The organism is Vreelandella sp. L-25, from assembly GCF_056857535.1.
Genome location: NZ_JBSXNH010000090.1, coordinates 1 through 57671, shown reverse-complemented (window position 1 = coordinate 57671; position 57671 = coordinate 1). Strand labels below are relative to the sequence as shown.

The 57671-nt window shown below is 55.1% G+C and carries 55 protein-coding genes and 1 pseudogene (1 of these 56 running past the window's edge); 42 read left to right on the top strand and 14 right to left on the bottom strand.

The window, feature by feature from the left end; genetic code table 11:
* Both xdhB and xdhA read right to left on the bottom strand, forming a co-directional pair.
* Positions 1–218 carry the 5' end (the start) of a xanthine dehydrogenase molybdopterin binding subunit gene (xdhB, locus tag AC13CN_RS16120; protein ID WP_062361305.1) on the bottom strand. It extends 2206 nt beyond the left edge of the window, so the window shows 218 of its 2424 coding nt (coding positions 1–218); it begins with the start codon at positions 216–218; its stop codon lies off the left edge, out of view.
* Positions 202–1653, bottom strand: a complete 1452-nt coding sequence (gene xdhA, locus AC13CN_RS16115) for a xanthine dehydrogenase small subunit (protein ID WP_062361303.1) — start codon at positions 1651–1653, stop codon at positions 202–204. The genes xdhB and xdhA overlap by 17 nt, the downstream gene beginning before the upstream one ends.
* A gap of 207 nt (positions 1654–1860) precedes the next feature.
* Between xdhA and AC13CN_RS16110 the strand changes: the two genes are divergently transcribed.
* A complete protein-coding gene (locus AC13CN_RS16110) occupies positions 1861–2511 on the top strand; it encodes a TetR family transcriptional regulator C-terminal domain-containing protein (RefSeq protein ID WP_062361300.1) in 651 nt (216 codons plus the stop codon).
* 3 nt (positions 2512–2514) lie between these two features.
* Positions 2515–4959, top strand: coding sequence for an ATP-dependent helicase HrpB (hrpB, locus tag AC13CN_RS16105; protein ID WP_483053272.1), 2445 nt, complete (start codon positions 2515–2517; stop codon positions 4957–4959).
* 14 nt (positions 4960–4973) lie between these two features.
* Here hrpB and AC13CN_RS16100 read toward each other — a convergent pair whose 3' ends face one another.
* Positions 4974–5210, bottom strand: coding sequence for a hypothetical protein (locus tag AC13CN_RS16100; RefSeq protein WP_044629444.1), 237 nt, complete (start codon positions 5208–5210; stop codon positions 4974–4976).
* Between the two features lie 340 nt (positions 5211–5550).
* On the opposite strand from AC13CN_RS16100, the gene AC13CN_RS16095 reads away from it, so the two are divergent.
* The 5 genes from AC13CN_RS16095 (at position 5551) to AC13CN_RS16075 (ending at position 10150) form a co-directional block, all read left to right on the top strand.
* Positions 5551–5724, top strand: coding sequence for a DUF2970 domain-containing protein (locus AC13CN_RS16095; RefSeq protein ID WP_082051444.1), 174 nt, complete (start codon positions 5551–5553; stop codon positions 5722–5724).
* Positions 5725–5849: 125 nt separating this feature from the next.
* A complete protein-coding gene (coxB, locus tag AC13CN_RS16090; RefSeq protein WP_044629443.1) occupies positions 5850–6965 on the top strand; it encodes a cytochrome c oxidase subunit II in 1116 nt (371 codons plus the stop codon).
* Positions 6966–7013: 48 nt separating this feature from the next.
* A complete protein-coding gene (gene ctaD / locus AC13CN_RS16085) occupies positions 7014–8672 on the top strand; it encodes a cytochrome c oxidase subunit I (protein ID WP_044629442.1) in 1659 nt (552 codons plus the stop codon).
* 36 nt (positions 8673–8708) lie between these two features.
* On the top strand, positions 8709–9293 hold the full coding sequence (locus AC13CN_RS16080) for a cytochrome c oxidase assembly protein (protein ID WP_044629441.1): 585 nt from the start codon (positions 8709–8711) through the stop codon (positions 9291–9293).
* Entirely contained in the window at positions 9290–10150 is an 861-nt protein-coding gene (locus AC13CN_RS16075) for a cytochrome c oxidase subunit 3 (RefSeq protein ID WP_062361297.1), read from the top strand. The genes AC13CN_RS16080 and AC13CN_RS16075 overlap by 4 nt, the downstream gene beginning before the upstream one ends.
* A 7-nt stretch (positions 10151–10157) precedes the next feature.
* On the opposite strand, the gene AC13CN_RS16070 is transcribed toward AC13CN_RS16075, so the two are convergent.
* Positions 10158–10346, bottom strand: coding sequence for a DUF2909 domain-containing protein (locus tag AC13CN_RS16070; protein ID WP_044629439.1), 189 nt, complete (start codon positions 10344–10346; stop codon positions 10158–10160).
* A gap of 43 nt (positions 10347–10389) precedes the next feature.
* Between AC13CN_RS16070 and AC13CN_RS16065 the strand changes: the two genes are divergently transcribed.
* From AC13CN_RS16065 to AC13CN_RS16010, 12 genes are all read left to right on the top strand, one after another.
* Positions 10390–11052 (top strand): SURF1 family protein, encoded by a 663-nt coding sequence (locus AC13CN_RS16065; protein ID WP_323133612.1) that lies wholly within the window; start codon positions 10390–10392, stop codon positions 11050–11052.
* A gap of 1 nt (position 11053) precedes the next feature.
* A complete protein-coding gene (locus AC13CN_RS16060; RefSeq protein ID WP_062361295.1) occupies positions 11054–11560 on the top strand; it encodes a hypothetical protein in 507 nt (168 codons plus the stop codon).
* Between the two features lie 36 nt (positions 11561–11596).
* The gene (locus AC13CN_RS16055; RefSeq protein WP_062361293.1) at positions 11597–12664 is read left to right on the top strand and encodes a COX15/CtaA family protein; all 1068 of its coding nucleotides are present in this window, start codon (positions 11597–11599) and stop codon (positions 12662–12664) included.
* A 52-nt stretch (positions 12665–12716) separates the two neighbouring features.
* Positions 12717–13184: a DUF2489 domain-containing protein gene (locus AC13CN_RS16050; RefSeq protein ID WP_062361291.1), complete on the top strand. Its 468-nt coding sequence runs from the start codon at positions 12717–12719 to the stop codon at positions 13182–13184.
* A gap of 246 nt (positions 13185–13430) precedes the next feature.
* The gene (locus AC13CN_RS16045) at positions 13431–14300 is read left to right on the top strand and encodes an OmpA family protein (protein WP_054641112.1); all 870 of its coding nucleotides are present in this window, start codon (positions 13431–13433) and stop codon (positions 14298–14300) included.
* A gap of 212 nt (positions 14301–14512) precedes the next feature.
* Positions 14513–16435, top strand: a complete 1923-nt coding sequence (gene thrS, locus AC13CN_RS16040; protein WP_062361288.1) for a threonine--tRNA ligase — start codon at positions 14513–14515, stop codon at positions 16433–16435.
* A gap of 12 nt (positions 16436–16447) precedes the next feature.
* Positions 16448–16987 (top strand): translation initiation factor IF-3, encoded by a 540-nt coding sequence (gene infC, locus AC13CN_RS16035; protein ID WP_074210535.1) that lies wholly within the window; start codon positions 16448–16450, stop codon positions 16985–16987.
* Positions 16988–17068: 81 nt separating this feature from the next.
* On the top strand, positions 17069–17263 hold the full coding sequence (gene rpmI / locus AC13CN_RS16030; RefSeq protein WP_009724291.1) for a 50S ribosomal protein L35: 195 nt from the start codon (positions 17069–17071) through the stop codon (positions 17261–17263).
* 57 nt (positions 17264–17320) lie between these two features.
* Positions 17321–17674, top strand: a complete 354-nt coding sequence (gene rplT / locus AC13CN_RS16025) for a 50S ribosomal protein L20 (protein ID WP_009097607.1) — start codon at positions 17321–17323, stop codon at positions 17672–17674.
* Positions 17675–17830: 156 nt separating this feature from the next.
* Positions 17831–18850, top strand: coding sequence for a phenylalanine--tRNA ligase subunit alpha (gene pheS, locus AC13CN_RS16020; RefSeq protein WP_228219098.1), 1020 nt, complete (start codon positions 17831–17833; stop codon positions 18848–18850).
* A 26-nt stretch (positions 18851–18876) separates the two neighbouring features.
* A complete protein-coding gene (gene pheT, locus AC13CN_RS16015) occupies positions 18877–21258 on the top strand; it encodes a phenylalanine--tRNA ligase subunit beta (RefSeq protein WP_483053271.1) in 2382 nt (793 codons plus the stop codon).
* A 67-nt stretch (positions 21259–21325) separates the two neighbouring features.
* Positions 21326–21625 (top strand): integration host factor subunit alpha, encoded by a 300-nt coding sequence (locus AC13CN_RS16010; protein WP_044629429.1) that lies wholly within the window; start codon positions 21326–21328, stop codon positions 21623–21625.
* Positions 21626–21705: 80 nt separating this feature from the next.
* Here AC13CN_RS16010 and AC13CN_RS16005 read toward each other — a convergent pair whose 3' ends face one another.
* Complete coding sequence (locus tag AC13CN_RS16005) at positions 21706–21912, bottom strand: DUF2788 domain-containing protein (protein ID WP_058576340.1); 207 nt, start codon at positions 21910–21912, stop codon at positions 21706–21708.
* Between the two features lie 157 nt (positions 21913–22069).
* Between AC13CN_RS16005 and AC13CN_RS16000 the strand changes: the two genes are divergently transcribed.
* From AC13CN_RS16000 to AC13CN_RS15965, 8 genes are all read left to right on the top strand, one after another.
* Entirely contained in the window at positions 22070–22531 is a 462-nt protein-coding gene (locus AC13CN_RS16000; protein WP_074210537.1) for a flavodoxin, read from the top strand.
* Positions 22532–22533: 2 nt separating this feature from the next.
* A complete protein-coding gene (locus AC13CN_RS15995; RefSeq protein ID WP_044629426.1) occupies positions 22534–22902 on the top strand; it encodes a hypothetical protein in 369 nt (122 codons plus the stop codon).
* Positions 22903–23053: 151 nt separating this feature from the next.
* Positions 23054–24406: a trigger factor gene (gene tig / locus AC13CN_RS15990; protein ID WP_230834182.1), complete on the top strand. Its 1353-nt coding sequence runs from the start codon at positions 23054–23056 to the stop codon at positions 24404–24406.
* A 65-nt stretch (positions 24407–24471) separates the two neighbouring features.
* Positions 24472–25089 (top strand): ATP-dependent Clp endopeptidase proteolytic subunit ClpP, encoded by a 618-nt coding sequence (gene clpP / locus AC13CN_RS15985; RefSeq protein ID WP_044629424.1) that lies wholly within the window; start codon positions 24472–24474, stop codon positions 25087–25089.
* Positions 25090–25163: 74 nt separating this feature from the next.
* Positions 25164–26444, top strand: coding sequence for an ATP-dependent Clp protease ATP-binding subunit ClpX (clpX, locus tag AC13CN_RS15980; protein ID WP_062373880.1), 1281 nt, complete (start codon positions 25164–25166; stop codon positions 26442–26444).
* A gap of 199 nt (positions 26445–26643) precedes the next feature.
* Entirely contained in the window at positions 26644–29070 is a 2427-nt protein-coding gene (gene lon, locus AC13CN_RS15975; RefSeq protein ID WP_172514498.1) for an endopeptidase La, read from the top strand.
* 191 nt (positions 29071–29261) lie between these two features.
* Positions 29262–29534 (top strand): HU family DNA-binding protein, encoded by a 273-nt coding sequence (locus tag AC13CN_RS15970; protein ID WP_054641109.1) that lies wholly within the window; start codon positions 29262–29264, stop codon positions 29532–29534.
* A 111-nt stretch (positions 29535–29645) separates the two neighbouring features.
* Positions 29646–31463 (top strand): SurA N-terminal domain-containing protein, encoded by a 1818-nt coding sequence (locus AC13CN_RS15965; protein WP_062361284.1) that lies wholly within the window; start codon positions 29646–29648, stop codon positions 31461–31463.
* Between the two features lie 58 nt (positions 31464–31521).
* Here the strand turns inward: AC13CN_RS15965 and AC13CN_RS15960 are convergent, their stop codons facing one another.
* Both AC13CN_RS15960 and AC13CN_RS15955 read right to left on the bottom strand, forming a co-directional pair.
* The gene (locus tag AC13CN_RS15960; RefSeq protein WP_054645075.1) at positions 31522–32313 is read right to left on the bottom strand and encodes a UDP-2,3-diacylglucosamine diphosphatase; all 792 of its coding nucleotides are present in this window, start codon (positions 32311–32313) and stop codon (positions 31522–31524) included.
* 14 nt (positions 32314–32327) lie between these two features.
* The gene (locus tag AC13CN_RS15955) at positions 32328–32828 is read right to left on the bottom strand and encodes a peptidylprolyl isomerase (RefSeq protein WP_044629418.1); all 501 of its coding nucleotides are present in this window, start codon (positions 32826–32828) and stop codon (positions 32328–32330) included.
* A 156-nt stretch (positions 32829–32984) separates the two neighbouring features.
* Here AC13CN_RS15955 and AC13CN_RS15950 point away from each other — a divergent pair, with 156 nt between their 5' ends.
* The 10 genes and pseudogenes from AC13CN_RS15950 to AC13CN_RS15905 all read left to right on the top strand — a co-directional run bounded on the left by AC13CN_RS15950 (position 32985) and on the right by AC13CN_RS15905 (position 44890).
* The gene (locus tag AC13CN_RS15950; RefSeq protein WP_062361283.1) at positions 32985–34664 is read left to right on the top strand and encodes a glutamine--tRNA ligase/YqeY domain fusion protein; all 1680 of its coding nucleotides are present in this window, start codon (positions 32985–32987) and stop codon (positions 34662–34664) included.
* 11 nt (positions 34665–34675) lie between these two features.
* Entirely contained in the window at positions 34676–36061 is a 1386-nt protein-coding gene (gene cysS, locus AC13CN_RS15945) for a cysteine--tRNA ligase (protein WP_044629416.1), read from the top strand.
* A gap of 105 nt (positions 36062–36166) precedes the next feature.
* Positions 36167–36469: pseudogene (locus AC13CN_RS15940) on the top strand (glycine betaine ABC transporter substrate-binding protein); the annotation flags it as partial.
* A gap of 1 nt (position 36470) precedes the next feature.
* Positions 36471–37670, top strand: a complete 1200-nt coding sequence (locus AC13CN_RS15935) for an ABC transporter permease (RefSeq protein ID WP_062361280.1) — start codon at positions 36471–36473, stop codon at positions 37668–37670.
* Positions 37667–38632 carry an ABC transporter ATP-binding protein gene (locus tag AC13CN_RS15930; protein WP_483053270.1) on the top strand — a complete coding sequence of 322 codons (966 nt, stop codon included), beginning with the start codon at positions 37667–37669 and terminating at the stop codon, positions 38630–38632. The genes AC13CN_RS15935 and AC13CN_RS15930 overlap by 4 nt, the downstream gene beginning before the upstream one ends.
* On the top strand, positions 38622–39398 hold the full coding sequence (locus tag AC13CN_RS15925; RefSeq protein ID WP_483053269.1) for an ABC transporter permease: 777 nt from the start codon (positions 38622–38624) through the stop codon (positions 39396–39398). Before AC13CN_RS15930 ends, AC13CN_RS15925 begins: the two co-directional genes overlap by 11 nt.
* A gap of 152 nt (positions 39399–39550) precedes the next feature.
* Positions 39551–40753 carry a thiamine pyrophosphate-dependent dehydrogenase E1 component subunit alpha gene (locus tag AC13CN_RS15920; protein WP_483053268.1) on the top strand — a complete coding sequence of 401 codons (1203 nt, stop codon included), beginning with the start codon at positions 39551–39553 and terminating at the stop codon, positions 40751–40753.
* A gap of 1 nt (position 40754) precedes the next feature.
* The gene (locus tag AC13CN_RS15915) at positions 40755–41732 is read left to right on the top strand and encodes an alpha-ketoacid dehydrogenase subunit beta (protein ID WP_062361275.1); all 978 of its coding nucleotides are present in this window, start codon (positions 40755–40757) and stop codon (positions 41730–41732) included.
* 17 nt (positions 41733–41749) lie between these two features.
* Positions 41750–43000, top strand: a complete 1251-nt coding sequence (locus AC13CN_RS15910; protein ID WP_253557088.1) for a 2-oxo acid dehydrogenase subunit E2 — start codon at positions 41750–41752, stop codon at positions 42998–43000.
* Positions 43001–43018: 18 nt separating this feature from the next.
* On the top strand, positions 43019–44890 hold the full coding sequence (locus tag AC13CN_RS15905) for a protein kinase domain-containing protein (RefSeq protein ID WP_253557086.1): 1872 nt from the start codon (positions 43019–43021) through the stop codon (positions 44888–44890).
* Positions 44891–44899: 9 nt separating this feature from the next.
* On the opposite strand, the gene AC13CN_RS15900 is transcribed toward AC13CN_RS15905, so the two are convergent.
* The 7 genes from AC13CN_RS15900 to AC13CN_RS15870 all read right to left on the bottom strand — a co-directional run bounded on the left by AC13CN_RS15900 (position 44900) and on the right by AC13CN_RS15870 (position 52214).
* The gene (locus AC13CN_RS15900; RefSeq protein ID WP_058576355.1) at positions 44900–45502 is read right to left on the bottom strand and encodes an ABC-type transport auxiliary lipoprotein family protein; all 603 of its coding nucleotides are present in this window, start codon (positions 45500–45502) and stop codon (positions 44900–44902) included.
* Positions 45499–46440, bottom strand: a complete 942-nt coding sequence (locus AC13CN_RS15895; protein ID WP_253557084.1) for an MlaD family protein — start codon at positions 46438–46440, stop codon at positions 45499–45501. Before AC13CN_RS15895 ends, AC13CN_RS15900 begins: the two co-directional genes overlap by 4 nt.
* A gap of 5 nt (positions 46441–46445) precedes the next feature.
* Complete coding sequence (locus AC13CN_RS15890) at positions 46446–47249, bottom strand: ABC transporter ATP-binding protein (protein WP_253557089.1); 804 nt, start codon at positions 47247–47249, stop codon at positions 46446–46448.
* 17 nt (positions 47250–47266) lie between these two features.
* Positions 47267–48379 (bottom strand): MlaE family ABC transporter permease, encoded by a 1113-nt coding sequence (locus AC13CN_RS15885; protein WP_253557083.1) that lies wholly within the window; start codon positions 48377–48379, stop codon positions 47267–47269.
* Positions 48380–48461: 82 nt separating this feature from the next.
* Entirely contained in the window at positions 48462–49283 is an 822-nt protein-coding gene (locus tag AC13CN_RS15880; protein WP_253557082.1) for an IclR family transcriptional regulator, read from the bottom strand.
* Positions 49284–49425: 142 nt separating this feature from the next.
* Positions 49426–50634, bottom strand: coding sequence for a 3-oxoadipyl-CoA thiolase (locus tag AC13CN_RS15875; protein WP_253557081.1), 1209 nt, complete (start codon positions 50632–50634; stop codon positions 49426–49428).
* 47 nt (positions 50635–50681) lie between these two features.
* Positions 50682–52214 (bottom strand): 3-hydroxyacyl-CoA dehydrogenase, encoded by a 1533-nt coding sequence (locus AC13CN_RS15870; protein ID WP_253557080.1) that lies wholly within the window; start codon positions 52212–52214, stop codon positions 50682–50684.
* A gap of 194 nt (positions 52215–52408) precedes the next feature.
* Between AC13CN_RS15870 and AC13CN_RS15865 the strand changes: the two genes are divergently transcribed.
* The 5 genes from AC13CN_RS15865 to AC13CN_RS15845 all read left to right on the top strand — a co-directional run.
* On the top strand, positions 52409–53560 hold the full coding sequence (locus tag AC13CN_RS15865; RefSeq protein WP_083023559.1) for an acyl-CoA dehydrogenase family protein: 1152 nt from the start codon (positions 52409–52411) through the stop codon (positions 53558–53560).
* The gene (locus tag AC13CN_RS15860; RefSeq protein WP_044629401.1) at positions 53560–55161 is read left to right on the top strand and encodes a class I adenylate-forming enzyme family protein; all 1602 of its coding nucleotides are present in this window, start codon (positions 53560–53562) and stop codon (positions 55159–55161) included. The genes AC13CN_RS15865 and AC13CN_RS15860 overlap by 1 nt, the downstream gene beginning before the upstream one ends.
* Positions 55158–55628 (top strand): PaaI family thioesterase, encoded by a 471-nt coding sequence (locus tag AC13CN_RS15855; protein ID WP_054641102.1) that lies wholly within the window; start codon positions 55158–55160, stop codon positions 55626–55628. Before AC13CN_RS15860 ends, AC13CN_RS15855 begins: the two co-directional genes overlap by 4 nt.
* The gene (locus AC13CN_RS15850) at positions 55625–57010 is read left to right on the top strand and encodes a hypothetical protein (protein WP_172514493.1); all 1386 of its coding nucleotides are present in this window, start codon (positions 55625–55627) and stop codon (positions 57008–57010) included. Before AC13CN_RS15855 ends, AC13CN_RS15850 begins: the two co-directional genes overlap by 4 nt.
* A gap of 124 nt (positions 57011–57134) precedes the next feature.
* The coding region (locus AC13CN_RS15845; RefSeq protein WP_483052253.1) for an electron transfer flavoprotein subunit beta/FixA family protein at positions 57135–57671 on the top strand (537 nt) is incomplete at its 3' end.

The following is a 57671-nucleotide window of genomic DNA, read 5'->3' as shown; positions in this document are numbered from 1 at the left end:
ACGTACAGGGCATCTTGGGGTGTTTTAATGTCATCAATATAGGTTGCTTTACCGGTGACATGTTTCTCTGCGCTTTCATGGAAGCTGGAAGCACCGGCTTGCCGTTGCCCGTGGCTATCCACCGTATGGCGAGCCAGTGGACCAGAACCTTGGATATGGTCATGCAGCTCGCGGCGAGCGCGGCTGCTGTCGCCATCAAGCTTAGTGAGCGTACGCATGGAGCATCACCTCTTGATTAGGTACTGAGAGCGATAGATAAAGGCGTTCGAGCAGGTTGGCTGCCACCTGATGACGATAGTGTTGTGTGCCGCGCACATCGCTCATGGGTTGAAACTCTTCCGATAGCGCCCGCTGTGCCGCTTGAAAGCTCTCTTTCGCGATAGGCTGCCCTGTTAACGCTGCCTCTGTTTGTAGCGCTCGCTTAGGGATGGCCGCCATGCCGCCAAAGGCGATACGAACATCCTGCATAACGCCATCGTCGATACGATAATGGAAGGCTCCTAGTACGGCTGAGATGTCGTCTTCACGCCGTTTGGAGAGTTTCCATACTTTCAGGACGGCGTCGTCCGCCAATTGTGGAATAAATATTCGACTCACGACTTCATCCGCTGCCAGCGCCGTTTTTTTATAATCCAGGAAGAAGTCGCTCAGCGGCAGCGCGCGACTGCCATCCTGGTTAGCCAGTTCTACCCAGGCATTGAGCGCCAGCAGTACGGGCGGGGTGTCGCCAATGGGCGATGCGTTGGCAATATTGCCACCCAGTGTGCCGCGGTTACGCACCTGCTGTGAGCCGAGCCGATGAAGTAGATGTGCAAAGGCGGGATAGTGGGTTTCTAGCAGTGGTTCGAGCTGTGAATAGGTGACGCCTGCGCCTACCCACCAGCCTGGCTGCTCATCAAAGATGGCTTCTTCAATATGGCGTAGCTCATCAACCCGTGTGACATCAATAAGTTGATTAAGCAACGCCAGGCGCTGCGTATTTTCCAGCCACAGATCGGTGGCACCGGCAACAAGGCGTGCAGATGGATAGTGTCGGCGTAGTTCAGTTAGTTGACTCAGTGTCGTGGGCTGAGCAAAAAGGTCCGTGTTGGCTTCCGCAGATTGAGGAGCGGTAAGTGGAGTATGAGCGGGTTGGCTGGCATCAACCCATTGCGGTGCTTTCCAAGAAGACTCCTGCATGCTTAGCGCTGCGTCACGAATAGGCCGATATCCGGTACAACGGCACAAGTTGCCGCCCAGTGCTGCTTCAAGCCGCTCTGGCGTAAGGGTGGCTGGCCGCTGTTGCTGTTGTGAATGTAGCGTAAATAGCGACATTACGATGCCGGGCGTGCAGAAGCCGCACTGGCTGCCATGGCACTCCACCATGGCACGCTGTGCCGGGTGAAGTTCTTCGTCAGTGGCCAAGCCCTCTACGGTTAGCAAGTGCTGGCCATGTAACTGGTGAGCGGGTGTAATACACGCATTCAGGCTTACAAAATGAGGCGCTGTATCGCTTTTAATGGCGACGGTACATGCGCCGCAGTCACCCGATGCACAGCCCTCTTTCGTGCCGGTCATCCCCAAATAGTCGCGTAGCAGCGTTAGAATGCTTGTGTCAGAGGGCACATGACACCGGGTCGGGGTGCCATTGAGCAAAAACTCAATTGTTGCCATGCCAAACTCCGTTATGATTGTTTTGACCGATCGGTCAACAACGTTGAGCTTGGGACAAAAATGCAAATCTTGCAAGACTTTGTTATATGAGATGTGACATGCACTATTAGTGAGCATCGCACTGCGAAATGCACAGTGATGCGACACGCACGCTTGGTAGACATTTCTCGCGATTACACTGCAAGGTTTATTAAAGGAGCTTACTGAATGACGGCTGATACCGCGAACCAAGAAAATGCCAGCAGGGACCGTATTGAACAAACCATATTAAGCGCTGCAGAGCAGGTGTTTTCACAACATGGTTATCGTGGTGCTAGCCTGCAGGCGATTGCAGACCAAGCTAAGCTGCCAAAAGCCAATATTCTTTATTATATGGGGAGCAAGCAGGCGCTGTATGTGCGACTGCTAAATCGGATGATGAATCGCTGGAATGCGGTACTAGAGGATATTACTGAGGATAGCGACCCAGGGCAGGTACTCAGTGATTTTATTCGCACCAAAATGATGCTTGGGCAGCGTTACCCTGAGGGGTCCAAACTGTTTGCCGCAGAGATATTGGCGGGGGCACCTTTCTTAAAAGAGTATCTCGCCGGCGAACTAAAGGAGTGGGTAGCCTCCCGCGCAGTGATTATTCGTCAGTGGTCCCAGCAGGGTAAAATGGACGATGTTGATCCACGTTGGCTGATCTTTCTAATTTGGTCGGCCACTCAGCACTACACGGAATATAGCGCTCAAGTGACCGGCATTCTTGGGGAAGAAGCGCTGAGTGAGGCTGACTTGGCTTCCATTTGTCAGTTCCTTGAGCACGTTATCCTGAAGGGATGCGGTATTACTTCCTCAAATGCAACCTCGCACTGATTCATGACCATATCGCTTCCCATTGAACAACATCTAAGCTCCATTCAAACCATGCTAGCCGAACACACTCGGCTTATTCTGGTGGCTCAACCAGGTGCCGGTAAAACAACCCGTGTCCCGCTAATGTTACTCTCCAGCGCCTGGGCGCAAGGTCAGCGTCTCTTACTGGTAGAGCCGCGTCGTGTCGCCGCTCGCTTGGCAGCCACCTTTATGGCGTCACAGCTCAACGAACAGATAGGTGAAACGGTGGGTTACCGGATGCGGGGCGATAGCAATGTAGGCCCCAATACCCGGCTGGAAGTGGTCACCCAAGGCGTGCTTACCCGCATACTGCAAGACGATCCTTTATTGGAAGGGGTGGCGGGCATTATTTTCGATGAGTTTCATGAGCGAAGCATTGAAGCAGACCTAGGACTTGCGTTAGCACTGGATGTACAAGAGAGCATCCGTGATGATCTTCGGCTAATGGTGATGTCTGCCACATTGGATGTCGCTGCTTTAAAAGGTGTGTTAGGTAGTGACACCCCCGTTATTGAGAGTAGTGGCCGCGAATTTTCAGTGGAAACGCGCTACTGTCCTGTGGAGGCTCATGAATCATTAGATAGGGCTGCCTTGCGAGTCACCAAGGAGGCACTGAAGCGAGAGGGTAGCCGAGATGTGCTGGTAATACTGCCCGGTATCGCAGAAATTTCCCAGCTTGTGCAGGCTCTAGAAAGTAGCAGTATGGATGTTGAGATTCGTGCGCTTCATGGAAGCATGCCGCTCGACGCCCAGCAAGCGGCATTGCGGCCTCTTACAACACGGCAACGTGTCATCGTTTCAACCGCCATTGCGGAATCCAGCGTTACCGTCGATGGCGTCAATAGCGTGATTGATGCTGGCTTAGAACGAGTGCCGCTATTTAACCCTCGCACTGGGCTTACGCGTCTCATGACCCGGCGGGTGAATAGAGCGAGTGCTGACCAGCGACGTGGCCGAGCGGGTAGGCAGCAGCCAGGCGTTTGTTACCGTTTATGGTCAGCTGAGCAGCCGCTGGTCGCTTATGGTGAGCCTGAGATGTTGCAGGCTGATTTATCTAAATTAGCGCTAGAGCTAGCGCTATGGGGTGTGCACTCGCCGAGTGAGCTTTCATGGGTGACGCAGCCACCTGAAGGAGCATGGAAAAGTGCCCAAGCGCTGTTGCAGCAGCTTCGCTTAGTAGATAGTGCCGGTATGTTGACCCCGCTGGGTAAACAGAGCGCTCAACTGCCCCTCGAACCGCGTTTAGCTACCATGCTCATTCAAGCGGCATCATTTGAAGCGGTGCCACTTGCCTGTGCCTTAGCGGCTTTAATGGAAGGCAGGGAGCGCATCAATGGCACGCTGCGCGACGCCTTAGCTCAAAGGGTTAACCAGCCTGCGGCTTATCCTCAGTGGCGACATGAAGTAAAGCGATTGTCGAGCCTGATGCGTTCGCCTGTGGCGCGGCACAGCTCCTTGGAGCAGCTTGGTGCGCTGCTTTGCCTAGCATACCCGGATCGCATCGCTCAGCTGATGACACCGGGTCGTTTTAAACTGGCTAACGGTAAAACCGCTACGCTACCTGCTCACCATCCACTGGCTCAAGAGCCTTTTTTAGTGGCAGTGAGTGTAGAGAGCGCTAACAGCGAGGCAGGCATCTATTTAGCAGAGCCTATCACGTTAGCCACGCTGACTAACTTTTACCCCGAGACCCAGCAGTGGGAAGAGCGCATTGTCTGGTCAGAAGAGCAGGGTAAGCTGGTTGATGAAGCCGTTCAGCGGCACAGCGAGCTTGTGTTAGCAACACGCCCACTGCGTCGGTTGCCTGCCGACGCGGTAGAAAAAGCGCTAATGGCAGCGTTAAAACAGCGTCCCAACATGCTGTTTAACACACAGGTGGTTCAACTGCAGGGGAGAATGGCGCTGCTCTTTGGCGCTTATCCTGAACAGTGGAACGATTGGTCCGACTCTGCGTTGTTAGGCAGTCTCGAGACATGGCTGGCCCCCTATATGGCGGGTCTGACGCGCTTAACGCAGTTGCAAAAACTGCCGTTTCACACGTACTTAATGAACACGCTTGATTGGAAGCAGCAGACTCAGCTAGAGCGCTTAGTGCCCAGTTTGATAGAAGCGCCTAGTGGCAATGCCGTTAAAGTGGATTACACACCCTGCCGGGAAGGCAGGCCACCGGTGCTGGCGTTGAAGCTTCAGGAAGCCTTTGGCTGGCAGGCAACGCCCACCGTAGTGGATGGGCGTGTACCAGTGACACTTCACTTGCTTTCCCCTGCACGGCGGCCACTGCAGGTGACTCAAGATTTGCGAAGCTTTTGGTTGAACGGCTACTCAGAAGTACGCAAAGAAATGCGCGGGCGATACCCAAAGCACCCTTGGCCAGAAGATCCTCTTACCGCTCAAGCCACAGCATATACAAAGCGCCGCCAGCGTTGAAAGGCTTGCCTTTCTTAGTTGCTCGGAGCGTCTTCACGCGGCGTTTCTTCTGGAATTTCACCGGGCTTGCGGTAGCGTACACCGTCGGCTTGGGGCTCTTCATAGCGGCGGTTTTCATCTTCAGGTACTACGCCCAGTACGGTCTCTTGGGAGCCATCTGGCCACGTATAAGTGGTGCAGCCCGCGAGTGGCAAAAGCGGCAATAAGGCGAAACACAGGTGGCGAAGAACGACTCCACGATGCTTGGGCATACACGGCTCCCTTGACAGGCCATTTTGGTTTTAACTTGGTGATGCATAGTGTGAATTGCCGGACTACAAGCCGCAAGCTTATTTACGAGTCGCTAAATTTCCTCCCAAAGGCAGCGTCGAAAGTCGTTCGATAGCTGCGTCATGCCAGCTATGCGGTCAGCATGGGCATCGGCTAGCGTTTTTGCCAATGCCTGATAGTGCTCGTTAGCAAACTCTTTTTTTGATCAAGCTGCTTTTCAGGCAGCACGATTCATAAAATTGCCTATCCTCAACTATAGCTGAGTGCTTCAGGGCAGTTGCCAAATTGAGTATGCAATACCTCAACCTTGAGGGAGGCTCTATGTGGTCAGTGGTTAAGTCAGTATTAGCAGCACTACTAGGTGTTCAGAATGACCGCCAGCGTCAGCAGGATTTTTCAAACGGCAAGCCAGTCGCCTTCATTATCACGGCGGTGGTAGTGACGATGATGTTTGTGCTGCTCTTAGCAGGTATTGCGATTTATGCAGCGGGATGAAGCGTTGAGAGGCATCACGATAGTAGTTCGTGACGAATGCCACATGTTTTCTATACTGATCGATATCACTTAACCCTGACCTAATAAAAGGGTTGGCGAGAACAACAAGAATAAAGGAGGTTTCTATGCGCTTACCGTGGCAATGGCTTCTCACCATTACCAGTGTCGCAAGTCTCTCTCAAGCCCACGCTAGCAGTTGGAATATGCCGGTGGGGGTCACTGATACCAGCCGCAATATTTTTGGCCTACACATGACCATATTTTGGGTGTGTGTAGTGATTGGGGTGATCGTCTTTGGTGTCATGTTTTACTCCTTGTTTCGCTATCGCCACTCTAAAGGAGCCAAAGCTGCCCGCTTCCATGAACATACCTCCGTTGAAGTGCTGTGGACGGCCATTCCCATTTTGATCTTGGTAGGTATGGCGGTACCTGCGACGGCCACGCTTAAAAATATGTATGACGCCTCTGAAGCGGATCTAGACATTATGATCACGGGGCAGCAGTGGCGCTGGCGTTACGAATACCTAGGAGAGGACATTGCCTATACCTCGAACTTAAGCACCACACGCGAACAGATTCGAGGCGAATCCGATCGAGACGAGCACTATTTGCTTGATGTTGACGAGCCTCTCGTGCTGCCTATTAATCGCAAAGTACGCTTTCTGATGACATCAGACGACGTGATTCACTCCTGGTGGGTTCCAGAGCTTGCTGTTAAACAAGACACCATTCCTGGCTTTATTAATGAAAATTGGGTGCAAATTAACGAGCCTGGTATCTATCGTGGCCAGTGTGCCGAGCTGTGTGGTGTGAATCATGGCTTTATGCCCATTGTGGTGCATGCCATGGAAGAAGCGGAGTTTGAAACATGGCTTGAAGAGCGCAAAGAGGCTGCTGAGCAAGAGGCAATGGGTGTTGATCGCGAATGGGCTATAGAGGAGCTAATGGCTCGCGGTGAAGAGGTGTATCAATCTATTTGCTCTTCCTGTCATCAAGGCGAAGGGCAGGGCGCACCGCCAGCCTTTCCAGCGCTCGCCGGAAATGAACAGCTTATTAATGAACTCGACTGGCATTTGGATCGCGTGATTAACGGTGTTTCTGGAGCCGCCATGCCTGCTTTCCGCAATACGCTGAATCCGGTAGAGATAGCGGCTGTTGTGACCTATACGCGCAACGCTTGGGGGAATGAGACTGGTGATACCGTTCAGCCAGCTACGGTGGCCGAGCGTATTGCCCAGTAGGTGTTGACCAACTTCTTCTACTAAAACGACAAGCATGCGGAGAGACATATGGCGCCCAAACTACCTCCACAACACTCACTGCAGCATAGTTCGTCTGCCGTGGCTGGTGGCCAGTCTCAGGAAGGCCAGTCGCATTACCCTCATGCAGCCCAACCCAAAGGCTTGATGCGTTGGCTGCTGACCACCAATCATAAAGAGATTGGCTCGCTATATCTGATTTTCTCGCTCACGATGTTTTTTGTCGGCGGCATTTTTGCGCTCGTGGTTAGGGCTGAGCTATTTCAGCCTGGTTTGCAGTTGGTAGAGCCCGAGTTCTTTAACCAGATGACCACCATGCATGGCCTAATTATGGTGTTCGCAGCCGTTATGCCAGCGTTTACAGGCCTAGCTAACTGGATGATTCCGCTGCAAATTGGAGCCCCTGACATGGCCTTGCCGCGGCTAAATAACTTCAGTTTTTGGCTACTGCCGGTCGCTTTTACCCTGCTGCTGTCTACTCTTTTTATGCCTGGGGGCGGCCCCAACTTTGGCTGGACATTTTACGCTCCGTTATCAACAACGTATGCGCCAGCTTCAACGACTTTTTTTATTTTAGCGCTGCATATGGCAGGCATTAGCTCTATTTTGGGGGCGATTAATATCATCGCGACCATCCTGAATATGCGTGCGCCTGGCATGCGCATGATGGATATGCCGCTATTCGTTTGGACATGGCTGATTACGGCATTTCTACTTATCGCCGTTATGCCGGTGTTAGCGGGCGTCATTACCATGATGTTAATGGACATTAACTTTGGGACTAGCTTCTTTGATGCAGCGGGCGGAGGAGATCCTGTCTTATTCCAGCATCTGTTCTGGTTTTTTGGCCACCCAGAAGTCTACATCATGATCCTGCCAGCATTTGGCATCGTGTCGGCGATTATCCCTACATTTGCTCGTAAGCCCTTATTTGGCTACGCCTCGATGGTTTATGCCACTGGAGCCATTGCGCTGCTGTCATTTCTGGTGTGGGCGCACCATATGTTTATTGTGGGCCTGCCTTTGACGGCGGAACTGTTCTTTATGTACTCCACCATGTTGATTGCTGTGCCAACAGGGGTGAAGGTATTTAACTGGGTGACAACGCTATTCCGCGGGTCGATTAGTTTTGAGCCCCCTATGCTTTTTGCGTTGGCGTTTGTAGTGCTATTTACCATTGGCGGCTTTTCAGGCCTGATGTTAGCCATCGCACCTGCCGATTTTCAGTACCACGATACCTACTTTGTGGTGGCGCACTTCCACTATGTATTGGTGCCTGGCGCGATCTTCGCCATCATGGCGGGCGTTTACTACTGGTTGCCTAAATGGACAGGCCATTACCCTAACGAGCGTCTGGCGCAGTGCCACTTCTGGTGCTCAATCATTGGGGTCAATCTAACCTTTTTCCCCATGCATTTTGCCGGTTTGGCAGGCATGCCTAGGCGCATCCCTGATTATGCGCTGCAATTTGCCGATTTTAATCTGCTCTCAAGTATTGGCGCCTTCTTCTTTGGTGCCTCGCAACTACTTTTTGTGCTGGTGGTAGTGCTGTGTGTACGAGGTGGCCAAAAAGCGCCTGCAAAAGCTTGGGAGGGTGCTGTTGATTTAGAGTGGAGTGTGCCTAGCCCTGCGCCGTTACACACCTTTGAAACGCCGCCGGTATTTCACCGTGCTCAATCGCACGATTAATGCATAAAAGCGTTGGAGAAGGCGGAGGGATGAAAAATGGCAGCAGATGGTTCTCAACAAGCTGGCGTTAGGCGGACCGTCATTCGCAGTGTCGCAGCCCTTCTTGGCATGTTTGCCTTTGCGTTTGCCTTAGTTCCTCTTTACGACGTGTTTTGTCGGGTAACGGGTTTAAACGGAAAGGTCGATACCACGGCAAAAGCTATCATTCATGAAGAGGTGGATCAGTCGCGCTTCATTACGGTTCAATTTATTACCCGTGGTAGTGCGGGACTGCCATGGCAAATGAGTGTTGAAACGCGGCAAATGCGGGTACATCCAGGCCAAACCGCAGAAGTGGATTTTACCTTTACGAATAACAGCCACCAAGAAAGTTGGGGACGCGCTGTGCCTAGCGTCTCACCCTCTAGTGCAACAACGCATTTACGTAAAGTCAGCTGTTTTTGCTTCCAAGAACAGCAGCTACAAGGCGATGAGCGACTAACCATTCCGCTGGTGTTTCAGTTAGCTAAAGACTTACCTGAAGAAATCAGCACCATTACCTTGGTGTATACCCTATACCCGGTACAGCGCATTGCGCTTAATCCACTCAATAACAATAACGCGGCGGGGGATAAAATATGAGCGGCGGCAGCTATTACGTTCCTGCGAACAGCCGGTGGCCTATTTTAGGGTCGCTTGCGCTAGGTGCCATGATGGCCGGTATTGGTATCAAGTTAGTTTACAACACCGGGGCGCCATTGTTAGTTATTGGCTTACTATGCGTTATTTGTGTCATGGGGTTTTGGTTTCGAGACGTCATTCACGAGTCGATGGGCGGTTTATACGACGCACAAATGGATCGCTCGTTTCGATGGGGAATGGGCTGGTTTATTTTTTCAGAAGTCATGTTTTTTGCCGCTTTTTTTGGCGCACTGTTTTATGTAAGGACCTTCACAATTCCATGGCTAGGAGGGGAGGGGGCAAAAGGCGTATCTGCTTTGCTATGGCCCGAATTTGTTCCTCAATGGCCGCTACTCAATCCCCCTGATGCCTCTGTTGCAGGGCCCTCCAGCGTACTTAGCCCCTGGCAATTACCCTTAGTGAACACACTGATTTTGGTGACATCAAGTATCACACTAACGGTTGCCCATGAAGCTCTGAAGCTTGGCTATCGTCAGACCTGTCGTAACTGGTTAGCAGGCACAGTACTGCTGGGCATTTGCTTTATCCTTATCCAAGGCGTCGAATATTATGAAGCCTATCATCATTACGGCATTACCCTAGAGGCCGGTATTTTTGGGGCTACTTTTTTTATATTGACAGGCTTTCATGGTCTCCACGTCATTATTGGTACGCTCATTTTGGCGAGCATGCTGGTAAGAATTATCAAAGGTCACTTTACTAACGATCATCACTTTGGTTTTGAGGCATCCTGCTGGTATTGGCATTTCGTTGATGTAGTGTGGGTAGGGCTTTTTATCTTTGTTTATGTATTTTAGTGAGTTATCAAAGCTCGCCAGATAAGAAACCAAAGAGAAGCAGGGCCATCAATACGCAGGCTAACGCAATGCGCCATTTAAGTGATGTGAGTAACCGCCTGGAGGTGCTTTCGTCATGTAGTAAAAAGCCTGCACCTGCGGCTAAGCTGACCACTATTCCTATAAACACTAATGCAATGAGCAGTTTTAACCACATGATGAAGCCCTCTTATTTTCCAGCGCGACTATACGGATGGTGTGTGTTTTGGAGTGTTGTAGTGGTTTTAGGGTTGCTCCTAGGACTATGGCAGTGGGAAAGGGCCGCTGACAAGCGTGAACTGCTAGCCATTCGTGATGCAGCGCCAACAGTGGTTGAGCCAATCCAAACACCGGAAGGAGGGGCGCAGGTGCATCTACGTGGCGACTATCTTGAGCAGCACACGCTTTACTTAGATAACCGTATCGTTAACGGTCGCCTAGGCGTCGCGGTGTTGACACCGATGAAAGACTCTCATGGGCAGCTCTGGTTAGTACAACGTGGTTTTATTGAAACAGGTACAAGCCGGGCGTCTCCTTCGGTATTTACCCCTCATGGCACGGTTGAGGTGTCTGGCGAGTGGCAGGCGGAGCAATCGCAAGGGCCGCTTTATGGAGCCAACCAAGAAGGCGTCAGGCTGCAACAGCTGAGCTTGGCTCCTTGGGAAGAGGCGTTGGGCGTCTTCAGCCATAATGGCTGGCTTCATGCCCAGCAGGGTGCAGGTGTTTTTACCCCTTGGTGGGAGGCAAATGCGATGCCGCCAAGCCGGCATCTTGGCTACGCTTTTCAATGGTGGGGACTGGCGCTGGCGGCGTTGGTGATCATGCTATTGGGTGGATACCGTCTAGTGAGCGACTTTCGAGAAAGCTACGAAGGAGGGCGTTAACATGCGCCACCGTCGTCCAGTACGTTACGCAAGGCTTAAGGTGGTTCTCTTGTTTGCCATTTTTGCCGCTCCTATTGTGACGGCCTGGGGAATGGTGACTTGGAATGTGGGAATTCCTCAGGGCCATACTGCCCACGGAAAAGTAACCATAGAGGTGCCGCCGCTTGAGGATTGGCCGCTGATGGCTTCCATCACTGCCTCTGAACAATGGACGCTGGTATTAGACTGCGGCGCAAACTGTGTGCAGCAACAGGATGAGCTGTGGCGGTTACACCGTGCATTAGGGCGTGAAGCCACTCGACTAAAGCGATTAAGAGTTGGTGGTGACGATGCCACGCTGCCTGGGGAGACGGTGACAGTTTGGCAAAGCGTACCCTCTTGGAGCATTGCGCACAGCGTTTGGTTATTCGACCCTATGGGAAGGCCAGCACTCGCGTTTACTCAAGAAGCGGCAACCGCCGAGATTCTTGATGACATCCGGCACCTATTCAAAGTAAATCCTATTTAGCTTATGTTCGGCTAGCAATAGCCGTAAGGAAACTTAATGAAGACCTATCGAGAGTGCCGTCTTCGTTGGCTCATGAGGGTTACGCTGGTGGGAACCCTGTTGACTGCGTTCGTCATATTGGTAGGCGCATGGACTCGGTTAATGGATGCTGGCCTAGGCTGCCCTGATTGGCCTGGCTGTTATGGGCGCCTAATTGTGCCTGATAGTGAGCATGTTGCCCTTCGCCATCCAGATGCTCCGTTAGAGCCCTTTAAAGCGTGGGTGGAAATGGCTCACCGATATGTGGCGAGCTTTCTAGGGTTGATAGTACTTAGCGTTCTTGCGCTGGGTTGGTCGGTACGTAATCAAGCGGGTTATCCATGGCGGTTAAGCATGGTTCTGTTGGCCGTTATTCTGTTACAAGGGGCGTTTGGTGCTTTTACTGTGACATTAAAACTATGGCCGCAGGTGGTGACACTTCATTTGCTCGGAGGATTGAGCGTTTTAATGCTGTTTTTTTGGCTACATCTTCGCATACGCCGTTCATGGCGTGGGCAAATAGGGCAAGCTAAAAAGGGTGGCGTACTGTGGTACTTGGCAGGTGGGGTTTTATTGTTGCAGCTTGCACTGGGTGGCTGGGTCACAAGCAACTATGCCGGTATTGCTTGCCAAGGATTTCCTACCTGTAATTCACAATGGTGGCCAAGCATGGACCTAAGCGAAGGCTTCCACCTAACCCAAAGCGTTGGCCCTAATTATCTCCATGGTCAACTACACGCAGATGCTCGCACCGCTATTCATATGGTCCATCGTATGGGAGCACTGTTGTTGGGTGCCGCTTTACTAGCGTTATGGTGGCGCTATCGGGGCATCAAAGTAGTCAGCATCGCCTTGAGTCTCGCATTAGGAGCTTATTGCTTACAGGTGGCGCTTGGGGTCGCTAACGTTCTGCTCTGGCTGCCGCTTTGGTTAGCCTTGTTGCATACGGCAGGGGCTGTATTGCTAGCGCTGAGCATGGGATGGGCGTGGTGGTGCTGGCGGTACCAAAAGGCGGGGCAGGTTACTGTTCTTTGCCCATCAAATGCAAGCAACCTGAAGGCGCATGAATCAGATTGGTCTACTTGAGGCAATTAGGTGTACAATTCTCGTTAAGCATTTTATACGTTTCAGGGGCTTTATGAGTTCAACGGTTGCACTTTTACTGTTCGTTGTCGCTGTGCTAATCATCGCCGGGTTGGTCGTCTACGCCCATAAATTGCGAAGCGAAGTGAAGCGCCGTGAAGCGTTTAGACTGGAAGAAGAACGGCGTGCTCAGCAAAACAGCCTAGAAAATCTGGACTACGTGGTGAGCGCTCTCGTCCAAGAGCAAGTCGACATCACCGAGGGTTCCTGGCGCTGTAAAGTGCTGCTTGAAATCGTCGATCCAAGTCTTTCTGAACGACCTGAGTTTCAGGCGTTCGCCGAGGTTTATAGCCGTACGCGTCATCTCAAGACGCACTCTGCGCGCAAACAGTTGACCCCACGGGAAAGAATGCAAGAGGACAAGGAAAGGCTAGCTGTGGAAGATGAGATGCGCCCTGCGGTGCTCGCAGCCGCCGCAGAGGTAATTAAATGGCGCGCTAAAGGCCCTTCCGCTCTTCATTAAAAATTTTTAATGCCATCGATGTGAGCTTTGCTATGCTGGTAAGGTCGGTATTGGCAAGAAGTTGATATCTCGGCATTGTTGCCTTCTAACGCTGAAGCGTTAATGATAGGCACCACGTTCAGTTTCAGGGGCAGGGGAACCCCGTCCTGGATCAGAACAGCGAAAAATGGATGCTCTCGCCATAAGAAGCATTGGATAGATTTGGTCTCTAGACCATGTCAGCATTGGATCAAGAAGGAGTCTTGCATGAAAAAATCAACGACTGGCTTGCTAATCGGTTCTGCTCTAGTCGTCGGCCTGTCAGGTTGCGCTAGCTCAGCCTCTCAGTCTTCTGGCCAAGCAGGCGCCAACAGCGGCCAAAGCTGGTACCAGCACCCCGCGGTTTGTGGTTTGGCGGGCAGTATCATCGGCGGTAGCATTGGTTATGCCACCAGCAGCAGCTCAGATGAAGATGCGGGTGCCGCAACCGGCGCAGCGGCTGGCGCAGCTATCGGTGGTCTGCTGTGTGCAGATCGTACACCTGAGCCGGTAGCACCGCAGTGCCCGAGCTACGGCGAAGTGCCAGCTGGCGTTGCTGTTGATGCCGAAGGCTGCCCGCTGGACTCCGACGGTGACGGCGTGCCGGACTACCGTGACCAGTGCCCGGGCACGCCGGCTGGTGTAGAAGTTAACGCCAACGGTTGCCCGCTGGACTCCGATAACGACGGCGTGCCGGATTACCGTGACCAGTGCCCGAATACCCCGGCAGGCGTTGACGTAAACGCACTGGGTTGCCCGGAAAGCGTTGTTCTTCAGGATGTGAACTTTGAGTTCGATTCCGCCCAGCTAACACCGAATGCACAAAATGTTCTTAACGGCGTTGCTGAGCGTCTGGTTAACAACCCAGATGTACGTGTGAGCATTGAAGGTCACACCGATTCTCGTGGTTCTGACCAGTACAACAAGGATCTGTCTCAGCGTCGTGCTGAGTCCGTTGCAACCTATCTGAACCAGCGCGGCGTCGAAGCTAACCGTATGCGTGCTGTGGGCTACGGTGAAGAGCGTCCCGTGGCAACCAACGATACCGAAGAGGGTCGTTTCCAGAACCGTCGTGTAGAACTGGATGAGTGGAAGTAATCCACTTAGCTGATTAATCAATGGGTAGAGCCAGCATGCTGGTTCGTTAAACCCTTTGACAAAGAACGGGAGGCTTATGCCTCCCGTTTTATTTTACGCAGTCATAAATTCTGGTAGGCTGAGCAGCCTTCAAGATGTGCCCAATACCCCGACCATTGATAGCGAAATGTGATCCTTGGTATGGATCACCACTGCGCTCAAGGAATACCTGAATGCCTATTGTGACACTGCCCGATGGCAGCCAAAGAACGTTTGAAGCACCACTCTCTATTATGCAGCTAGCAGAGTCCATTGGCCCTGGTTTGGCCAAGGCCTGTGTGGCAGGCAAAATTAACGGGGTGCTGGTTGATGCTGCCGATATGATTGAGCAGGATGCGGACGTCTCTATTATTACTGCCCGCGATGAAGAAGGTTTGGAAATTATTCGTCACTCGTGTGCTCACTTGATTGGTCATGCGGTGAAACAGCTATATCCCGATGCCAAAATGGCCATCGGTCCGGTCATTGATGATGGCTTTTATTACGACATTGACTTTGGCAAATCAGTCACGCCAGACGATATGGAAGCCATTGAAAAGCGCATGCAGTCGCTCATCGATCATGAGTACGATGTTATTCGTGAGTACGTCAGCCGCGACCAAGCGATGGCAACGTTTGAAAAGCGTAATGAGCCGTATAAGCAAGAGATCATCCGTGATATCCCGGAAGGTGCGACTATCCGCCTTTACCACCACGAAGAGTACACGGACATGTGCCGTGGACCCCATGTGCCTAACACAAGACACTTAAAGGCATTTAAGCTGACGAAGCTGGCAGGTGCTTACTGGCGTGGTGACTCCTCCAATCCGATGCTGACGCGCATTTATGGCACGGCATGGGGCGATAAAAAGCAGTTAAAAGCTTACTTGAAGCGGCTGGAAGAAGCTGAGAAGCGAGACCACCGTAAGCTAGCGCGGAAGATGGACTTGTTCCACCTTCAAGAAGAAGCGCCTGGGATGGTTTTTTGGCACCCTAACGGTTGGACGATGTATCAGGCGTTAGAAGAGTACATGCGTAAAATTCAACGTGAGCATGGCTACCAGGAAATCAAGACGCCGCAAGTAGTGGATTTGTCACTGTGGAAGAAATCAGGCCACTGGGGACATTACAGTGAATTGATGTTCACCACAGAGTCGGAAAAGCGCGAGTATGCGGTGAAGCCGATGAACTGCCCATGTCACGTGCAGGTCTTTAATCAAGGCCTTAAGAGCTACCGTGACCTTCCGCTACGTTTGGCTGAATTTGGTAGCTGTCATCGAAATGAACCTTCAGGCTCGCTGCATGGTCTGATGCGGGTTCGTGGGTTTACGCAAGATGATGCCCATATTTTCTGTACCGAAAGTCAGATTCAGGCTGAGGCTGAGGCGTTTATTGCTCTAACGCTGCAAGTCTATAAAACGCTCGGTTTTGAAGACGTTGAGCTCAAGCTCTCCACCCGTCCCGAAGACTTTCTGGGTGAAGTCGAAATGTGGGATCGGGCAGAGCAGGGCCTTGAGGCCGCGCTGAACACTACTGGCTTGGCTTGGGATCTGCAGCCGGGTGAAGGTGCGTTTTATGGGCCGAAAATTGAGTTTGCGTTAAGAGATTGTCTGAATCGTGTTTGGCAGTGTGGTACTCTTCAGCTAGATTTTAATTTGCCAGGGCGTTTAGGGGCGCAATACGTCGATGAAGACGGCACGCGTAAAACCCCTGTAATGCTCCATCGTGCTATCCTGGGCTCATTTGAACGATTCCTGGGTATACTAATTGAGCATTACGCTGGTGCTATGCCACTATGGTTGGCCCCGCAGCAAGCTGTGCTTATGACCATTACCGACGCACAGCGTGATTACGCGCTTGATTTGGAGCAGCGGCTGCAAAAAAATGGCTTACGGGTTAAGGCGGACTTGAGGAACGAGAAGATCGGCTTTAAAATCCGTGAGCATACGTTACAGAAAGTTCCCTATCTCCTTGTGGTGGGAGATAAGGAAGTCGAAGCTGACTCAGTGGCCGTGCGAACTCGTAGCGGCGAAAACCTCGGCACCATGACTGTCGATGAATTCATCGAACGTTTTAATGCAGAGCGAGCAGCCCTGGCGACATCGTCAATTGCCTAAGGAGACGGAGCGATCAAGCGAAGCAATCAGCGCGGGCGTCCACAAGACAAACGCCCACCAATGAACGAGCGTATTACCGAAGAAGAAGTACGTCTAATTGATGCCGAAGGTGAGCAGTTGGGTGTTGTGCCCACCACTGAGGCTCTTGAGCGTGCGGAAGCTGCCGGTTTAGATCTCGTGCAAATTTCGAATGCCGATCCGATTGTTTGTAAAATCATGGATTATGGCAAATTCGTTTTTGAGACCAAAAAGCAGAAAGCGGCTCAAAAGAAAAAGCAGAAGCAAATCCAGGTTAAGGAAGTTAAATTCCGTCCTGGCACCGACGAAGGCGATTATCAGGTGAAGCTAAAAAACCTGATCCGCTTCTTGGAAGGTGGTGACAAGGGTAAGGTCACATTGCGCTTCCGTGGTCGTGAAATGGCGCACCAGGACATTGGCCGTAAGCTAATGGAACGGATCGCGGCAGACCTGGAAGAGATCGGAGTGGTGGAGTCTTTCCCGAAAATGGAAGGCCGCCAAATGATCATGATTCTTGCCCCGAAAAAGAAGTGATCCAACGGCGAAGTTAACGGGCCAGTGCGAAGGCGCTGGTCGGCCCTGGGTTTTCTAAAAAATATCGAGCGGAGTTCTCTCATGCCGAAAATCAAAAGCAACAGCGGCGCTGCTAAGCGCTTCAAAAAGACCGCTAACGGCTTCAAGCACAAGCAGTCTTTCCGTAGCCACATCTTGACCAAGAAGTCGACCAAGCGTAAGCGTCAGCTGCGTGGCATGAAGCAGATTCATGCTTCCGACAAAGCGCTGATCCAGCGCATGCTGCCGAACCTGTAAGGTCGAATTTTCTTATCTGAGTGCATTTAGCCTCAGTCATAAAGTCAGGAGTGTGTTATGACCCGTGTTAAGCGTGGCGTAGTTGCCCGTCGTCGCCATAAAAAAGTACTGAAGCAGGCCAAAGGTTACTACGGTGCCCGTTCGCGTGTTTTCCGCGTAGCCAAACAGGCTGTCATCAAAGCCGGCCAGTATGCGTACCGTGACCGCCGCAACCGCAAGCGCCAATTCCGTGCGCTGTGGATTCAGCGTATCAATGCTGGTGCGCGTATCAACGGCATGTCTTACAGCCGCTTTGTTGGCGGTCTGAAGAAAGCCGGTATTGAAATTGACCGTAAAGTATTGGCCGACCTGGCAGTACACGAAAAAGCGGCATTTGCTGCTATCGTGGAAAAAGCCAAGGCTGCCCAATAAGGCAATTTGCACTGAGCTAAATTCAGTGTGAAATGCCGAGGTCATTTCAGTGTGACCCATGCAGGGGAAGAGCAGCCGCTCTTCCCCTGTTTTTTTGTCACCTTCAACATGCCAGCCATCTTGAAAGATGGAACCGCTTAATTCGGAGTAAATCGGATGGACCACCTTCCTACTCTGGTGTTAGAGGCCCGCGATGCTATTCAAGCTGCGCAGAGTGTCTCAGCGCTAGATGAGTTGCGCGTACGTTACTTGGGTAAAAAAGGCGAAGTGACGGCCTTATTGAAAGGGCTGGGCAAGCTATCGGCAGAAGAGCGTCCTGCGGCTGGTGAGCAAATTAACCAAGCCAAGCAAACGCTATCAGTCGAGATAGACGCCAAACGCCAGCAGCTTGAGAGTGAAGCGCTGAATGCCCGCTTGGCAGCTGAGCGGATCGATGTAACATTGCCGGGGCGTGGGCAGGAGAGTGGTGGCTTGCACCCTGTGACACGCACGCTTGAGCGCATAGAGGGTTTGTTTACCCGCGTTGGTTATGATGTGGCGGTAGGTCCTGAGATTGAGGATGACTACCATAACTTCGAGGCGCTCAATATTCCCGCGCATCACCCGGCGCGGGGGATGGCAGATACGTTTTATTTCGATGCTACACGCTTGCTGCGCACTCATACATCTCCTGTGCAAGTACGCACCATGAAGAGTAGTGAACCGCCCATCCGTATCGTCTGCCCGGGGCGCGTCTATCGCAGCGACTCGGACCTGACGCATACGCCGATGTTTCATCAGGTAGAAGGTCTGTTGGTCGATGAGGGCGTGAGCTTTGCTGATCTAAAAGGCACCATTGAAGACTTCCTTCAGGCGTTTTTTGAGCGTGATGATCTATCGGTCCGCTTCCGCCCCTCTTACTTCCCATTCACTGAACCCTCTGCTGAGGTCGATATTCAGTGCGTGATGTGTAGTGGTAACGGTTGTCGTGTTTGCTCACATAGCGGCTGGCTGGAAGTGATGGGCTGCGGGATGGTGCACCCTGAAGTTTTCCGGCACTCCGGCATTGATACCGAACGATACACCGGCTTTGCCTTTGGTATGGGCGCAGAGCGTTTGGCGATGCTGCGCTACGGCGTTAATGACCTGCGCTTGTTCTTTGAGAACGACCTGCGCTTTCTTCGTCAATTCACCTAAGACCGCTGCCAGCGACGGGAATCAACATGAAATTTTCAGAACAGTGGCTGCGTGAATGGGTATCCCCGCAGCTTGATACTCAGGCCATTGCCGATCAGATCACCATGGCGGGCCTTGAAGTGGATGCCGTTGAAGCGGTCGCCGCTGCCTTTAGCGGTGTGGTCGTGGCTGAAGTGCTGTCCAAAGAGAAGCATCCTGATGCCGATAAGCTCAACGTATGCACGGTGAACGACGGTACTGGTGAGCCGGTGCAAGTAGTATGCGGTGCGCCCAACGTTGATGTGGGTCAGAAAATTCCCTTCGCCCAAGTGGGTGGCGTGCTGCCGGGCGATTTTAAAATCAAAAAGGCAAAACTGCGTGGCGTTGAGTCGCGCGGCATGATCTGCTCGGCATCAGAGCTAGGGTTAGAGGAAGAAACCTCTTCTGGTATCCTGGTGTTACCGGCGTCGGCCCCCGTGGGCACTAGCTTTCGCGAGTATATGCAGCTCGACGATATGACCATCGAGGTGGATCTTACCCCTAACCGCGGCGACTGCCTGAGCATAAAAGGCCTTGCGAGAGAGGTAGGTGTGCTTAACCGCCTGCCGGTAAGTGGCCCTGAGATCACAGTCGTTGAAGCGAGTATCGACAATACTTTCCCCGTCACTATTGAGGCGGCTGAGCAGTGCCCTCGCTACTTAGGGCGCGTTATTAAGGGCGTGAATGTCGAGGCTGAAACGCCGCTGTGGATGGTTGAGCGGCTACGTCGCAGCGGCGTACGCTCGATTGACCCTGTGGTGGATGTCACCAACTACGTCATGCTAGAGCTTGGTCAACCGCTGCATGCGTTTGATCGGGACAACCTGCAGGGTGGCATTACTGTCCGTTTGGCACGAGAGGCGGAGCGTTTAACACTGCTGGATGGCCAAGAGGTAGCACTTCGCCCTGAAACACTGGTAATTGCCGATGAGCGTGGCCCCCTGGCAATGGCTGGCATCATGGGGGGGGGGAATTCAGGGGTAAACGAAAAAACGCACACGATTTTTCTTGAGTCGGCCTTTTTTGCTCCGCTTGGCATTGCTGGGCAGGCGCGTTCCTACGGTCTGCATACCGACGCATCGCATCGTTATGAGCGTGGCGTCGATCCAGAGCTTCCTGCCATGGCGGTTGAGCGTGCTACAAAGCTCCTGATGGAGATTTGTGGGGGGCAGGCAGGGCCCGTGGTTGAGACGGTAAGCGATGAGCATTTACCGGCACCGCGCATCATTATGCTTCGCGAGGCTCGCCTTGAGAGTGCGCTCTCCAAGCGGCTGCAGCCGGATGATGTCACCGATATCCTTCAGCGTTTAGGGCTTGAGGTTGATAAACAGGCGGAAGGTTGGTCAGTGGTCGCCCCTAGCTGGCGTTTTGACGTTGCCATTGAGGAAGACCTCATCGAGGAAGTGGCGCGTATCCATGGCTACAATAACCTTCCGGTTCGTCGCCCAGCCGCTCGACTAGCACTTCGCCCAGCTAACGAGGCACTCCTCACTCAGTCTCAGTTGCGCAACCAGATGGTTGCTCGCGGTTTCCAGGAGGCGGTGACATACAGCTTCGTAGCGCCGGACCTGCAGGCAGCAATGCTGCCAGATGCTGTGTCCCCCGTGCTTGCGAATCCGATTTCGTCGGACCTCTCGGTGATGCGCGCCAGCCTTTTCCCGGGCTTAGTGCGTGCCCTAGAGTATAATCTCAATCGCCAGCAAACCCGTGTGCGCATTTTCGAGACAGGGCTGGTATTTAACGGCCATCTCGATAACTTAACCCAAGAGCCGATGATGGGCGCCTTAGTGTGCGGTGGCCGTGAAGGGGAGGGGTGGAGCAGCACTAAGGCTCAGGTAGATTTTTATGACCTGAAAGGAGATCTAGAGAGTCTTTTGGCAATGGGTGGGGCCCGGGAAGCTTGGCGCTTTGAGCCGGGCGAGCACCCCTCTCTGCATCCTGGGCAAACCGCCCAGCTCTTTTACAATGGCGAACCCGCCGGCTGGATTGGCACACTGCACCCGCAAGTGCGTGCCAAGCTGGGGCTTAAGGTTGATGCGGTGCTGTTTGAAGTTCGCCTAGATGTATTGAGTCAGGGGGAAATTCCTGCCTTTGAGCCGCTTTCACGCTACCCAGAAGTGCGACGCGATTTGGCGTTTATGCTCAAAGAAGCAACGCCTGTGCAAGCGCTACTTGATTGTGCAAAAGCTCAGGCAGGCGATTACTTGAAAGACATTAAGCTATTTGATGTCTATGCTGGTAAAGGCGTAGCCGAGGGCTATAAGAGTATTGCATTGGGCTTGACCTGGCAGCACGCTTCGCGCACGCTAAATGATGAAGAAATCAACCAGTTGGTCGACTCGATCATCACTAACGTGCGAGCCGAATTAGATGCCGAACTTCGCGGCTAACTAAGCTATGCCATGACACGACGCTTATCACGTTCTTGGCAATGCGTATGCTACATGGAGGAGCCCTATGGGTGCGTTGACCAAAGCAGAGCTAGCTGAGCATTTGCATACTGAGCTGGCGCTGTCGAAGCGAGAAGCAAAAGCGATGGTGGAGGCGTTCTTTGAAGAAATCCGCGCCTGTTTGCGTGAAAACGAGCAGGTGAAACTGTCGGGGTTTGGTAACTTTGATCTGCGTGATAAGCGCGAGCGGCCTGGTCGAAACCCTAAAACTGGCGAAGAAATCCCTATCTCTGCCCGGCGTGTGGTGACTTTTCGCCCCGGGCAAAAGCTAAAGCAGCAGGTAGAACGCTACTCAAGTGGTCAGTAGCGAGTACATCAAGCTGCCCAACGAAAAGGAGTGCCTAATGGCACTCCTTTTTTATAGGCTACAAATAGGGCGCTATCTGGCTAAATACCTCCACCCTCAATCAGCCAAGTGATCACCACTTTAATGACGTAGCCCAACATTCCGGCACCTAGTACCACAAACAACATAATCGTGCCAAATTTGCCTGCGTTCGATTTTTTTGCGAGATCCCAAATAATAAAACACATAAAAATGATCAGGCCGCCAATCATAATGGGCGTGATCCATGTCTCAAAGGTCTGCTGCATAAGCGCTCCTGTTGGACGATTGTCGGTAGCCCATGGTGGGGCGTGCGTCATTTTTGTCAGTCGTGTTAATATTTGAGCAAATTCATCAGGTATTTGTCGACTGAACTTTGCGGACTTAACAAAGCGCAGTACGACAACTTTGCCGAGGAGTAGGCCAATGCCTAAGTTAACCATTCTGGTCGGCACCATGTATGGTGGTGCGTTAGACGTTGCTGAGCAGGTAAAGCCGCTGTTTGAGCAGGCGGGCTATGACGTTGATATTTCAGAACAGCCCTCTGTAGACGATGTTTCCCAAGCCAGTGATCTAACGCTTTTCTGTGTGTCTACCACGGGGAGCGGTGATTTTCCCGGTAACTTTGTGCCCTTTGTTCGCAGTCTAAAAGATCAAAGCCCCTCGCTGGCGGGACTGCGTTATGGGTTGATCGCGCTTGGCGATAGTTCCTACGGTGATACGTTCTGTGGCGCGGGGAGAGCCTTAGATGAGTTGCTGCAGGATCATGGCGCCCACCGTTTAGGTGAGCGCCTTGAAATCGACGCGATGGAAACCTTCATGGCGGATGATGCAGCGGTGCCGTGGGTAGAGGAGTGGATTGATGCTCAGAAGCTAAAGGTAGCATAGCCATGCAGCAAACGGTTTACTCTCCCAAGCGAGTGAGCGTAGCGGTTGGCTTATGCATCGTGATGCTCGCTGCGCTCCCGCGCTATATGGTGGGAGGGCATGAGACGCGCCAAACCCTTCTGCTGATGGCCTTGGTGCTAGTGGCTGGCGCAGCCGCGTTCCAGTGGAGGATGCTGTCTCAAGAGGCTCGTCAGGCGCTACCAGCACTAATAAAGCGTCTAGCGATCATGCTAGTGCTCGGGGCGCTGGTGATGGGGGCTTGGCACGCCATGTTTACTGATTGGATTAGCTGGCAGGTCTTTATCTCTCACGCGGCGACGTGTGGTCTGCTGCTGCATGCGGTTTCCCTGTGGTGGTCTGCGCGGGAGTAACGATTTTTGTACCTTTAAACCCTTGTAATTGGTGCTTGCGCCCCCATCTTGCGAGCATGGCGCTTGCCACCATGCGTCAGGGTTCTTAAAATTGCCCCCTTGAACATATTTTACGCAATCAACACAACGCCCAGCCGCTAGAGGACAATTCATGCAAGTTTCCGTCGAGACGACCTCCCAGATCGAACGCCGTATCACGATTCAAGTGCCGGCAGCAGAAATCGACGAGGCCGTCAGCGCTCGCTTGAAAGACACCGCGAAAAACGTTCGCCTGAACGGTTTCCGCCAAGGCCGGGTGCCAATGGCCGTCGTGCGTCAGCGCTATGGCGACAGCGTGCGCAGTGAAGTGGTAGGCGAAGTGATGCGTGAACGCTACGTTCGCGCGATCACAGAAAAAGAACTCAACCCTGCCGGTTTCCCGCAGATTGAGCCAAAAGTTAATGAAGAGGGTAAAGACCTTGAGTTCGTTGCGGTAATGGAAGTTTACCCGCAGGTTGAGCTGACCTCTATCGAAGGTACAGACGTTGAGCGCCCAGTTGTGTCTGTCAGCGAAGCAGATGTCGATGAAATGATCGATACCTTGCGTAAGCAAAACGCCGCATGGGAAGAAGTTGACGCTGCCGCTGCTGACGGTGACCAAGTCACCATCGATTTCCAAGGCTTCCTGGGCGACGAGCCGTTTGAAGGTGGCAGTGCAGAAGGCCACGCGTTGGTCATCGGTTCTAACAGCTTCATTCCAGGTTTTGAAGAGCAACTGATCGGTGTTAAAGCAGGCGAAGAAAAAACCATCTCCGTCACTTTCCCAGCGGATTACCAAGCCGAGCATCTGGCCGGTCAAGACGCCACCTTCAAGGTGACCGTTCACAAAGTAAGCAGCCAGAAACTGCCGGAAGTTGATGCTGAGTTCATCGAGCGTTTCGGTGTAGAAGACGGCGATGAAGCCAAATTCCGTGCTGAAATTAAAAAGAACATGACCCGCGAAGCGGCTCAGGCTGTTGACAACCGTGTTAAGCAGCAGGTGCTGGATGCGCTGAAAAAAGCGAACGACATTCCCGTGCCCACCGCGCTGGTTCAGCAAGAAACGGACGGCATGAAGCGTCAAGCCGCTCAGCAGTTTGGCCTGGGTGAAGATTTTGACGTTAGCCAGCTGCCGAATGAGCTGTTTGAAGAGCAGGCGAAGAGCCGTGTTCAGGTTGGTCTATTGCTAGCTGAAGTGATCAAAGCCAATGAACTGGACGCAGACGACGCGGCCATCAAAGCCAAAGTAGAAGAGCTGGCTGAGCAGTATCAAGATCCATCCGAAGTGGTTGAGTACTACATGGGTAATGAGCAGCTGAAAACCCAGGTAAAATCTGCCATTCTCGAAGAGAAAGCCGTTGAGAAGCTGCTTGAGCAAGCGAACGTCAAAGACGTCGAAATGTCTTACCAGCAAGCGTTGGCTGCTGCTCAGCAGCAGGCTGAGCAAGATGAGAAGGCCGAAGAGGGCGAACAGGCAGGCGCCTGATCTCATCGCGTGGCGCACCCTATCTGGGTGCGCTTTTCCCTTACCGGACGCAAGGAATCACCCGAATGAGTGAGTTTGATATTCAAAACGCCGGCGGTTTAGTGCCCATGGTGGTTGAGCAGAGCGCCAAAGGGGAAAGAGCCTACGACATCTACTCGCGCCTTTTAAAAGAGCGTGTGATTTTCCTGGTAGGGCCGGTAGAAGATTACATGGCTAACCTTGTCGTGGCGCAGCTGTTGTTTCTTGAGTCTGAAAACCCCGATAAGGATATCCATCTTTACATCAATTCACCCGGTGGTTCGGTAACGGCGGGTATGTCAATTTATGACACCATGCAGTTTATCAAGCCGGATGTTTCCACCGTATGTATTGGTCAGGCTGCCAGCATGGGCGCGCTCCTGCTAACAGCAGGCGCTGCGGGCAAGCGTTACTGCTTACCTAACTCCCGCGTGATGATTCACCAGCCGCTAGGTGGCTACCAAGGTCAAGCGTCGGATATTGAGATTCACACCCGTGAAATTCTCGGTATTCGTGAGAAACTGAATCAAATTCTGGCTCACCACACTGGCCAGGATGTTGAGAAAGTGGCTCAGGATACTGACCGCGACAATTTTATGAGCGCCAATAAAGCAAAAGAGTATGGCTTGATTGACGCAGTGCTGGATAAGCGACCTACATCCTGATAGCGTGATAGGATTCTGCTTTTCTAACGAGCTTTTCAGGCGGCGTCAGCCGCCGCAGTGACAGAGGTACGCGAATGGCCGACGGCAAAGGCAAGGACGAAGGTGGCAAACTGCTTTACTGCTCGTTTTGTGGTAAAAACCAAAACGAAGTTCGTAAGCTGATTGCCGGCCCGTCCGTGTATATCTGCGATGAGTGTGTCGACTTATGTAATGACATCATTCGCGAAGAAGTTCTCGAAGCCGATGCCGAGAGCGATGAGGAGCGTTTACCTACGCCCCGCGAAATACGTCATACATTGGACGACTACGTCATCGGACAAGACCGCGCCAAGATGGTGCTGTCTGTAGCGGTTTATAACCACTACAAGCGTCTGAAGTCAGAAGTACGTGAAGGCGATGTGGAGCTAGGTAAGTCCAACATCCTGCTAATTGGCCCGACGGGTAGCGGTAAAACGCTCCTCGCCGAGACCATGGCGCGGCTATTGAATGTACCTTTTACTATTGCTGATGCAACGACGCTGACCGAAGCAGGCTATGTGGGTGAAGATGTTGAAAATATCATCCAAAAGCTGCTGCAAAAGTGCGACTACGATGTTGAGAAAGCCGAGCGCGGCATCGTCTATATCGATGAAATCGACAAAATCTCGCGTAAATCGGATAACCCGTCGATTACCCGTGATGTTTCTGGCGAAGGCGTACAGCAGGCGCTGCTGAAGCTAATTGAAGGCACAACGGCGTCCGTTCCTCCCCAAGGTGGGCGTAAGCATCCCCAGCAGGAGTTTGTTCAGGTCAATACGGCCAATATCCTGTTTATTGTGGGTGGTGCTTTTGCTGGCTTGGATAAAGTCATTCGCGACCGTGCTGAGAAAGGCGGTATTGGTTTCAATGCCAGCGTGAAAAGCAAAGAGTCTTCGCGAGGCGTTGGCGAGCTACTCGCGGATGTCGAGCCAGAGGATCTGGTCAAGTTTGGCTTGATTCCTGAGTTTGTGGGGCGCCTGCCAGTGATTGCAACGCTGACTGAGCTGACAGAAGACGCACTGGTTCAGATTTTGACTGAGCCGAAAAACTCGCTGATCAAGCAGTATGCCAAGCTCTTCGAGATGGAAGGCGTCACGCTTGAGTTTAGAGACGACGCCTTACGGGCTGTGGCTGTGAAAGCCATGGAACGTAAAACCGGTGCTCGTGGGCTGCGTTCTATCCTAGAGTCTGTGCTGCTGGATACCATGTATGAAATTCCTTCCTTGGAAGGGGTGAGCAAGGTCGTCATCGATGGTTCCGTCATTGCTGGCGAAAGCGAGCCACTGTTGATCTACTCGCAGCAGGAAGAAGCGCGGGTCGACGGTACTGACGGTTAACCCTTCGGTACGTACCACGGCCTAGCTTTCACCGCTTGTGCCAAACCAAGGGGTCGCCTAGGCGGCCCCTTGTTGTTCTACGTTATTGTTGAAACGGCTGGCCAGCACACGGTGATGTATCGTGTCATGCCCTTTCATACTGTGAGGTACTTGGCTAAGTACCCTTCAAGTACTCATCCGAATTTGAGGAACGTCTGCGATGCAGCAGAACGCCGATCAGACACAATGTCTACCCCTGTTGCCTTTGCGGGATGTGGTTGTGTATCCGCAAATGGTTATTCCGCTTTTTGTTGGCCGTGAGAAGTCCATTCAAGCCTTAGAGGCAGCGATGGAAGCCGACAAGCGTGTACTGCTGGTGGCTCAGCGCGAGGCCTCACAGGATGATCCTGATAATGCGGACCTCTACGCGATGGGGACCGTCGCTGACATCATGCAGCTGCTTAAGCTGCCTGATGGCACTGTAAAGGTGTTGATTGAAGGCAGCTTCCGCGCTGATGTTATCGATATCGAAGAAAATGAAGTGGGCTACACTCAGGCGCACTTAATCCCACGTGAAAGCGAGCCGCTTACCAGTCGTGAGCAAGAAGCGCTAGTGCGTGTCCTGCTCAATCAGTTCGAGCAGTACGTCAAGCTGTCTAAGAAAGTGCCCAACGAAGTGCTTAACTCGCTGTCGGGCATCGAAGACCCTAGCCGTTTGGTCGACACCATCTGCGCCCACCTGTCGCTGAAAATTGGTGACAAGCAAGAGCTGCTCGAAATGGATCGCGTACGCGACCGTATTGAACACCTGATGGCGCTGATTGAGTCTGAGATTGATCTGCTCCAGGTCGAGAAGCGCATCCGCTCGCGTGTTAAAGAGCAGATGGAAAAAACGCAGCGTGAGTACTATCTCAATGAGCAGATGAAGGCCATCCAGAAAGAGATGGGTGAGCTGGATAATGTACCCAACGAAGCCGAAAAGTACGAACAGGCGATCAAAGAGTCTGGGATGCCCAAAGAGGCGTCTGATAAAGCGACTCAAGAGCTTAATAAGCTCAAAATGATGGCTGCCAATTCTGCTGAGGCGACCGTAGTGCGCTCATATCTGGACTGGCTAATTGCCGTTCCATGGAAAAAGCGCACGCGCGTTAAGCACGATCTGGTAAAAGCCCAGCAGGTGCTGGATGAAGATCATTACGGCCTGGAAGAAGTGAAGGCGCGCATTCTTGAGTACCTAGCCGTACAAAAGCGCGTACGGAAAATGAAAGGGCCGGTGCTCTGCTTGGTAGGACCGCCTGGGGTAGGTAAAACGTCCCTTGGTCAATCCATCGCCCGCGCGACAAATCGTAAGTACGTCCGCCTGGCGCTGGGTGGTGTGCGCGATGAGTCGGAAATCCGTGGCCATCGCCGCACCTATATTGGCTCGCTGCCAGGCAAGCTGATACAGCGTATGAGCCGTGCCGGGGTGAAAAATCCGCTTTTCCTGTTGGATGAGGTGGATAAACTAGGCATGGACCACCGTGGTGATCCGGCGTCAGCGCTTCTAGAGGTATTGGACCCCGAGCAGAACAGCAGCTTTAGTGATCACTACCTTGAGCTGGATTACGACCTCTCTGAGACGCTGTTTATTTGTACCGCGAACTCAATGAATATCCCAGGCCCGCTGCTGGACCGTATGGAGATTATTCGTCTACCGGGCTACACCGAAGACGAGAAGCTCGCCATCGCTAGGCGCTACCTGCTACCCAAGCAGCTAGAAGCTAATGGGCTTAAGGAAGAAGAGCTAGCGCTGAATGACGACGCGTTGCTTGAGTTGGTGCGCTACTACACTCGTGAGGCGGGTGTGCGCGAGCTTGAGCGTCAGATCGCTAGAGTGTGTCGTAAAGTGCTGCGTGAGCGCTTAGAAGCTGAGCGCACCTCGAAAGATAAGGCAGGCAACAAGCTGCAGGCGCAGCAAGTGCTCTCCGCTGATCAGATTGAGACTTATGCCGGTGTGCGCCGCTATAGCTATGGCTTGGCGGAGCAGGAGGACCAAGTCGGTCGTGTAACCGGCTTGGCTTGGACGTCCGTAGGTGGGGAGCTGCTCAACATTGAGTCGGTAGTGACGCCAGGTAAAGGTCGTATTAACAAGACCGGTTCGCTTGGTGATGTCATGAAAGAGTCGGTAAGTGCAGCACAAACCGTCGTGAAGGCGCGTGCTCAGGCCTATGGAATTGACCCCCAGCGCTTCGAAAACGAAGACCTGCACATCCATGTGCCCGAAGGTGCCACACCTAAAGACGGGCCCAGTGCTGGTATTGCCATGGTAACGGCGATTGTCTCCGCCTATACTCAGCGGCCAGTAAGGTGCGATGTGGCCATGACAGGGGAGGTAAACCTGCGTGGTGAAGTATTACCGATTGGGGGTCTAAAGGAGAAATTGCTGGCGGCTAGGCGGGGTGGTATAAAGACCGTCTTAATCCCTGAGGAAAATCGTCGAGATCTCAAGGAAGTACCGGAGAATATCAAAGGAGCGCTTGATATTCGCCCCGTACGCTGGATAGATGACGTGCTGTCCGTGGCGCTGGCAGAGAATGTTGCCGAAGGCGCTTCATTAAAGGGCGCAGATAAGTCTTTCAATGCAAATGCTGTTGCAAGCACCCATTAAGCGTTAAAGCAGTTTTGCTTTAATTTTACTTAATAAGTTTGCCCAATGCCTTGAGCAGCGGGCATTTCACGGTCCGGTCGCTTGACAGGTGTTTCAAGGCATTGCTATAAAACGCAGCTATGCTTTGAGGTTGATGCACTTGGTGGCCGTGCCGTTCAGAGCCATTTTTTGAAACAGTTAAGGGGTGAAGTGTGAATAAGTCCGAGCTGATTGAAGCTATTGCCGTATCTGCAGATATTCCTAAAGCAGCGGCAAGCCGCGCATTGGATGCCATGGTGGAGTCTGTCACCGATAGCCTCAAAAAAGGCGAGAGTGTTTCTCTGGTAGGTTTTGGTACCTTCGCTATTAAAGAGCGTGCTGCGCGTACTGGTCGCAACCCCCAAACGGGTCAGCCAATCGAAATCAGCGCAGCAAAAGTGCCCAGCTTTAAAGCCGGTAAAGCGCTGAAAGACGCCGTCAACTAATTGGCTCGCGTTTGCTGTAACCTAATGGGCGCATCGCATCCGCGATGCGCCCATGTTCTTTTCTGGCCCGATGGTTTGGGCAATAGATGGCTTTGATGATCTGAGGCTAGCATGCTGCAAAGTATACGAGATGGCTCCAGAAGCTGGGGTGCCAAGATAATCATTGGTGTCATGGTCGCGGCCATGGCGCTTTTTGGTGTGGAGTCGCTGTTCAGTGTCTTTGGTAGCGACCCCAATGAAGTGGCGAGCGTTAATGGCGAACCCATTATGCGTCAGCAAGTTGAGCTAGAAGTGCAGCGCGCGCTGCGTTCTGGGCAAGTGCCTCCTGAGCAGGAGCGGGCACTGCGCAACGATATGCTCGACCAGCTCATCACTCAGTCTTTACTGCGTCAGTATGCTGAGGACGGCGGTTTTTACGTCTCCGACGCTCAGCTTGACCAGATGATCGTGACACTGCCTGAGTTTCATGATCAGGATGGGCGCTTTTCTGCAGAAATTTTCCGGAATCGTCTGGCAGGAGCGGGTTACACGCCGCTCTCGTTCCGTGAAGAGCTGCGGATGGATATCAAGCGTCAGCAACTGCAGCAGGGCTTGGCATTCAGTGACTTCAGCTTGGCCAATGAAGAGCAGCGTCTGGCAGACCTGCAAGGCCAGCAGCGAGATTTCCGCTACGTGATGCTGGATGCCAATGATGCTGCTTATGAAGTAGAGGTCACCGAGGAGCAGATGCAGGCCTACTATGACGCCAACCAGGAACGCTTCGAGCGCCCGGAACAGGTGCGCGTCGAGTACGTGGTGATCGACCGCCAGGCCATGGCTGAAGATATTGCTGTGGACGAGAGCGAACTCCGCGCTGCCTGGCGTGAGCAGAATCGCGATGCCAACCGTCGTGTTTCCCATATCATGGTGACCTTTGGTTCCGAGCGTGGCCGTGAAGAGGCCCAGCAGCTAGCCAATGAAGCGCTGGCTGACCTGAGCCGTGGTGAGAGTTTCGCCGATACCGCCGTGCGTTTTTCGGATGACACCGCTAGTGCCGAGCAGGGTGGTGATCTGGGCGTGATCAGTCGCGGCTTCTTTGGTGATGCCTTCGATGACGCAGCGTTTGCCCTTGGGGTCGGTGAGACGTCCCAGGTCGTCGAAATGGACGGTGCTTTCCATATTCTGCAGGTTACCGAGCTGGATGCGCCTTCTTTCGAAGAGCAGCGTGACCGTTTGGCTCAGGAAGTGGCGCTGCGTGAGGTCAATGATGACTTCAATCGTCAGGTGCAGCGTCTGATCGATGAGAGCTTCGCGGCAGACGATCTGCAGTCCGTTGCGGATGACCTCGGCCTGACGCTCAACGAGAGCGACTGGTTGGCGCGTGGGGAAGGTGAAGGAGCGCTTTCCGAGCCGGGCGTGCTGGATGAGGCGTTCAGCGCTGACGTGCTGGAAGAGGGCTACAACAGCGAAGTGATTGAGCTCGACAACGACCGCCGCTTAGTGCTTCGTGTTGCCGAGCATCGTGATGCAACTGTTCTGCCCCTAGATGAAGTGCGCGATGAAGTAGAGCAGGCTGTTGCTGCTCAGCAGCGCCAAGAAGCACTTCAGGAGCAGGCAGCAGAATTGATCGCCTTGCTCCGTGCGGGCGATGCCGTTGAGCTGGAGTGGCTGGAAGCCAATAACGTCTCTCGCCAGTCTGACAGTACGCTGCCTCAGGTGCTGATCCGTGAAGTGTTCCGCATGCCACACCCTGAAGAGGGCGACAGCGTTTACCGTGCCGTGACCTTGCCTCAGGGCGTTGCTGTCGTTGCATTGGACAGTGTCAACGAAGGGCAGGCCGACGAGCAGATGAATGCTTTCGTGTCACAAATGGCAGAACAACTGCGGGCTCAGGCGATCATTCAAGGATTGATCGATGACCTGCGCAGTGATGCCAGGATAGAGCGCTAAAACTAAAAAGCCGATCCATGTGATCGGCTTTTTCATGACGGGGCCTGTGCTCAATGGCTCAATGCGATTCGCTGTCGCTACCAGGCGGCTGGATCAGCGAGAACTGGCGCAGTACGGGCTCTGGGTGGCGCTCGCTCGAGTGCTCCACGACAATATCCCAGCCGTGTTCGCTATCCCAATCGCCTAACACAAAGCGTTTGGCAGGCACGTCTTCGACGGTGAGGTCATGGACCTTGGGGCGATGGGTGTGGCCATGGATCATGATGTTCACCCCATGGCGCTGCATTGTGGTCACGACTTCTGCGTGGGTCACATCCATGATGGCTTCGGCCTTGTTGGCGTTGGCATCCCCAGACTGCATACGCAGGCTCTTGGCCAACTCTAGCCGCTGCTCCAGCGGCATGGCCAGGATCTGCGCCTGCCACTCAGGGTGGCGAGACTGGGCGCGAAACGCCATGTAGGCCTCATCTTTGGTGCACAGGCTGTCACCGTGCAGAATGACGGCGGCTACGCCCTGCAATTCCACTTGCTCACTGTCGGGCAGCAGGGTGGCCTGACAGGCGTTGATGAAGCGTTCGCCGATCAGAAAGTCCCGGTTGCCGTGAATGAAAAAGATGGACGTGCCCGCATCGCTCAGTGCCCGCAGGCGCTTGATCACCTCATGGGCCACCCCGCTGAGGGGGTGAGGCGTATCCAGCAAGTCGTCTCCGATCCAGGCGTCGAACAGGTCGCCCAGAATGTAAAGATCCTCGGCCCCTTTGGCGGTATGCTCCAGGTAACGATAAAACCCCTGATTGAGCTCAGGGGTGTCGTTACTCAAATGCATGTCAGCGATCAGCAGCGTACGCATAAGACTCCCGACGGTTATTCCGCATCCTTCAGGTAGGCGCGCTCGATGACCACGTCTTCGGCGGGCACGTCTGCGTGCATGCCACGGCGCGTGGTGCTCACGGCCTTGATGGCGTTGACCACGTCCATGCCGTCCACTACTTCACCAAATACCGCGTAACCCCAGCCTTGCAGGCTTTTGCCGCTGTGGTTCAGGAAGCTGTTGTTACCGACGTTGATGAAAAACTGGGCGGTGGCAGAGTGGGGATCCTGGGTACGGGCCATGGCCAGCGTGCCGATGGTGTTCTGCAGACCGTTGTCGGCTTCGTTTTCGATGGGGTCGCGTGTCGGCTTCTGGTTGAACTCCTGGTCGAAGCCGCCCCCTTGAATCATGAAACCATCGATGACCCGGTGGAACAGCGTGCCGTCGTAAAAACCGTCGCGCACGTACTGCTCGAAATTGGCTGCCGTAACCGGGGCTTTTTCATGATTGAGCGCGATGGTGATGTCACCGTAGTTCGTCTGTAATACGATCATGGATAAATTCCTGTTCAATAAAAGCGTTCGCCTTGGCGCTGTGCATCGGCGTCACGTTATAATAGCGGTTTTGCTCGGCACCGCGAAGCGCTAACCCTGATTGCCTTTGCATCGTTTGCCCAGCACGCCATCTACCATGAGGTTATCAACACCACCATGACCAACGAGACCACCCCAGCGCCGAACTTCATTCGCAACCAAGTACGCGACGAGATAGCGGGCGGCCAGGTCACCAAAATTGTGACGCGCTTTCCTCCGGAGCCCAACGGCTTTTTGCACATCGGCCACGCCAAGTCGATTTGTCTGAACTTCGGGTTGGCAGAGCAGTTTGGTGGTGAGTGTCATCTGCGCTTTGACGACACCAACCCAGCAAAAGAAGAGCAGGCGTACATTGACGCCATCAAAGAAGACGTTAGCTGGTTGGGCTTTGAGTGGGCAGGCCCGGTACGTTTTGCCTCCGACTACTTCGACCAGCTCTACGCCTGGGCGCAGCATCTGATTCGTGAAGGCAAAGCCTATGTGGATGACCTGTCTCCGGATGAGATTCGCGAGTATCGGGGTACGCTGACCGAGCCCGGCAAGCCTAGCCCCTACCGCGAGCGCAGCGCCGAAGAGAGCTTGGACCTTCTAGAACGGATGCGTAACGGTGAGTTTGGTGAAGGGGAAAAAGTGCTGCGCGCCAAAATCGATATGGCGTCGCCCAACATCAATTTGCGCGATCCGATCTTGTACCGCATTCGTCATGCGCATCACCACCAAACAGGTGACAAGTGGAAAATCTACCCCTCGTACGATTTTACCCACGGTCAGTCGGATGCCATCGAGGGTATTACTCACTCCATCTGTACGCTGGAGTTCGAAGACCACCGCCCGCTATACGAGTGGTTCTTGAACAATCTGCCGGTGCCCGCCAAGCCGCGCCAGATTGAATTTGCCAGACTGAACCTCGACTACACGCTGACCTCCAAACGTAAGCTGAAGCTGTTGGTGGATGAGCAGATCGTCGATGGTTGGGATGACCCGCGAATGCCGACCATTTCCGGTATGCGTCGCCGGGGCTATACGCCCGCTTCGATTCGTAAATTCTGTGAAATGATCGGCGTGACCCGTTCCGACGGTGGTTTGGTGGATATCGCCATGCTGACCCACGCCATTCGTTCGGACCTGGAAGATAACGCACCCCGGGCGATGTGCGTGCTCAAGCCGCTAAAAGTGGTGCTGACCAACATGCCGGAAGATCACGAGGAAGTGTACCAGGTGCCAGGCCACCCGGCGCGTGAAGACATGCCGATGCGTAAAGTTCCTTTTGGTCGTGAGCTCTACATCGATCAAGACGACTTTATGGAAGACGCGCCGAAGAAATTCTTCCGCCTAGCACCGGGCAAAGAAGTGCGCCTGCGCAACAGCTACGTAATTCGCTGTGATGACGTGATTAAAGACGATGCAGGTGAGATTATTGAGCTGCACTGCTCCGTCGATTTCGACACCCTGGGTAAAAACCCGGAAGGCCGCAAGGTGAAAGGCGTGATTCACTGGGTCAGCGCGGCCCACGGCGTGCCGATGGAAGTGCGCCTCTACGACAACCTGTTCATGGTCGAGCAGCCCGATCGTGATAAGGACGTCGACTTCCTCGAGCATTTGAATCCCGAGTCGCTGGTGGTGTGCCATGCCATTGGCGAGCCAAGCCTGGCCAGTGCCGCGCCGGAAGATCGTTTCCAATTCGAGCGAGTCGGTTACTTCTGCGCCGATCGTCACGCCTCCACTGCCGACCACCTGGTGTTCAACCGCACCGTGGGCTTGAAAGATAGCTGGGCGAAAATCAAACAGAAGGGATAAGGAAACGTCATATGCATATTTACAATACGCTGACACGCCGCAAAGAGCCTTTTAAGCCCCTTGTCGATGGCAAGGTCAGCATGTACGTTTGCGGTATGACGGTGTATGACTACTGTCACCTTGGCCACGCCCGGGTGATGGTGGCCTTTGATGTGATTACCCGCTACCTGCGCCATCGCGGCTATGACGTGACCTACGTGCGCAACATCACCGATATCGACGATAAAATCCTCAAGCGGGCCGAGGAGAACGGCGAGCCCATCGACGCGCTCACCGAGCGCATGATTGCCGCGATGCATGAGGACGAAGCTCGCCTCAACGTGCTGCCACCCAGTCAGGAGCCCCGGGCAACGAGGCACATCGACGACATTATCGCGATGATCGAAACGCTCATCGACAAAGGTTTTGCCTATGCCGCGGCCAATGGTGATGTCTACTACCGAGTGCGCAAGTTCACCGACTACGGCAAATTGAATAACCGTCAGCTGGATGACATGCGCTCTGGTGCACGGGTCGACGTGGATGTGCACAAAGAAGACCCGCTGGATTTCGTGCTCTGGAAAGCGGCCAAGCCCGGTGAAGCTCACTGGCATTCCCCCTGGGGAGACGGGCGACCGGGTTGGCACATCGAGTGCTCCGCGATGTCCACCTGCTGCCTGGGGGACACCTTCGATATTCATGGCGGTGGGCCGGATTTGACCTTTCCCCATCATGAAAACGAGATTGCTCAATCGGAAGCGGCGACAGGTAAAACCTACGTCAACACCTGGATGCATGCTGGAGCCGTTCGCGTCAACCAAGAGAAGATGTCCAAGTCGCTGGGCAACTTCTTCACCATCCGCGACGTGCTAGCCGAGCACGATCCAGAAGTGGTGCGCTACCTGTTGGTGGCAAGCCACTATCGTAGCGCTATTAACTACTCAGTGGATTCGCTGGTCGAAGCGCGCAAATCGCTAACGCGGTTGTATACGGCGTTAGACGGAGTGAACGCCGACGAGCAGGCAGCCGCCAGCGATGCCGCGGAGCGCTTCACAGCGGCAATGGACGACGACTTCAACACGCCCATCGCTTTGGCCGCGCTTTTCGATTTGGCCCGCGATCTCAACCGAGCGAAAAGTGATCAGCCAGCAGAGGCACCACGCTTGGCTGGTGAATTAAAGCGTTTGGCCGGTGTGCTGGGACTACTGCAGCAAACGCCACAAACGTTTCTAAAAGGCGCCCAGCAGCAGGTAGCGCTGAGCGAAGAAGAGATCGAAGCAAAAATCGCCGAGCGACAAGCGGCGAAAGGAAGTAAGGATTTTGCCCGCGCTGATGCTATTCGTGATGAGCTGGCAGCGCTTGGCATTATTCTCAAAGATTCTCGGGAAGGAACCACCTGGGTGATCGAAGCGCCTTAATCGTTGTAAACAGTCAGGCGTCGTTACTGCGGCGTCTGACTTCAACGCAGCAGGCTCTTATACTGAAACGATACGCCCCAGAAGTTCATTGAAAAGGACGACTCCATGCGCTCATTGTTCACACCTGCCATGGCTGCCTGTTTATCAACGGTGCTCTCCACGGCCAGTGCCAACGACCCCATCGTGGTCTCTTCTAAAATCGATACCGAAGGCTCGGTACTAGGCGAGTTAATTATTCAGACGCTGGAGCGCAACGGTATTCCAACGGAAGATCGGCTTCAGCTTGGTGGTAGCTGCGTGGTACGCAGCGCGTTGCAGGCGGGTGAGGTTGATCTGTATCCCGAATACACCGGCAACGGTGCTTTCTTCTTTGACATGACCGATAGCCCGGTATGGAACAGTGCTGAAAATGTCGTTAATCGACGCCTTGCCCTCGCCATCGTTTAAACGACGCCCATGGCACCCGAATGTTGTGCTGTTGTGCCTAAGCGGTGCCATGCTGGCTGCCGCTTGGTTGTTAAGCTTTGTCAGTGTTGCTCCTAATCGCATTGTTTCCGGCACGGCTTTTGGCATGGTAGACGCCATTAGCTGGCCGGGCGCGGCACTGGTATCACTGCTCTTTATCGCCATGGCGGCGTTGTCGTCCGTGCCTACCTCAAGGCACTACCGGGCGATGCTGGGCATCATCATACTCATCTTGCTGTTGATGCCGTTTGGCTTAATGGTGGCAGGCCACTGGTTGGTCGACCCCTCGTTACCCCAGGCGCGACTCGGCATTGGCGCAGCCTACTGGACCGTGCTGTTCGTACTGTTGCTCTGTTTGGTAGAGCTACGCCTACGCTTAGGGTTATCCCGCTGGTGGCCAACGCTGCTGCTGGCAGGCGTGGGCATTGCTTGGTGGGGATGTGCCGCGCTTTGGCTGGATCGCCTTGCCCTCGTGCAAGAGTTCCAGGCCCGTGAGGGGCAGTTTTATCAGGCCGTTGGTCAACATATTGCCTTGGTGGGCACAGCCGTGGGCGTTAGCGTGGTGCTGGGAATGCTGTTAGCGATGCTGATGCGTCGCTATCAGCGCCTGCAAAAAATCGCGTTTACACTGCTGAACTTTTTACAAACCATCCCAAGTTTGGCGCTGTTTGGACTACTGCTAGCGCCGCTCGCTTGGCTGGCGGCTAACGTACCCCCGCTGGCAGCGTTGGGTGTCAGCGGTATCGGCAATGCTCCAGCGCTGATTGCGTTAATTGCTTATAGCCTGCTGCCCATGGTGCGTAATACCTACATTGCTCTGGAAGAGGTCAGCGCTGAGACGCTCCAGGCCGCTAAAGCCATGGGTATGCGTACCGGGCAGCGTTTTTGGCAGGTGCGTTTTCCATTGGCGCTTCCCGTACTGTTAGAAGGCGTACGCATTACGGCTGTACAGGCGATTGGGCTAACGGCAGTGGCGGCACTGATAGGTGCTGGCGGTCTAGGGACGTTTATTTTTCAAGGGCTGGGGCAAGCCGCCATGGATATGGTGCTACTGGGCGCACTGCCCATTCTGATCTTGGCACTGATAGTGGACGCAGGATTAGGAGCGTTGGCAGACGCGCTGCGTCCCGGAGGACAGGAATGATAGAGCTTTCCCACGTTTCAAAACAGTTTGGTGACGATACCGCGGTGGAAGACATCACGCTGCGGGTCGCTAAAGGAAAGTTCTGTGCGTTGGTAGGGACCTCTGGATGCGGTAAATCCACCACCCTACGCATGATCAATCGGCTGATTGAGCATAGCAGCGGCGATATTATCCTGGATGGCCAGGCGATTGAGCAGTACGACCCAGTAAAACTACGTCGGCGAATCGGCTATGTGATCCAGAGTACCGGGCTGTTTCCCCACTGGAACGTCGCGCGCAATATTGGCTTAGTGCCTCGGTTGCTGAAATGGCCCGCTACAGAAATTACCGCTCGTGTAGAGGAACTGATGGGCGTACTGGGCCTGCCGGTGGGCGAGTTTGCGCATAAATATCCGCATCAGCTCTCAGGTGGTCAAGCGCAGCGGGTCGGGGTGGCCCGTGCCTTAGCCGCAGACCCCGATATACTACTGATGGATGAGCCGTTTGGTGCTCTGGACCCCATTACCCGGGAAAAGCTTCAGGATGAGCTGGCCAAGCTACAGGCACGGTTACACAAAACCATTGTGTTCGTGACCCACGATATGGATGAAGCGCTGAAGTTAGCCGACCATTTGGTCGTCATGCGTGATGGCCGTATTGTCCAGCAGGGCACGCCGCTGGCACTGCTTCAACGGCCCGCTGATCCGTTTGTGGAATCCCTGCTCGGTGGGCTTGAGCGGGGGTTGAAGCAGGCAGCGTTAACGCGCGTAAAAGATCGCATGACATCGCTTGGGCCTACTTTGCCGGCACAATCTCGAATTCCCGCCGATTTCTCGCTGCGCCAAGCGCTTTCCATGATGCTGCGGGACCACTGCGACCGCTTAACCGTGGTGGATCAAGGCGATGTGCCAATAGGGGAGCTTTCGCTGCGCCGCATCGTTAAAGAGGCGCAGTTGGATAAGGTGAGCCAACGTGACGCGTAATTCTTCCACCGTCAGCCTGCCTAACGCACCGAGCATTCAATGGTTTCTGCCGCTTATTTGGGTCGCGCTACTGGCGGTGTGCATCGTGGGCATGCCGCTCCTAGAGGGCCTGTTTCGTTGTGTAGAGCCTGACGCCCGGCAAGTCGTCTATGATCGCGCGGCGTTTTACGAGCTGCTGGGCCGCCATGTGTTAGTCGTTGCCGTGGCGGCAGTGGTCACCATTGCGGTTGGTGTAGCGGCAGGTATTGCCGTTACCCGCGAGCGAGGGCGGGATTTCTTGCCTCTGGTGGGGCAGTTGGCCTCTTTAGGGCAAACGTTCCCCCCGGTGGCGGTGCTGGCGCTAGCGGTGCCAGTGTTAGGGTTTGGTACGCTGCCCATTATCGTTGCGCTAATGCTTTACGGGCTGCTGCCAATCGTACGCAATACGCTGGCGGGCATTAACGATGTTGACGCGACCATCAAAGAGGCGGCCCAGGCCATGGGCATGACGCCTTGGCAGGTGCTGCGTCACGTGGAGTTGCCCCTGGCCGCCCCGGTAATTCTGGCAGGGGTGCGTACTTCGGTGACTATTAATATTGCCACGGCGGCACTCGGTGCCACTGTCGGGGCCAGTAATCTGGGAGACCCCATTATCGCCGGTATCGTCAATGGCAATATGGCCTACGTGCTGCAAGGCGCGCTGCTGATTGCACTGCTGGCGCTGAGCGCGGATAGCGCCTTTAACGTCTACCAGCAGCGGCTGCGCCAACGCCTCTCTGCTTCTTAAGTGCTCTCTGCGTCTTAAGTTGAATCCCTAAACGGCTTGCACTGAGTTACTGTCCAAGTGTTGCGTTGACCCGTGTCAGATAAATCCACTGGCATAAACGGTCATCACCGACAACACTGCCCTCAAAAGGGGTAAAAACAAGGACAATAATGATGACTCAGTACGTACACCAGCCGGCCTTCATGACCGGCGACGAGTTTGCCATCGAGACGTTCGCCCTGCTGAACCCCGATGGCGAGCTCTACGAAGGCGCTCGAGCACCCGAGATCACGCAAGAGCACGCCCGCCGACTGTACCAGGCCATGCTAGCCACCCGCATTCTTGATGAGCGCATGATGGCTGCCCAACGCCAAGGGCGGCTCAGTTTCTATATGCAGTGCACCGGTGAAGAAGCCGCCGTGGTAGGCGCTGCTGCCGCGCTTGATGATGCCGATATGATCATGGCCCAGTACCGCGAACAAGGCGCCTTGATGTATCGCGGCTTCTCTATCGACGAGTTTATGAATCAGCTATTTGGCAACGAGCTTGATTACGGCAAAGGCCGCCAAATGCCGATTCATTACGGCTCTCGCAAGCTGCACTACATGACCATCTCATCGCCGCTGGCGACGCAGATTCCTCAAGCCACCGGGTATGCCTATGGCCAAAAGCTGGCCGGTGAAGGCCACTGTACGCTGACCTTTTTTGGCGAAGGCGCAGCCTCAGAAGGGGACTTTCACGCCGCGCTTAATATGGCCTCGGTGCATCAGGTGCCGGTGATCTTTTTCTGCCGCAACAACGGCTACGCTATTTCTACTCCCTCCACAGAACAGTTTGCCGCTGACGGCATTGCTCCCCGTGCCTTTGGCTACCATATGCACGTGATTCGCGTGGATGGTAACGACGCCCTAGCGGTATATGAAGCGACCCGCCAAGCGCGAAAAATCGCCGTTGAGCAGAACCAGCCGGTGCTGATTGAAGCCATGTCCTACCGGTTGGCTGCCCACTCCTCTTCGGATGACCCCTCGGGCTATCGCGCTAAGAGCGAAGAGGAAGCGTGGCGCGCCAAAGATCCCTTGCTACGCATGCAGCGCTGGCTGGCGAAGAAAGGGTGGTGGAGCGATGAAGAGGAAGCTGCCCAGCAGGAGAGCCTGCGCCGTGAAGTGCTGGAAACCATGAAGCGCGCCGAAAAACGCCCGCCGCCGCCGCTGGAGTCGTTAATCAGCGATGTTTACGCCGATGTGACACCTGCGCTACAGCACCAGCTGGATCAGTTGAAGCGCCATATTCGCCGCTACCCAGATGCCTACCCGCGCGGCGCAAAATCGCTAGATCTGACGCTTTCGTCAGCCACTGATACTCAGGGAGAGGCGTAATATGGCGACGATGAACATGCTCCAGGCGATTAATAACGCGCTGGATATCGCCATGGCGGAAGATGAGAAAGTCATCTGCTTTGGTGAAGACGTGGGTATTTTTGGCGGTGTTTTCCGAGCCACCAGCCATTTACAAGAGAAGTACGGCAAAGCGCGCTGCTTTAATACGCCGCTGGTGGAGCAAGGCATTATTGGCTTTGCTAACGGACTGGCCGCACAAGGCTCTGTTCCCGTCGCTGAAATCCAGTTTGCGGATTACATCTTCCCCGCATTTGATCAAATCGTTAACGAGACCGCCAAATTCCGCTACCGCTCTGGGGATCTCTTCAACGTAGGCGGGCTCACCATTCGCACACCCTATGGCGGCGGCATTTCCGGGGGCTTATACCACTCGCAATCACCTGAGGCGTACTTTACCCACACGCCGGGCTTAAAAGTGGTGGTGCCGCGCAACCCCTATCAAGCCAAAGGGCTGCTGCTGGCGGCGATTCGTGACCCCGACCCCGTGCTGTTTTTAGAGCCAAAACGGCTCTATCGTGCCGCCGTAGGTGAAGTGCCCGATGAAGACTACCAACTGCCAATTGGTGAAGCGGAGGTGATCAAAGAGGGCACCGACATTACCCTGGTGGGCTGGGGTGCGCAGATGGAAGTGATCAGCAAAGCCGCCGAGCTTGCCGAAGAGCAGGGCATTGCCTGCGAGGTCATCGACCTGCGTTCGCTGCTGCCCTGGGATGTGGATACCGTGGCAGAGTCGGTATTCAAAACCGGCCGTATGATTGTTAGTCATGAAGCGCCGCTCACCGGCGGCTTTGCCGGTGAAATTGCCGCGACGATACAGGAGCGCTGTTTTCTCTATCTGGAATCGCCGATTACTCGGGTTACCGGGCTGGATACGCCTTTCCCACTTGTGCTGGAGAAAGAGTACTTGCCCGACCACCTGAAAATTTTTGAAGCGATTTGCGAAAGCGTGAACTTTTAGCGCCAGGGAGAACAGCCATGAGTGATTTTTTACTGCCAGATATCGGTGAAGGTATCGTAGAGTGTGAAGTGGTGGAGTGGCGCGTGGCCGAAGGCGACACCATCGAAGAGGATCAGCCGATAGTCGAAGTGATGACCGACAAGGCGCTGGTGGAAATCACCGCGCCAGAAGCCGGGACGGTCACCAATCTGTATGTGGCCCAGGGGAAGATTGCCAAGGTTCACGCGCCGCTTTATGCATACCAAGCCGCCGGTCAGATGAACAGCGATACTGCTGCTACCGAGCAGGCACCTCCAGCGCCGCCCAGTAGCCACGGGGTGGCCGCTGATGAAAATAGCCCGCCGCCTAAAAGCCAAGCCGTTACCCCGGCGGCTGCAGGCAAAGTGCCCGCTAGCCCTGCGGTGCGCCGCTTAGTACGCGAGCACAGCCTAGCCCTGTCGGAGATCTCAGGCAGTGGCAAAGATGGTCGAGTGTTGAAAGAAGACGTGCTAGCGCACCTCAACGCGCCAGCGGTATCTCACCAAACGGCCAGTGTTTCGATGCCATCAAGCACAGGCTTAGCACCCTCAAAAGTAGAGCCGCTGCGCGGCGTGCGGGCGGTGATGGCCAAGCGCATGGTAGAGGCCGCTAGCTCCATTCCTCATTTTCACTACGGTGAAGAGATTGATGTCACGGAGCTGTTGGCGCTGCGCGAGCGGCTCAAGCCGCAGGTAGAGGCGCAGGGCGAACGGCTCACGCTGATGCCGTTCTTTATGAAAGCGATGGCGCTGGCCGTGGCGGAGACGCCGATCATCAATGCACAGTTAAACAGCGAAGCCAACGAGCTGAGCTACTACGACCAGTGCAATATCGGCATGGCGGTGGATAGCAAAGCGGGGCTTTTGGTACCTAACGTGAAAGGTGTCGAGGGCTTAACGCTGTTTGAGATTGCCAAAGAGGTCGGCAGGCTAACCAATGCCGCTCGGGAAGGGCGCGTGGAGCAGGCGGATCTAAAGGGCGGCACCATTAGTATCTCCAACATTGGTGCTCTTGGGGGAACCTACGCTGCGCCGATTATTAATGCGCCGGAAGCCGCCATTGTGGCCATTGGCAAAACCCAGTGGCTGCCGCGCTTTGATGAGCACGGGGCTGTGCAGCGCCGGGCTATCTTGACGGTCACCTGGGCAGGCGATCATCGCTTTATTGATGGCGGTACCATTGCCCGTTTTTGCAACGCCTGGAAAGGCTTTCTAGAGGCGCCGGAAAGCATGCTGCTTCATCTGACTTAACCGTGTAGGCACCTTGCTATGAGCCAGGCACCGCTGCAGCAGTTTTACATACCCGAAGAGCAGTCGGTGTACCTGCTAAGCCATCACGATGCGCGAAAGCTAAAAGACTGGGTAGCGCTGTGCCAGGCGCAGCTTGCCCAGTTGGGCTATTCAAATATCGAGCTGATTGGTAAGGGGGCTTATGGGTTTGTGTTTGCGGGTAGCGCATGGCAGCAGGGCATGACTGCCCACTATGTGTTTAAGTTCTCGCGTATTACCTTGCCCACCCATCTACAAGAACGCCTCGAAGAAGAGGCGTTTATGCTTGATCAAGTGTCACACCCTCGGATACCTAAACTCATCACTTATCAGCGCTCACGCGGCCAGTCGATTCTGGTCATGGAGCGTGCGCCTGGCTGGAATCTGGAGCAAGTGTCGCTCAAGCAGGGAAGGCTCTCACCTCGGTTAATTATGCGCATCGCTGCACAGTTAGCAGACATCTTACAAGCACTGCGTCGTGAAACAGGCCCGAACGCGCGGCCGGTGGTACATGGCGACATTAAACCCTCTAATCTGGTCTTTGACGCCACCTGCGAGGCCATCGCGCTGATCGACTGGGGCTCATCGGTGTTCGCACAGTTGGATGAATCGCTTCAGTTCGTGGGCGCCAACGTAATGGAGTTGATGTCGGACAATCTGCAGCAAACCAATGCCCGGCTGGGGGATGTCTATTTTATCGGTGAAGAGCAGTTGAACGGAGCGCTCTCGTCGCCACGGTTCGATGAGCAGGGGGCGGCAGGTACGCTCTATGCGCTAGCGTCTGCGCAGTCCTGTCGTTTTGGCCATCGAGCAATTCCGGCCAGCTCATTGGGATTGCCCATTGAGTTCGCGCGCACGCTGGATGGCATGCTCGACCCCGACCCACAGGTGCGGCGTAAAGCGGGGGATTACTTTATTCGTGAAATGCCGCGCATGGCGAAGCTGGTTATGGTTGACCTGCCCATCGCCCCCCAAACGCCGCTAGTGCCCGTATGGGGAAAAGGCCTGCGTCGCCCGGCTAGCCAAGAGATCGATACCGTGGTGTACAGCTCACGAAAGGCGTTTTTACGCGAGGCAAGCGCTGAAGAGACGTTAAACGACGTCAATGATGTGCAGCTTGATCGCTACTACAAACAGTTTATGCAGGGCATGGGAGAAACCGAAAAAGCCTTTTTGGCTTCGGTGAGCCGGTTGGGCAAATACCCAGTCGTCGGTGGTTTAGCGGTGCGCTGGGAGCGGGAGGGGGTCTATATTGATTCGTCGCTCAACCTGCATGACCCAGCGCTAAAGCCCGCGTTTATCGAAGCGGTGAATAACATGGTGCACTTAGCACGGGCCATTCATCGCCAGGGGGTATTTAAAAGTTGTCTGTTCAATGCCCGCCAAACGCTGCACTTAGAGCGTGCTAGCCCTGAGGAGGCGTTTCACTGCCAGCCAGAGATGGCGATTAATTACGAAGTGAGCGCGGTGCCGGAAATGGAGGATCGCACCCGGCAGCACAGCTACTTTGAAGATGGTCCTGACCCAGAAGAGCTATTGGTGCTGCCGGATACCATTATGCAACTGCTTCAGCGGCTCAATGAGATTCACCATACCGGCATGATCATCTTTGAAGCGCTGCCCAAACATCTCAAAATCCATAGCTACTATCGGCTGCTCGACCCTCAACGCGAGCAGGAGTTTCGCAGCCTACTGAGCCGAATGCTGGCTGCTGTCAGTCAAATCGAGGGGCTGGGCGTGTCGGGGTTTATGAAGATGCCCTACAAAGACACGCGCTTTTTTACCCACTTAGAACGACAACCAGAGCACTTCTACCCCAAAGACCCAAAAGAGTATATAAGAAAAAGTGCCTTGCCCGCGCCGCCGCGTTAGGCGGCACTGTTAATTCGGCGCGTTTGTGATTAACCAGCTCGCCAACTGTTCGGTTAAACGGTCGGTGGCGCTACCAAAGGCGCTCACCACATCGGGTATCCCAGTGCTTGTGGCGCGCTCCCGAATCGCAAAGCTGGTGGAGGCCACGGGCTGTTGGTCCGCGCCGAGTAATTGAACGTCTAACTGCAGGTTAACGCTTGGCGGAGAGGTGTCATACTCGCTCTGAAAGTGGCGCAGCTCGCTTAATAGCAGCAAGTCGTGAGGGAGCCGATCGCTGCTCACGTTGGCGAACAGCTCTTGCTGCTGCAGCCCTGCAATCAGCTGGGCTTGCAGCATGTCCGGTGTATCTTCATGCCAGCGAGCACCCTCATACACATTGACCACATTGCCTTCGGGAAACACCACGATACGATTGCTGCTGAGCAGGTGGCCCGCTTCTGGTGTAGCGATACCCAGTCGCTCTGGCTGCGTGATGGTGGCAGGGTCGCTCTGCATCGTGGTAGCAGGCAAGCGATACAGCGTCGATGGCGCTTTCTCCGGTAAAATAGAGCAGCCCGAAAGGGTAAGTAAGGCACTTAGAAAAAAGCCGTTACGTAAAGCGTGCATGTTCATGGGTGGAACTCCTCTACTTGGTCGCGGCCTAGGAAAAAGTCCGTGGGGCTCTCCTCAAGCTCCCGTGTAATGCGGTCGAGGGTGGCGAGTGTCGAGCGTAACGCCGCTAGGGCCGGGGCAATGTCGCGAGTGCTTTGTAGAGTGCTTTCGACAGCACCCGCGTTATCGTTCACCAACTGTTCTATCCGCTGGGCAGCGCTGGCAACATTGCGGCTGGCGCTCTCTGCGCTGCGCATCACCTGCTGACCCTCCTGGCTCAGCAAGCGGTTCGCCTCTAGGCTAAGCGATTCGATGCTTTCAAGCGTGGTGGAGGCTTGGCGTGACACATCGCCAAAGAGCGCCATGTTTTCATCCAGGGCAGACTGCTGAGAGGCAATCATCTCGGTGATTTGGGCAATATTGGTCAGGATATTGCCTGCTTGCTCACGATTATTGTCATTGAAGAGCTCGTTCACACTCTGCAAAATCGCATTGAGGTTTTCGACCATCTCTTCGCCTTCGTCAAGCAGCGTAGCAATAGGCGACGGGTCGGCTTTAATGAAAGGCGTATCGGCGCTGCTCTGCGCTAGCAAGCGTTGGCTTTCTGGGGTGCCGCCATAGAGTTGCACGGACATACTGCCGGTAATGCTAGCAAAGGCTAGCTTTGCGCGGGTATCCACTTTAATCGGAGTGTCTTCATACACGCGAATAAGCGTGATCACTTGGCGTGGGTCGTCAGGGTTGAGGGAAAGCTCGGTGACATCGCCCACTTCAATGCCGTTGTACTGCACCTTGCTACCCACCGAGAGGCCGTTGACGCTGCGCTCGAACAAAATGCGGTAGGGTTGATAGTCGCGTTGGCCAGCCGCATAGCTCATCCAGAGCGCAAACAGCAGGGCGGCAGCGGCCGTCAGCACGGTAAACAGACCAATCAAAATATGGTGCGCGCGGGTTTCCATGTGCGTCACTCCTGAGAAGAGGTTAGGCCAGCAGAGCGCTGTGCAGCGCGTCCACGCGGTCCATTAAAGTAATCCTGTACCCACTCGTCGTCCGTTTTCGCGACGTTTTCCAGGGTATCCACCACCAGAACGCGTTTTTGCGACAGCACAGCGACCCGGTCGCAGGCCGCATAGAGGGTATCGAGGTCGTGGGTGACCAAAAAAACGCTAAAGCCCATTGCATCGCGCAGCGTGACCAGCAGTTGGTCAAACGCGGCGGCGCCAATGGGGTCGAGTCCTGCGGTAGGCTCATCGAGAAACAAAATATCCGGGTCCAGGGCGAGTGCCCTGGCAAGCGCGGCACGTTTCATCATGCCCCCAGAGAGCGATTCTGGAAATTGTCGGGCGGCATGAGGGGGCAGGCCTACCAGCGAGAGCTTGATACGCGCCAGATACTCGGCCTCTTGCCGAGAGAGTTTGGCGTGCTCGATAAGCGGCAGCGCAACGTTTTCTTGCAGGTTGAGCGAACTAAATAGCGCCCCACGCTGAAAGAGCACCCCAAAGCGCCGCTCGACTTGGCTGCGTTGGGACTCACTTAACTCATTTAACCGCTGGTTCAGCACTTCTACTGTGCCGTCATTTGGCCGCTTTAAGCCCACAATACTGCGCAGTAGAACTGATTTACCGGTACCTGAGCCGCCGACAACGCCGAGAATTTCGCCTCGGTAGAGGGTCAAGTCCAGCCCTTCGTGAACGACGTTGTCGCCAAATCGGTTCACCAGCCCCTGCACGCGAATAACCGCTTCATCGCGCTCAGGCTGTTGAGGCATCTCTGAATATCGCTCGGTCACCAGCCCATCTCCATGAAAAATAACGCCGCTAATGCATCGATGAGAATCACCATGAAGATGGCTTGCACCACACTGGATGTCGTGTGGGCACCCACCGATTGGGCACTGCCGCTGACTTTAAACCCTTCTAGGCAGCCAATGACGGCAATCACAAAGGCAAATACCGGCGCTTTGCTCAAGCCGACCAGAAAATGAGTGACCGACACGTCTTTTTGCAGTGTGGTGATGAACTGACTCACAGAAATATCCAACGATAGGGTGGCTACCACCGCGCCGCCGACGAGGCCGCTCAGCATGCCCACAAACGCCAGCAGCGGTAGGCTGATCAACATCGCCATCACCCGGGGAAGCACTAGCAGCTCAATCGGGTCGAGTCCCAATGTTTTGAGGGCATCAATCTCTTCGTTGGATTTCATTGCGCCAAGCTGGGCGGTAAAGGCGCTGGCAGTGCGGCCTGCCAAAAGTATCGCGGCCAAGAGCACGCCAAATTCCCGTAAAAATGAAAAAGCTACGAGATCAATGGTGTAAACCGTTGCACCGAAATCTTGGAGCACCGTGGCCCCTAAAAACGCCACCACTGCGCCCACCATAAAGGTTAAGAGCGCAACGATAGGTACCGCATTCAAGCCACTTTGCTGAATATGCGCGACGGTAGCGGTAATACGCCAGTGGCGGGGTCGAAACAGAAGTGAGGTAAATGTGGCCAGCACCAAGCCAATGAAAGCCAGTAGCTGGCGCTGCTGAGACCCCAGCGCCACCATTTGCTGGCCCACTGTCGCTAAGGCTTCGCTAATCCGGTTGGGTCGAGGTGGGGGGCTCTCAAGCGGAGCGTCCATAGCTTCGGCAATGCGTATCAACAAGGCCTGCTGCACCTGGGGAAGATCGTTTGCCCAGTCGCCAATTTGTTTGGTTTTTTCAACACCAAGCAGCTCAACGATCAGCGCCGCACCGGCGGTATCCAGCCCCTCAAAGCCGGGTAACGACAGCGAGGCCGAGCTTAGCTGCCCCTGCTGCTGTAGGGCGCGCTTCAGCTCAGCGTAGTGGCGTAGTGTCCATTCGCCGTGCAGCGAGACATGCTCGCCCTGTTGAGTGATCCACTCGTTTGGCATCCTTGCTCCTCAGCGCCTTCACATGCAGTGAAGGCCTATGATGCAATCAAACGAGCGTTAGTGAAAGGTAAGCCGTCGTTTCTTAACGTGACGCACGATACTTGGGGGCCAGCTCCTGCTTAATTTTCGCTGCTACTTCCTTGAGTCTAGGCCCAAGGTTGTTGACCAATCGATCGTGATCTAAACGCAGGCTAGAGCCACCGCAGTTAATCGCCATCACTTCGGCACCATCTTCTAAAATGAGCGGCATGGCCACGGCGCTGATATCCCGCTGCCAATCCTGCTCGGAGAGGCAAAAGCCGTACTCGGTGTAGTCGCGCAGGCTCTGTTCAATACCGGCATGAAGGCGCGGCCAGTCGCTGCCGTGAAACGCGGCTAGTTCTTGCATCACCTGTTGACGGCGCTCGTCCGATAATCCGCACAGCCAGGCACGACCAATCGCCGAGGTGGCGATGGGCAGCCGCGAGCCAACATCTAAGCGAATAATCAGCGGGCCGTGGCCGTGGCAGGTTTCCAGATACACCATGTCGCTGCGGTCGGCACCGCCCAGGCTCACGTTGCAGTCGGTGGCGTCGGCAAAGTGCTGTAAATGGGGGCGAGCAATTTCGCGAATGCCCATATTAGCCAGAAAGCGATAACCCAGCGCCAGCACACCCGGCCCGAGGCGGTACTTCTCCAGGTGGCGGTTGTGTTGCAGGTAGCCTAACTGGGTCAGCGTATAGGTTAACCGGGACACCGTGGGGCGGGGGATGTGGGTGCGATTCGAGAGCTCTGCATTGCCCAGGTACTCTTCCCCTGTTCCAAAAGCGCGGAGCAGTTCTAACCCCCGCGCAAGCGCGGTGACAAAGTTGCGATCTTTTTCGGGTGATTGCGGCTCATCAGCAGCGGCGTCGGTTGGTTCCATCAAGCGTCTCGGCTAATCAATCATTGAGTGGCAAGTATCGCATACCTGCGCTGGGGCGTTGCAAAGCGCGATAAGAGAGCTTAGTCAACGCTTGGCCTGCGGCGCCTGCCTTAGATACTGTGCTAGCGCCGCAGGAGGGCGGTTAGCTTTCTAGGCGCTCAATGATGGTTGCAATGCCCTGGCCAACGCCAATACACATGGTGACCAGCGCATAGCGCCCGCCAGTGGCTTCTAGCTGGCGCAGCGCAGTGAGTGCCAAACGTGCGCCCGAGGCACCCAGCGGGTGGCCAATGGCAATGGCACCACCGTTGGCATTAAGGCGCGGATCGTCGGCGGAAAGACCCAACTGCTTAACGCAGCCCAACACCTGCACCGCAAAGGCTTCGTTGATTTCAATCACGTCCATCTGATCAAGCGAGAGGCCAGCCCGGGCCAGCGCTTTTTGCGAGGCGGGTACCGGCCCCAGGCCCATAACCCGGGGAGCAACGCCCGCCACGGCGCTGGCAACGATACGTGCTCGCGGAGCAAGCCCAGCTCGCTCGCCTGCTGCACGCGTGCCAACAATCAGCGCGGCAGCCCCGTCGTTTAATCCAGACGCGTTGCCTGCGGTCACGACACCGCCTTCAAACAGCGCGCCGAGTTTGGCCAGTTTTTCCTCGGTGCTTTCAGCGCGGGGATGCTCATCTTTATCTACCAACAGCGGCGGCTGTTTGCGCCCTTGAGGCACTTCTACCCCAAACATTTCGCCTTCATAAAAGCCGTTTGCCAGCGCCTTGGCATAGCGCGCTTGGGAGCGGGCGGCAAAGGCGTCGCTGGCCTCGCGGCCAATGTTTAGGTCGTGGGCAATGTTATCGGCAGTTTCCGGCATGCTGTGGCTGCCGTACTCTTTGGAAATCCACGGGTTGGGGAAGCGCGAGCCAATCACGGTATCAAACATCGGCTGATTGCGAGCGTAGGGGGAATCGGCCTTACCCAGCACGTAAGGCGCGCGGGACATGGACTCCACGCCGCCAGCCAAGAATAGCTCGCCCTCGCCCAAGCGTGCGGCGCGGGCGGCATCCATCATGGCGGCCAGGCCGCTGCCGCACAGGCGGTTGACGGTTTGGCCCGCCACCTCGATTGGCAGGCCCGCCAGCAGCGCCCCGTGACGGGCCACGTTACGGGAATCTTCCCCCGCTTGGTTCGTACAGCCCGCCAACACCTCTTCATAGCTCTCTGGGGAAAACGGATTACGCCCCACCAGTGCTTTTAGCGTCAGCCCCAGCAGTTCATCCGGGCGAATGGCCGCCAGGCTGCCGCCATGGCGACCAAAAGGGGTGCGTAACCCGTCGTAAATATAGGCGTCTTGCATGATTATTCTCCTTGTTTGTTTAAAGCCGTATTTGACGCTGAGATGTGTCAGCCCGTGGGTCCGTCGGTCAGCGGCATACCCAGCGCGGCGCGGCGGCGCAGCCACGGGCTAGGGCGATAGCGGGGGTCGCCGGTGGCCTCCAATAGGTTGTTCAAAATGGTCAGGATGCGCGAAGCGCCGTAGCGCTCGCCCAGACGCAGCGGGCCAAACGGGTAGCCCAAGCCAAGCTCCACCGCACGATCGATGGTGGCGGGCGCTGCGACGCCTTGCTGGGCGATATCGGCGCCCACATTGACGATGCACGCCACCACCCGCTGCAGCACAAAGCCGTTGCTGTCTTGAAGCGTGCTGACTGGGGTGCCGTCCGCATTCAACAGGCTGGCAGCGGCATCGATCAGATCGGGGCGGGTAATGGGGGAGGCCATCAGGCTGCGGCGCTTATCCAGCCCCGCCAGCATATCCACCGCGACGCACTGCTCGGCATTCAAGCCTTGGCGCAGCGCGCATTGAGTGGTGTCTTCACCCAGCGGTGTCAGCAGGCACAGCGCCTCGTTGCTGGGGTGATCACCCGACGCTAAAGGCCAGCCTGCCGCGTTGACGAGCTCGGCAAGGGCGGCGGCGCTGTCCGGGTCGTCTTGGCTGATCCATACGGGGCAAGGAGAGACTGCCGAAATGGCGGGTTCATCCGGCATCTGCTGCTGACCATCCACGTAGCGATAAAAGCCCTCACCGGTTTTGCGCCCCAGCAAGCCCGCCGAGAGCCGCTGGCGAGTCAGCGGTGAGGGGCGAAAGCGCGGCTCTTCGTAATACTGGTGGTACACCGACTCCATCACCGCATGGGAAACGTCCAGGCCCGTCAGGTCCAGCAGCGTGAAGGGTCCCATTCGAAAGCCACCTTGGTCCACCATGATGCGGTCGATGGTAGCGGGGTCGGCCACGCTCTCACTCAGAATGCGCAGCGCTTCGGTACCAAAAGCGCGCCCGGCGTGATTGACCAGAAAGCCAGGGGTGTCGGTGGCCTGGGCGGTAAAGTGGCCCATGGCTGTGCCCAGGGCGTTGACCCGCTGGGTAACGGTGTCGGCGGTACGTAACCCTGGAATCACTTCCACGATCTTCATTAGCGGAACGGGGTTGAAGAAGTGAAAACCAATCACCCGCTCAGGGTGCTGGCAGGCGGCGGCAATGGCGGTCACGGAGAGCGAGGAGGTGTTGGTGGCGAGCACGGCATCCTGGCGAACGATGCCCTCTAAATCACTGAACAGCCCCTGTTTGGCTTCCAGCTTCTCGATAATCGCTTCAACCACTATGTCGCAGGAGGCGAGGGCCGCGAGGTCGGGGGCTTCGATCAGTCGCTCGCCGTACTGCTCGGCTTGGGCTTGAGTAATACGCTGCTTGTCGGCGCTGCGCTGCCATAACTCATGAATAAAGGCAGTCGCTTCCGCCACCGCGCCTTCTTTTACATCAAATAGCATGACGTTCAGGCCTGCCTGCGCGGCGAGCTGAGCAATCCCTCTACCCATGGCCCCGGTGCCGACAATGCCAAGAGTGTTGAACGAATGGGCGACTGCGTCGTTGGACATAGGTCAAAATCCTCGCTGCAAGGGTTTATTGTTCTGCATTGCAAAATAGCATTTCGTTTATTGACTGCCATCCTAGGCTATGCAAAAGTGCCTGACAAGAGAGTGAACGCTAGTTTCGCCATGCAGAATTATTGCAGGCCTCACTGCCCGCGCGAACACCAACCATAAAAATATCGTTGCTACCAGGAGCCGTTATGATCCGTGATCCCGAACTGCTGAATCAGTTGGTTGATACCATTGCCCGCTTTGTCCGGGAGCGTTTGATTCCCAATGAGGCACGGCTTGCCGAAGAGGATGCAGTGCCCGCCGAGATCCTGGCGGAAATGAAGGAGATGGGGCTGTTCGGGCTATCCATTCCTGAAGAGTACGGCGGCTTAGGGCTCACCATGGAAGAAGAAGCTCTGGTAGCCATGGAAATCGGCAAAACGTCTCCCGCGTTCCGCTCGGTATTCGGTACGAATAATGGCATCGGTGCCCAGGGCATTCTGATTGACGGCACTGAAGAGCAGAAAGCCAAATACGTGCCGCGCTTGGCCACCGGGGAAATTCTCAGCTCTTTCTGCCTGACCGAACCGGATTCCGGCTCCGATGCCGCCAGCCTGCGCACCACCGCCGTGCGCGATGGCGACCACTACGTGTTAAACGGCACCAAGCGCTATATCACCAACGGCCCGGAGGCGGACCTGTTCACCGTGATGGCGCGTACCGACCCAGACAACAAAGGCGCTGGCGGTATCTCCGCCTTTATTGTTGAAGGCAATACGCCTGGTCTGATTCGCGGCCCGGCGGATAACAAGATGGGCCAGAAGGGTGCGCATACCTGCGATATCATTTTTGATAACTGCCGTGTACCGGCTGAAAACATCATTGGCGGTAAAGAGGGGCAAGGCTTTAAAACCGCCATGAAAGTGCTCGACCGTGGGCGGCTGCATATTTCCGCGGTGTGTGTGGGCGTGGCCGAGCGTTTGGTCGAAGAGTCGCTGCGCTACACCATGGAGCGTAAGCAGTTTGGTGCGCCGCTGGCGGAGCATCAACTGGTGCAGGCTATGCTGGCAGATAGCAAAACCGAAGCCTACGCAGGTAAAACCATGGTCATGGACGCCGCACGCCGCAAGGATGATGGCGAAAACGTCTCAACCCTAGCCTCCTGCTGCAAGCTGTTCTGTGCCGAGATGGTGGGTCGCGTCGCGGATCGCGCCGTGCAGGTGCACGGCGGTGCGGGCTATATGTCGGAATACGCCGTTGAGCGTTTCTACCGCGATGTGCGCTTGTTCCGCATTTACGAAGGGACGACGCAAATTCAGCAGCTGGTGATTGCCCGGAACATGGTGCGGGAGGCGTCCTAATGGCTCTATCGGTCCCTTACCAAGCGCCAGATGAGAAAATCTTTGGCCGTCTGGCAAGCGAGCTGTTAGCAGAGCTCCCCGAGCGCTTGAGTACCCGCGTGCTGGAAAACGCGAAACGCCTAGCGGATCACCCCGCGCTTGTGGATGGCAACGTTCGCTGGAGCTACGCCGAGCTGGGACAAGAGATTCATGCCGCCTGCGAGTGGTTAGCTAATTTAGGCATACGGCCCGGCGACCGTATTATGACGGTCAGTGAAAACTGCCGTGCCCTGGTGGTACTGCTGTTGGCCGCCAGTGAAATGGATGTTTGGGTCGCGATTGTCAATTCGCGCCTCTCCGCTCAGGAAGTGGATTTAATTCAGGGCAACTGCCTGCCTCGCCGAGTGTTTTACACTTGCGAAGCCTCCCAAGAGGCGAGCCAGCACGCCGAGCGCCACGCGGCTGACCGCTATCAGCATCCGCAGCTCGGCGGCCTAGCGATTTCACCGCTATTTGATAGCGAGCCAGAGCCTGTTCACGCCAGCGGTGCCGAGCAGGTAGCCGCGATGATCTACACCTCAGGCACCACCGGTACGCCGAAAGGCGTCATGCTGACCCATCGCGGTATTCTGTATATCGCCTCTATTTCCGGCGGCATGCGTCATCTGAGTGAAGGGCAGCGGGTGTACGGCGTGCTGCCGATGTCTCATGTGTTTGGCCTCTCATCAGTGTGTATGGGCTCGCTGTATAACGGCGCGTGCCTTTATACCGTGCCCCGGTTTGACGCGGTACAGCTGCTGGCAACGCTCAAAGAGGAGCGCATTACCGTGCTTCAGGGCGTGCCTGCTATGTACGCTCGCGCCCTGGAGTACTTGAAGCGTGAGCAGCGCGCGTTAGAAGCACCTGCGCTTATCTATATCTCCGCAGGCGGCTCGCCGCTGGATAGCGATACCAAAAAACGCGTGGAAGCTGCGTTTGGCCTAACGCTGCACAATGGCTACGGTCTCACCGAAGCCAGCCCGACGATTAGTCAAACCCGCATTGAAGACCGCCACCAGAGCAGCACCGTGGGCCGCGTGCTGCCGCTGTTGGAGTATCGGTTAGAGCCCTTAGGCAGCAGCGGCACGTCAGAAAAGGCAGGCGATGAGATCGGCGAGCTGTGGGTGCGTGGCCCTAATATCATGAAAGGTTACTTCCGCCAGCCGGACGCCACCCTCGCCACCTTAACGGAAGATGGCTGGCTCAATACCGGTGATATCGCCAAACTGGATCACGACGATCAGCTCTATATCGTGGGCCGCAGTAAAGAGCTGATTATTCGCTCGGGCTTCAACATCTACCCGCCGGATGTAGAAGCAGTGATTAATGAGCATCCTGCGGTGACCTTAACCGCAGTGGTTGGGCGGCAGGTGGCAGGCAATGAAGAGGTCGTGGCATTTGTGCAGTGCGAGCCGGGCGTTGAGGTTGATATGGCAGAACTCAAAGCCTTTATTGCCGAACGGCTTGCGCCTTATAAGCGTCCGACCCAAATTGTGCTGATGGATGCGTTGCCTTCCACCGCCAGCGGTAAGATTTTAAAAGGGCGGCTACGCGACTTGGCCCAGCAGGAGAGCGCTTTATGAGCGAAACAGACGGCGCTGACGCCTCCATCACACCGCAGGCGCTGATGGGTTATCACGAACTGTTGGGCATGCACGTGGTGGAGTGGGAAGAGGGGCGCGCGGTAGTGGAACTCACCATTGAACCCAAGCACCTTAACCGCAGCGGCAATGTGCATGGCGGTGTACTGGCTTCCATGCTGGACAGTGCCTTAAGCCTAGCGGGCCTGCACTGCGATGTGCCGGGGAATATTCGTCGTGGGATGACGCTGTCACTTACCACCACCTTTGTGGGGCCTGCTCGGCAAGGCGTGTTACGGGCCACGGGCACGCTGCGTGGCGGCGGGCAAAAAACCTTCATGACCAGCGGTGAGATCGTGGATGAGCGGGGCAATCTCGTCGCTATGGGCGAAGGCTCTTTTCGCCGCCGTAGCGGCAGCGAATCGTCACAAGGCGTTCCCGACCCGCAGTTGAGGGAGCCTAGCGAGTGAGCCCAGCCCGCCTGCGGGTTTCCTGTTTGCTACTGGTGACGCTTGCCACGCTGATTCATTTGGTGGGTGGCAGCGTGGCTTGGCAAGCCGCAGGCATCGTTGCGCTGCTGCTTTATTTGGTGACCCTGAAAGGTCAACTCACCCGCATGGCCAAGGGGCTGCTGTGTGCCGCTGGCGTACTCACACTGCTCGCGCTGTGGCGCTCGCCTACGCCTGGGCAGCTGCTGTTTGAGGCGAGTGGGCGTTTCGCGTTTTTTGCTACCTTTGTGGTGGCGCTGAGCATGTTGCGCCTACCTGCCTATCGCTCTCGTTTAGTGCGCCGCTGTGGGCAAAGCATGCTGCTTCAGCCGCCTAGCCGCCGCTACCCGATCTTATCCCTGGGCTCGGCGCTGTTTGGCATCATTCTGAACATTGGCGTGCTGAATCTGTTCGCAGCGATGATCGAAAAGAGCAATACCCTGAGTGCCGCCCAAGGGCGCGCCTGGGTGCGCGAGGCCCGTCAGCGGCGCATGATGCTGGCGCTGCTGCGCGGATTTTCGCTGGCACCGCTGATTTCGCCCATGGGTATTGGGGTGGCCGTGGTGCTTTCAAGCCTTCCCCAGGTCACCTGGCCACAGCTGGCACCCTATATTCTAGGGGCCGCCGCGCTGATTTTTATGGCGGGCTGGGCGGTGGACTATTTCACCGGCCCGCACCCACCCGCCAATAAAACCTATGTCACCCCGTCGCTGCGCCCGTTGGCGCAGTTTAGCGTTTTGCTAATCGGCATTGTGGCGCTGGTGTTTTCCATTGCGTGGCTGCTGGAGTTACGACTGCCCATTGCCGCGCTGCTGGGCGCGCCTACCGGGGCGCTTTTATGGCTGGCTTGGCAGCGTCGTAGGCTAGGCTATGGTGGATTGCCTGCCGCCATAACGGCGGTGCATCGTCAGCTACCTTGGTTGCTGTCTCCCAGCGCTAATGAAATCGTGGTGCTGGGGGCGGCAGGCTATTTGGGGCATGTATGCGTGGGCTTGGTGGATACTCAGCAGCTAGCACCGCTATTGGCGGTGCTAGACCCGCTGGGCACTTTGAATGCGGTGTTGGCCATGCTGATGGTGGTGGGGCTAGCGCAAATAGGCGTCAACCCGATTGTCACGGTGACGCTGTTGGTGGGCTTGCTCCCCACGATGGGCATTGAGGGGTTAACGCCTGAGCTGATTGGGGCATCGTTAATGGTAGGCTGGGCGCTGGCGCTGATGTCATCACCCATGACCGCTTCCATGCTGATTCTCTCGCGCTTTACCGGCGTACCCGCCACCCGCATCGGTTACCGCTGGAACGGGCGCTTTCTGATCGCGGCGATACCGCTGCTGGCGTTATGGTTTGGTTGGTCGCCTTTCTGAGGTGGGCTGTACAAGGAAACGCTTGACCTTTGGCAGGCGTTTTTTTATTGTTATTTTTATAAATTGAAATATTATTTTGCTATGCGGAATAAAAGCCGATGGTTCAATCGCTGGAGCATGCCTTATGAAAATCCTCGTCGCGGTGAAACGCGTCATCGACTACAACGTCAAAATCCGCGTCAAAGCGGACCACTCTGATGTAGACCTTACCAACGTCAAAATGGCCATGAACCCCTTCTGCGAAATTGCCGTGGAAGAGGCGGTGCGCCTGAAAGAGAAGGGCGTGGCCACCGAGGTCGTGGCCGTGACCGTGGGCCCCAAGGCCGCCCAAGAGCAGCTGCGCACTGCGCTGGCGCTGGGGGCCGACCGCGCCATCCACATTGAAACCGACGAGCGCGCCGAATCGCTGGCGGTGGCCAAACTGCTGGCCAAAGTGGTAGACGAAGAGCAGCCCGGCCTCGTCATCCTCGGCAAACAGGCCATCGACACCGACAACAACCAGACCGGCCAGATGCTCGCTGCGCTGACCAATCTGCCGCAAGGCACCTTCGCCTCAGAAGTCGCGGTAGATGGTGACAAGGTCAACGTGACCCGTGAAATCGACGGCGGCCTGCAAACCGTCGCGCTGACACTCCCGGCCATCGTCACCACTGACCTGCGC

Coding starts and splice junctions, on each gene's coding strand:
- AC13CN_RS15905 (WP_253557086.1), top strand. CDS start 43,019: ATGAGCCAGGCACCGCTGCAGCAGTTTTACATACCCGAAGAGCAGTCG.
- AC13CN_RS16080 (WP_044629441.1), top strand. CDS start 8,709: ATGGCAGCAGATGGTTCTCAACAAGCTGGCGTTAGGCGGACCGTCATT.
- AC13CN_RS16010 (WP_044629429.1), top strand. CDS start 21,326: ATGGGTGCGTTGACCAAAGCAGAGCTAGCTGAGCATTTGCATACTGAG.
- AC13CN_RS15875 (WP_253557081.1), bottom strand. CDS start 50,634: ATGCAAGACGCCTATATTTACGACGGGTTACGCACCCCTTTTGGTCGC.
- AC13CN_RS15955 (WP_044629418.1), bottom strand. CDS start 32,828: ATGATCGTATTACAGACGAACTACGGTGACATCACCATCGCGCTCAAT.
- AC13CN_RS15885 (WP_253557083.1), bottom strand. CDS start 48,379: ATGCCAAACGAGTGGATCACTCAACAGGGCGAGCATGTCTCGCTGCAC.
- xdhA (WP_062361303.1), bottom strand. CDS start 1,653: ATGGCAACAATTGAGTTTTTGCTCAATGGCACCCCGACCCGGTGTCAT.
- AC13CN_RS15950 (WP_062361283.1), top strand. CDS start 32,985: ATGACCAACGAGACCACCCCAGCGCCGAACTTCATTCGCAACCAAGTA.
- AC13CN_RS16110 (WP_062361300.1), top strand. CDS start 1,861: ATGACGGCTGATACCGCGAACCAAGAAAATGCCAGCAGGGACCGTATT.
- AC13CN_RS15995 (WP_044629426.1), top strand. CDS start 22,534: ATGCAGCAAACGGTTTACTCTCCCAAGCGAGTGAGCGTAGCGGTTGGC.
- AC13CN_RS15880 (WP_253557082.1), bottom strand. CDS start 49,283: ATGGAACCAACCGACGCCGCTGCTGATGAGCCGCAATCACCCGAAAAA.
- AC13CN_RS15930 (WP_483053270.1), top strand. CDS start 37,667: ATGATAGAGCTTTCCCACGTTTCAAAACAGTTTGGTGACGATACCGCG.
- pheS (WP_228219098.1), top strand. CDS start 17,831: ATGGACCACCTTCCTACTCTGGTGTTAGAGGCCCGCGATGCTATTCAA.
- AC13CN_RS15895 (WP_253557084.1), bottom strand. CDS start 46,440: ATGGAAACCCGCGCGCACCATATTTTGATTGGTCTGTTTACCGTGCTG.
- AC13CN_RS15900 (WP_058576355.1), bottom strand. CDS start 45,502: ATGAACATGCACGCTTTACGTAACGGCTTTTTTCTAAGTGCCTTACTT.
- ctaD (WP_044629442.1), top strand. CDS start 7,014: ATGGCGCCCAAACTACCTCCACAACACTCACTGCAGCATAGTTCGTCT.
- tig (WP_230834182.1), top strand. CDS start 23,054: ATGCAAGTTTCCGTCGAGACGACCTCCCAGATCGAACGCCGTATCACG.
- thrS (WP_062361288.1), top strand. CDS start 14,513: ATGCCTATTGTGACACTGCCCGATGGCAGCCAAAGAACGTTTGAAGCA.
- rpmI (WP_009724291.1), top strand. CDS start 17,069: ATGCCGAAAATCAAAAGCAACAGCGGCGCTGCTAAGCGCTTCAAAAAG.
- rplT (WP_009097607.1), top strand. CDS start 17,321: ATGACCCGTGTTAAGCGTGGCGTAGTTGCCCGTCGTCGCCATAAAAAA.
- lon (WP_172514498.1), top strand. CDS start 26,644: ATGCAGCAGAACGCCGATCAGACACAATGTCTACCCCTGTTGCCTTTG.
- AC13CN_RS15920 (WP_483053268.1), top strand. CDS start 39,551: ATGACTCAGTACGTACACCAGCCGGCCTTCATGACCGGCGACGAGTTT.
- AC13CN_RS15910 (WP_253557088.1), top strand. CDS start 41,750: ATGAGTGATTTTTTACTGCCAGATATCGGTGAAGGTATCGTAGAGTGT.
- AC13CN_RS16045 (WP_054641112.1), top strand. CDS start 13,431: ATGAAAAAATCAACGACTGGCTTGCTAATCGGTTCTGCTCTAGTCGTC.
- AC13CN_RS16005 (WP_058576340.1), bottom strand. CDS start 21,912: ATGCAGCAGACCTTTGAGACATGGATCACGCCCATTATGATTGGCGGC.
- AC13CN_RS16060 (WP_062361295.1), top strand. CDS start 11,054: ATGCGCCACCGTCGTCCAGTACGTTACGCAAGGCTTAAGGTGGTTCTC.
- hrpB (WP_483053272.1), top strand. CDS start 2,515: ATGACCATATCGCTTCCCATTGAACAACATCTAAGCTCCATTCAAACC.
- AC13CN_RS15935 (WP_062361280.1), top strand. CDS start 36,471: ATGTCGTTAATCGACGCCTTGCCCTCGCCATCGTTTAAACGACGCCCA.
- AC13CN_RS16100 (WP_044629444.1), bottom strand. CDS start 5,210: ATGCCCAAGCATCGTGGAGTCGTTCTTCGCCACCTGTGTTTCGCCTTA.
- AC13CN_RS16000 (WP_074210537.1), top strand. CDS start 22,070: ATGCCTAAGTTAACCATTCTGGTCGGCACCATGTATGGTGGTGCGTTA.
- pheT (WP_483053271.1), top strand. CDS start 18,877: ATGAAATTTTCAGAACAGTGGCTGCGTGAATGGGTATCCCCGCAGCTT.
- coxB (WP_044629443.1), top strand. CDS start 5,850: ATGCGCTTACCGTGGCAATGGCTTCTCACCATTACCAGTGTCGCAAGT.
- clpX (WP_062373880.1), top strand. CDS start 25,164: ATGGCCGACGGCAAAGGCAAGGACGAAGGTGGCAAACTGCTTTACTGC.
- AC13CN_RS15865 (WP_083023559.1), top strand. CDS start 52,409: ATGATCCGTGATCCCGAACTGCTGAATCAGTTGGTTGATACCATTGCC.
- AC13CN_RS15915 (WP_062361275.1), top strand. CDS start 40,755: ATGGCGACGATGAACATGCTCCAGGCGATTAATAACGCGCTGGATATC.
- AC13CN_RS16070 (WP_044629439.1), bottom strand. CDS start 10,346: ATGTGGTTAAAACTGCTCATTGCATTAGTGTTTATAGGAATAGTGGTC.
- AC13CN_RS15960 (WP_054645075.1), bottom strand. CDS start 32,313: ATGCGTACGCTGCTGATCGCTGACATGCATTTGAGTAACGACACCCCT.
- AC13CN_RS16095 (WP_082051444.1), top strand. CDS start 5,551: ATGTGGTCAGTGGTTAAGTCAGTATTAGCAGCACTACTAGGTGTTCAG.
- AC13CN_RS16050 (WP_062361291.1), top strand. CDS start 12,717: ATGAGTTCAACGGTTGCACTTTTACTGTTCGTTGTCGCTGTGCTAATC.
- AC13CN_RS15965 (WP_062361284.1), top strand. CDS start 29,646: ATGCTGCAAAGTATACGAGATGGCTCCAGAAGCTGGGGTGCCAAGATA.
- AC13CN_RS15870 (WP_253557080.1), bottom strand. CDS start 52,214: ATGTCCAACGACGCAGTCGCCCATTCGTTCAACACTCTTGGCATTGTC.
- cysS (WP_044629416.1), top strand. CDS start 34,676: ATGCATATTTACAATACGCTGACACGCCGCAAAGAGCCTTTTAAGCCC.
- AC13CN_RS16075 (WP_062361297.1), top strand. CDS start 9,290: ATGAGCGGCGGCAGCTATTACGTTCCTGCGAACAGCCGGTGGCCTATT.
- AC13CN_RS15860 (WP_044629401.1), top strand. CDS start 53,560: ATGGCTCTATCGGTCCCTTACCAAGCGCCAGATGAGAAAATCTTTGGC.
- AC13CN_RS15890 (WP_253557089.1), bottom strand. CDS start 47,249: ATGCCTCAACAGCCTGAGCGCGATGAAGCGGTTATTCGCGTGCAGGGG.
- AC13CN_RS15855 (WP_054641102.1), top strand. CDS start 55,158: ATGAGCGAAACAGACGGCGCTGACGCCTCCATCACACCGCAGGCGCTG.
- clpP (WP_044629424.1), top strand. CDS start 24,472: ATGAGTGAGTTTGATATTCAAAACGCCGGCGGTTTAGTGCCCATGGTG.
- AC13CN_RS16055 (WP_062361293.1), top strand. CDS start 11,597: ATGAAGACCTATCGAGAGTGCCGTCTTCGTTGGCTCATGAGGGTTACG.